The organism is Bacillus sp. FJAT-22090 (assembly GCF_007676755.1).
Classification (GTDB): Bacteria; Bacillota; Bacilli; order Bacillales_A; family Planococcaceae; genus Psychrobacillus.
The window spans coordinates 115344-173014 of the sequence record NZ_VEBK01000008.1; the positions used below are offsets into that span (position 1 = coordinate 115344).

The window sequence follows — 57671 nt, forward strand, 5'->3', positions numbered from 1 at the left end:
GTCTACTGGATAAAACAAAAGTGGAATTGAACGAGGATGGCACTATAAAAGGCGGTTTGGATGAGCAGTTAAAGTCACTGCAAGAAGCTAAGCCGTTTTTATTTGTTCTCGAAAAGAAGGAGCAAACATTTAAAGGGTGGAATCCCGCTGCAGGTAACGCTGATAAAGACAATGAGTTAGACATCGGTAGTAACTTTGCGAAAGAAGCGAACTCAAAAGGAGCCCCTGCAGAAAAAGCATTAAACCCTTGGGGGCAATAAATAAAAGGAGGGCATCTAAATGCCATATGTAAGCGAAACAAGAAATTATAATCGCGTTAACTTTTTAGCATCTTCAAAAGTACAATCATTCACGACTGTTGTGAGTGATGTAGGAGTTACAGCAGTTGACGGAAAGAAAATTGTGAAAGCAGGTACCATTCTGCCAAAAAACGATGGTACAGCTAAAGGAATTCTGTATAACGATGTGGACGTAACGCATGGTCCACAACCAGGTGCATTGATTGAAGAAGGGTATATCTTAGAGGCTAGATTACCTGTTGCACCATCAGCAGAAGCAAAAACAGCTTTAACAAAAATTACATTCAAATAATTAATTATAGAAAATTGAGAGGTGGAAAACCAACATGCCAGACATTTTAGAACTATTTAATCAGAAAACAGTATTAAATTACTTGAAAGAGCGTACTTTAACTCCTTACTTAGGGGAAACGCTTTTCCCGGAAGTAAAACATGACACATTAGAATTTGAGTACTTAGTAGGGGCTAGTAATCTACCTGTTGCAGCTAAAATCCATGCATTCGACACAGAAGCCGAAATTGGTTCTTTAGATTTTAACGACAAAGCACTTGAAGCTGCTTACATTAAAAAGAAATACCAAATCAAAGAAAAAGATCTAATTGCTTTACAATTCCCTCGTACACCACAAGAACAACAAGTTTTGGTTGGTCGAGTATTTAACCTAATTGACAGAGCAGTAGGGGATGTTCGAGCTGAGGTAGAGGTTATGCGTATGCAAGCCTTAGCAAATGGTGAATTATCACTTGCAATCGATGGTGGGGGAACGCTTGAAGTAGATTATCATGTTCCAGATGAAAATAAAGAGGCGCTAGCAGGTGCGGATATCTGGGGTACTGGTACGGAAGATATTATTGGAGATTTTGAGCGTTGGGCAGGGGCTTTGGATGATAGACCTACACGTGCATTAACATCATCTAAAATTGCTAGTCAAATCTTACGTAATTCAAAAATCATTGGTTATCTGTTTGGTAAAGATAGCGGTCGTGTTGCGACGTTAGGAGACTTAAACAGTTTCTTAGCATCACATCAGTTACCAACAATTGCAACATACGACGCAAAATATCGTATCCAAAATGCTAACGGAACGTATTCAACACAACGTTACTTCCCAGAAAACAAATTCGTTATGTTCGGTGATAGCACTTTAGGTGAGACACTTCATGGCCCAACTCCAGAAGAAAGTCGTTTACTACGCCAAGGTAATGAAGAAGTAACGAATGTAGGAAATGTTATCGGTATGGTATTTGAGGAAGGATTAGATCCAGTTTCTACATGGGCGAAAGCAGCTACAACTGCAATTCCTTCATTCCCGGAAGCTAATAATGTTTTCCAAGCACAACCGATTGCATAAGGAGGGACGGTTTTATGAAAAAGGTAGAAGTGATTAAGACTCCCGTTCGATACAAAGGCACTAGATATTTAACTGGGGAATCTTTTGAAATGAATGACGATCACGTGAATGAATCGCTTGTGAAAGTCATTGATGATGTTGCTAAGACTTCAAAATCGAAAGAAAAAGCAAATACAAAAGGTCAAACTGAAAGCGAGTGATCGCTATGTTACTAGAGATTAAAAAACGTTTAAAATCGTTCGGGTTATCTGCAACAATGGAAGATGATTATGTTCTCACTTTTATTATCGAAAAGGTAACTAATCATATAAAAACACAAACAAATCTCATGAATATTCCTGTTCCTCTACATCATATTGCTATCGATATGGTAGTAGGGGAATTTTTAATGATGAAAAAAAGCATGGGACAACTCACAATTGATGGAATAGATTTTGGCTTAGTTGCTAAAACGGTACAAGATGGGGATACAACAACTACCTTTGCAATCGACAAAGACAACATGACGCCTGAAGCTAGTTTTAATGCATTCATTAACTATCTAAGACACGATACATTTAATTTTATCGCATATAGGGTACTGACATGGTGAATGCTAGAAGACGTGCTATAGAGTCGTTGTATAAAGGCGTTTGTACAATTTATGAAATGCAAAAAGTAAAAGATCCCATTACTCATCAAACAACCATGAAAGAGGTAAAGGTGCTTGAAAATCAAAAATGCAAGTTGTCCTACGAAAAGATTGCATCTGGTAATCAAACAACTGGACCAGCAACAATTGCTCAATCTACTAAACTGTTTATTGCTCCTGAGATTGTTGTGAAAGCTGGTTCTAAAATCGTTGTTACCCAATATGGACGTACAAATGAATTTAGCCGAAGTGGTGAACCTGGTATATTCATGGACCACCAAGAAGTTAAGCTAGAGCTATTCAAGGAGTACGCATAATGGCTAGATGGGGAAGAGCTGACTTTCAACAATTAAAGCGAATGCAAAAGAAGATGGAGAAATTACAAAACGGTGATTATGAAAAGTTTTGTGAGCAAGCAGCCAAAGAATTAGCAGCACGTTTACTAGCTAAAGTTATTAGACGTACTCCTGTTGGCATATACGATCAACCTGTTAACTTCACTACTAAGGATGGTGATGTAGTATCCTTTACTCCTAATACTGGAATGATGGGTGGTACGTTGCGTAGAGGATGGACGGCTAAAACAGAAGGTGAAGCATTAAGCGGTGGAAATACTAATGCAACGGCTTATGCTGAATCTTTAATCGTTAGAAAAACAGGAAGTACTTATGAAATAGAGATTATTAATCCTGTGAATTATGCTTCATATGTGGAATTTGGACACAGAACGGCTAATCATGCAGGTTGGGTGAAGGGGCGATTCATGCTAACGATTTCCGAAAATGAATTAGATGCTCAAGCACCCAAGATTCTTGAAAAGAAATTAATGAAGTTCTTAGGCGGTGTTTTTGGTGGAGATTAATGATGTTATTACCGCTATTTCTATAAAGCTTTATGAAACATTTGGCGAATCATATGAAATCTATACTGAATCGATTGAGCAAGGCTTTAAGGAGCCTGCTTTTTTTATTGCTCTATTAAATCCTTCGTTTGCTCAAGTGGTAGGAAGTAGGTACCATGAAACACTTCCATTTGATATTCATTATTTTGGACGTGGCAACATGGATACATACAGCACCGCAGATAAACTCATGGCTGAAATGGAGTATATAAAACTTTTAAATGGAGATTTACTCCGAGGCACAAAAATGAAAGGTGAAGTAGTGGATGGTGTTCTTCACTTTTTTGTAAATTACAATTTCCATGTGTATAAAGTAAAAGATCCATTGGACAAAATGGAGGATTTGAAAATAAAGAACGGATTGAAGGTGTAAGGTGGCATGGTTAAACAAAAACCAGTAAAACAACCAATAGAAGAATCTAACTTCGAATTTGCTGGACAACAAGCAAAAGAGATAGCGACCTTTAAGTTTACTAAACAACAACTCGTAGCCAGTAAAAAATATGCAATTCGTAAAGATGTATTAAATGCCTTACTGGAAGATGGCCAAGTATATACGTTCAATGAGGTTGATCAGATATTAAATGATTTTATGAAAGGTAAGGTGATCGAATAATGGCATTAGGTGGAGGAACTTTTTTATCACAAAATAAAGTACTGCCTGGTACGTATCACAATTTTATTTCAGCGGCTCGAGCATTCGTTAATTTATCGGACCGAGGATACGTGGGATTGCCAATGGCTCTTGATTGGGGGCCAAATGGTGAAGTTTTTTCTGTTACACAAGAGGATTTACAAAAAGATTCTCGTAAAATCTTTGGCTATGATTACACAGACTCAGAATTGAAAGGAATTCGAGATGTGTTTAAAAATGCCATCACAGTTTATTTTTATAAGTTAGGAGTCAACGCTGTAGCAGCAGAAAATACTTACGCAAAGGCAAGGTATGAAGGTGCTCGAGGAAATGCCATCACGCTTGTTATTCAATCAAATGTTGACGAACCTACTAAGTTTGATGTCCGTACTTTATTGAATAACGTAGTGGTGGATGAGCAAACAGCGGTAGCGAATGCAACTGATTTGGCAGATAACGATTTTGTCTTTTGGAAAGATACAGCAACATTAATAGAAACGGCAGGTACTCCATTAGTTGGAGGATCTAATGGTGATGATTTAACAGGTGGTGCTTATCAAGAAGCATTAGACGCTCTTGAAGCGTATGGATTTAATACGCTTGGCTGTTTATCTTCTGAACAAACAGTTAAATCGCTATTTGTGGAGTACACGAAACGGCTTCGTGATACGGTTGGAGCTAAATTTCAATTAGTCGGTCACAATCTAGGTGCAGCAGATCATGAAGGTGTTATTGACATTCAGAATGATGCTATTGGAGATGGAGAAGAAATATTTGGTGCTGTTTATTGGACTGCAGGTGCTCAAGCTGGTGTAGCTGTGAACAAGTCCAATACCAACAAAAAATATGATGGTGAATTTACATTGGATATGACTGAAACAAAAACGCAACAACAACTTACTACTTTGCTTAAAGCGGGAAAATACTTATTTCATCGCGTTGGCGAGGAAGTACGGGTGTTGGAAGACGTTAACACTTTTACATCCTTCACAACTGACAAAAACGAAGATTTCAGCATGAATCAAGTGATTCGTGTACTTGACCAGATTGCAATTGATACAGCAACTCTATTTAATACACGTTACTTAGGTAAGATACCAAATGACCAAAGTGGACGTGTTTCTTTGTGGGGTGACATTGTTGCTCATCGAAGAGAGTTGCAGGGTATCCGAGCAATACAGAATTTCAATCCAGAACAAGTTGTAGTGGATCAAGGCAATTCAAAAAAATCTGTAGTTGTAAATGAAGTTGTAGAACCGACAGTGGCTATGTCGCAACTTTACATTACAACAACAGTGGCATAAGGGAGGGACACTAAGTGGAATTACTAAAATTAAATCTTCAATTTTTCGCAGATGAAACCATGCACGCTAAGGATTCTGTACACGGTGCACAAGGGGAAGCATTTGTAACGATTAATGGAAACCGATATAAATTCGCAAATGTTATTAACTTAGAGGCAAGGTACGACAAAACAAAAACGCAAGTTCCGATTATGGGTCGTATCAGTAAAGGAAATAAATCAACCGGCGGTGAAGGAACTGGTTCGGCAACCTTCCATTACAATACGTCCATATTCCGTGAATTACTTTATCAATACCAAGAAACAGGAGAAGATATTTATTTTGATATTCAAGTGACAAATGAAGATGCTTCCGCAGCTGTTGGCCGACAAACAACCATTTTGAAAGATTGTAACGCAGATGGCGGTATCGTAGCTTTAATCGATGCGGATGCCGAATATCTAGAAGACTCATTTGACTTTACATTTGAGAGATTCGAATTTCCAGAAAAATTCTCCATATTAAGCTCTATGCAATCTTAACATTGTTCGGATAATCTAATATTTTAAAATTGAGAGGACGATATTGAATGAGTAACTTAACAGCATTTTTAGCACAAAACGCAATCAAGGTAGAGGTAGATGAACATGAAGTATCAAAACGATTCGTAGAACCTGTGCTCGACGAAAATGGAAAACAAGAAATTGATAAAAAAGGTAAACCTATTACCAAACCAGTAAAATGGAAAGTTGGGGCAGTGACTTCTGATGAAGATGAGCAGTTAAGAAAACAACACACTAAACGCCTACCTGTACCAGGCAAGAAAAATATGTTTCAACCTACAACAGATTTTGATGCTTATCTTGCCACATTAGCTGTAAGATGTACTTTGTTCCCGGATTTGCATAACAAAGAGTTGCAAGACAGCTACAAAGTAATGGATGCTGAATCATTACTCAAGAAAATGCTATTACCAGGAGAATACGCCGATTATCTGAAGTTTATACAGAATAAGAACGGCTTTGACGTAGGAATGGAAGAAACTGTAGAAGAAGCAAAAAACTAATAGAAGACGGCGACTATGAAGCGAATGTGGCTTACTACTGCTTACACAAGTTTCATAAGTGGCCGTCTGAATTTGATTCTTTGCCGAAATATGAGAAAGCTTTTGTTATTGCAGCTGTTCAAATTAAGATGGCAAATGACAAGAAACAGGAACAAGAAACCAAACGTAAAGGGAAAAAAGGAAGAAGAAAAAAATAGTAGTGGTAATATTTACCCTCTGTATTGTATGCTTAATTAAACATATATTAGGGGGACCATTCAATGGAAGGTGTTATTTTAATAATACTGTTACTATTCTTCTTGTTTGTTGCTATTTTTTGTATTTTTATGGCAGTCAAAATTTCCAAGCTAAAAAAACAAGATAAATTAGAGAAAAAAGCAAAAATAAAAGAACTAAATGCGAAAGAGCATGGAGTCTTTAAACATACAATAGGCTTACCTTTGCCCGAAAATACATTGTGTGATGTATATTATGGGGAAGATAAAATTGTCATTTCTGGTGGAGGGTCAACATTTAATTTATCACTTTCTAAAGTTAACGATATTACTATAACTACAGATGTAGAAATACAAAAAGCTTATGTTAGTAGTGCTGGTGGTGCAGTAGCAGGAGGTCTCGTGTTCGGTCCATTGGGAGCCTTGGTTGGAGGAAGAGCAAAACAAAAGAAAATAAATCAAGTCACTAACTTTCTAGTTATAACTTATATGAAAGATGAAGAACCAAGTTATATAAGTTTTGATACTACCAATAATTTTAAGGCCTTTAAAATAGTATCTCTATTTCAACAACAGCCTAAAACAAATCAAACAGAAATTGAATTATAATACCTTCTTTGAAAAGCATGCCTTAATCGCATGCTTTTTTTATATGCCAAAAGGCGGTGATTGAATGGCAACAATACGAACAGCAATACAGATTCAAGACGGAATGTCTAGTGCATTTCAATCGATGAATAACGCTATGAACATTGTAATAAACAGCTTTGAAGAATTACAAAATGCTTCGGGAAATGCAGTTAACACTGCAAGCATTGAGGCTGCTAGACGTGAATTAAATGAAGCAGAACTTGCATTTAACGAAATTGAGCAGGAGATACGAAACGCTAATGATGCTCAAGATAGCTTTAATGATAGTATTCATGAAGGATCATCAGCTGCAGATGATTTATTAGGAAAAATAATAGGATTGGTAGCTGCATATGTCGGTATTCAAGCAGCAGGAGATGTGCTTGGACTTTCTGATGCATTAGCTCAAACATCGGCTAGACTTGATTTAATAAATGATCAACAGCAAACAACAGCCGAGCTGCAGCAAATGATTTTCGAATCTGCTGAAAGATCACGAGCCTCATATATGGATACTGCTGGAATAGTAGCTAAAGTTGGAGCAAATGCCAAGGATGCTTTTGGCAGTACTGCTGAAATGGTCGCATTCGCTGAGCAACTGAATAAAAAGTTTAAAATTGCAGGGGCAACTACTGAGGAAATGAGTTCTGCATTACTCCAATTAACACAAGGGTTAGGTTCCGGAGTATTACGAGGAGAAGAATTAAATGCTGTATTCGAGAGCGCACCTAATATCATACAAAGTATCGCCGACTATCTTGAATTGCCAATAGGAGCTATTAGGGAATTAGCTTCTGATGGGGGCATTACTGCCGATATTGTCAAAAATGCAATGTTTGCGGCGGCAGAGGAAACTAATGCTGCCTTTTCAAAATTGCCATTAACGTTTGAGTCCATTTGGACAAGCTTTAAAAATCAAGCTCTTTGGGCCTTCCAAGGTGTACTTCAAAAATTAAGTGAGATTGCTAATAATGACAAGTTTCAAGGTATGGTCGATGGTGTAGTAAATTCTTTATACACTCTTTCTGCGGTTGCTATGTGGGCTTTGGACACAATGATGTCTGTTGGAAGTTTTATGTATGAAGGTTGGTCGTTTATTGAACCAGTGTTATGGAGTGTAACCGCTGCATTAACCGCTTATGGTGTAGGGTTAGCAACAATTAAACTCGCTAGTATTGCAACTACAATTTGGACTGGGCTTCAAACATTAGCTATGGGATTGCTTACTGCAACTACGTGGGCGAATGTAACGGCCACATTTGCAGCTACAGGCGCTATTTGGGGTTTAAACGCAGCTTTGTATGCGAATCCAATATTTTGGGTTGTTATGGCAGTGATTGCCCTAATAGCAGTTTTCTATTTAGCTGTTGCTGTAGTTAATCATTTTGCAGGAAAATCATACAGTGCCACTGGAATGATTGCAGGAGCATTTGCAACACTAGGAGCTTTTTTATGGAATTTATTTTTAAGTGTATTTGAATTTATATTAGGAATAATAAATTCTTTGGTTAACCCTTTCATAAGCATTGCAAACTTCATTGGAAATGTGTTCAATAATCCGATTTCGTCAATTATATATGCTTTCCGAGACATGGCAGACGGTATTCTTAGTACACTTCAAACTATTGCACGTGCAATGGATTTTGTTTTCGGATCTAATATGGCCGACGCAGTAGGAAACTGGAGATCTGGATTAGGCGCATTAGCAGATGCTGCAGTGAAGGTATACGCTCCAGATGAGAACTATCAAAATGTAATGAATAAACTTGATTTGAGTGCGGATAGTCTTGGACTTAAGAGAATTGAGTATGGAAATGCGTGGAAGGCCGGAAATGAATGGGGATCAAACTTATTTAACGGAAGCGGAAAAACAACCCCAGGAATTGATCCTCTTCAAGGAGTACTAGATGGAATGCAAGGTGCTATGGCGCCTCTTCAAGATAGCGGAAAAGATACTGCAGGAAACACTGCAAAAATGGCCAAGTCGATGGACGCTACAGAGGAGGATTTAAAATACCTTCGTGATATTGCAGAACGTGATGTAATCAATCGCTTTACCACTGCAGAAGTAAAGGTAAATGTGAAAAACGATAATCACATCAATAATGAGTTGGATTTAGACGGCATTATCGATCATTTTGGTGAAAAGTTAGAAGAAACAATAGTATCAGTTGCGGAAGGGGTGCAATAGATGACGTATAGCATTTTTTTGGATGGAGTGCAGTATCCTGTTGCCCCTTCTGCTATGGACACAAAAATAAACAATCAGAATAAGACCATTACCTTGATTAACGAGGGAGAAGTTAACTTACTAAAAAAAACGGGATTGACAGATCTAACTTTTGACTTGTCGCTTCCGAATTCAAAGTATCCTTTTGGAGTGTATCCAGACGGGTTCCAACCAGCGAGCTACTTTTTAGACAAACTCGAGAAATTAAAAGTAGATAAAAAGACATTCCAATTCATCGTCTCTCGTTTAAAACCGAGTGGCGATTTATTATTTGATACGAATTTAACTGTTTCCTTGGAAGACTATGTAATCAAAGAAAGTGCTGACGAAGGTTTTGATATTGTTGTCCCAATTAATTTAAAACAATTCCGACCGTACGGAACAAAAGTAATCGAAATCAAAAAGAATACTACCGCTAAATCACCAAAAGCTAAACCCGTTGCATCGGTAAAAAAACCAAGAGCGACAACTAAGGAAATTCCTAAATCACATAAAGTCGTAAAAGGGGATACCTTGTGGGCTATATGCAAGAAGTATCTTGGTGATCCAACGAAATATCCGGAAATAGCAAAGAAAAATAACATTAAGAATCCTAACCTTATCTATCCGGGGCAGGTGATTAAGTTTTGAGTATGGAACTAATCATCCAAAACGCCACAACATTATTACAACCTGCCGTCGAAGAAGGGATTGTTTGGGAAACCTCTCGAAAGGGAGTTCCAGGCAAACTCACTTTTAAGGTACTTAAAGATCAGGCATTGAAATTTGTTGAAGGTAATGCAGTTCGTCTGAAAAAAGATGGGAATAACATCTTTTATGGCTTTGTGTTTACAAAAAAACACGATAAGAATGGATTAATCAACGTGACAGCCTATGATCAATTACGGTATCTGAAAAATAAAGATACGTATGTCTATGCGAATAAAACGGCGTCTGAATTTATAAAAATGGTTGCGTCTGATTTTCGTATGAACGTTGGCACCATCGAAGATACTGGTTTCAAGATTGCAAGTAGAGTAGAAGACAATAAAACATTGTTTGATATGTTTCAAAATGCTTTGGACTTAACAATGGAAAACAAGAAAAAGATGTTTATCCTATACGACAATTTCGGTAAGTTGACGCTTAGAAATATTGAGAAGATGAAACTGGATATCCTTATCGATGAAGAAACAGGAGAGAACTTTGACTACACTTCTTCTATCGATTCCAACACATATAACAAAATAAAGCTTTCTTACGAGAATGAGAAAAAGGGCAAGCGAGAAATCTATATCGCTCAAGACAGTAGCCACATGAATGAGTGGGGCGTCTTACAATTCTTTGACACGATTAAAGAAAAGACCAACGGAAAAGCGAAGGCAGATGCTTTGCTAGAGTTATATAATCGCAAAACACGAAATTTGAGTATGAAAAGAGTGTTTGGAAATATTCACGTCCGTGGTGGAAACATGTTAGTCGTAAGAATGGATTTAGATGATATAAAGATAATGAACTATATGATTGTTGAAAATGTTAAACACACATTTGTTGATGAAGATGAACATTATATGGACCTTACATTGATTGGCGGTGATTTCGTTGCGTAATATGAATGACATTCTAAAACTATTTAAAATTGCAGCTAAAGAAGCTGTTGAAGCTGCCGATCCAACTGCCATTCAGTTCGGGGAAGTCACAAGTGTTTCTCCTTTAAAGATATTGGTAGAGCAAAAGAAAGAGCTGACAATGGCTCAACTTGTGCTAACTCGAAATGTCCGAAATCATGAAATTGAAATGACTGTAGAACATACAACAGAAATAGGGAACGGACCTGATGCTCACACCCATGAATACAAAGGGAAAAAGAAATTTCTTGTTCATAATGCTCTTAAAGAAGGTGATTCCGTCATGTTGGTGAAAATGCAAGGTGGGCAAAAATATATTGTTTGGGATAAGGATGTGGTTGTATGATCCCAGAAGTAAACGATGGGTTGGCAGCTGACTTTGAGGAGGCTGTTGCACAACCAACCAAGAACTATAAAATACATGTAGAAAAAAATCGCATTGCCGGCTTTATTGATGAAATTGAAGCCCTAAAGCAAGCGATTTTTTTAATGCTTTCCATCGAACGATATGATTACATCATCTATTCTTGGGGTTTTGGGGTGGAATTCAAAGATTTATTTGGTAAGGCAACATCCTATGTGTTACCTGAGATAAAAAGACGGATTTCAGAATGTCTTCTTCAAGATGATCGGATTCTAGAATTAGACAATTTTATCTTCGAAACTAAAAAAGGTAAGGTTCATGTAATTTATACGGTCCATAGTATTTACGGAGACTTTGAAAGTGATTGGGAGGTGGAATACTAATGGCAATCGATTTGGATATCTCATATGAAGATTTATTAGCACAAAAACTTGCTGATGTTGATCCATCACTTGATATACGAGAAGGAACTTCTATCATCTATAACGCAACCGCAGCTAATAGTATTGAAATTGTTCAGATGCTCGATACATTGAAGAATCAAATCGACTTAGTATTTGCTGATACAGCACCTCGGGAATATCTAATAAGACGTGCAGCAGAGCGAGGCATGAAACCTTTAGAAGCAACTAAAGCGAAATTAAAGGGTGTATTCAATGTTCCCGTTGATATTGGCGAACGCTTTTCTCTTGATGAACTCAATTATGTAGTTATTTCTCACCTTACTGGCTATGAGTATATTTTGGAATGCGAGTCTTTTGGGGAAGTCGGGAATCTGTTTCTAGGTACATTAATTCCAATCGAATACATCGATGGGCTAACGACTGCCGAACTGACCGAAGTACTTGTTCCTGGTGAGGATGAAGAGGATACAGAAGTATTTCGAGAGAGGTACTTTGGAAGCTTTGAATCCACTGCATTTGGCGGCAATCGTGCCGACTATAAAGAAAAAGTTAAAAAGTTGGCAGGGGTCGGTGGTGTACGTGTTTACCGTGCTTGGAATGGTGGAGGAACTGTAAAGCTTGTAATTAGTAATTCACAGTTTGATAAGCCGTCTCAAACGCTTGTTGATGACGTGCAAGAAGCCGTAGACCCTTTAGATGCTCAAGGCGAGGGATTGGGAACAGCACCGATTGACCATATCGTTACTGTTTTTGGCGTTAATGAATCAGTAATAAATATTACGCTCAACATTACGTACCAAGCAGGTTGGTCTTGGGCTGATATTGAAGCAAACGTACAGCAGGTCATTGATGATTATTTTCAGGAACTAGCCAAGGAATGGGCAGAAAGTGAGGATGATAATTCAAGTGTTGTCGTCCGTATATCTCAAATAGAATACCGTTTACTTGGTGTTGCTGGGGTACTCGATATTGCAGATACCCAAATCAACGGTGGTACTTCGAATATTGCTATCGATTCAGAAGCTATTCCTAAGCGAGGTGTCGTAAGTGGCTAGAGAAGTAGATGTTTTAAGTTATTTACCGCCTGTCTTACATGAAATCAAAGAGCTGGTTGCTATTGCAAACGTGGAAAATCCAGTACTAGAAAGCTTATGGCAAGAGATAGAAGATGCTCTAAATAATCAATTCGTCATTAGTGCAAATGAAAAAGGTGCAGGACGTTATGAAAAACTACTCAAATTAAAAGTGCCAGCTACAGACAAAATTGAGACTCGTAGGTTTCGTATTTTAACTCGTTACCAAGAACAAGCACCGTATACGAAACGAGTGTTAAAGCAAATACTGGATAGCCTGCTTGGTGAAGGTCAATATGTGTTGAATCGAGATGTAGCTGAAAAGACACTAGAAGTGAAAATAGAATTGACTGCGAAAGGTATGTTTGATGCGGTTGTAGTAATGTTGGAGCGTATCACTCCTCAAAATATGATTCTCACTGTTGAGTTACGATACAACCAAAACTCAACGCTAAGAAGATATACCCACGCTCAATTAGCAGCGTTTACACATCAACAACTTAGAGAAGAGGTGTTAACTTAATGCCGAATAAGACAACCAATTTCAAATTAATAAAACCTTTGCAGGAAGAGTTTTATGATGTAGATGTTCAGAATAGCAATATGGACATTTTAGATAACTTATTAAAAGACCTACACGATGAGTCTGCAGTTAAAAATCTAGGCTTTAGAGGTTTGTTAGCAGACGTCAATGGGATAGGTGGTCCAGATCATATAGACAAATATCCAGAAGGTTTAAGTGCGATGTATACCGATAGAACCGATTGGTCTCTTTTTTTGAACATGACTGACTTCTCTTCGGCTACCGATTTTTTATTTATTGAAACCAATAAGACCATACAAGACGGTAAAATTAATGCAACTCAAGTGATTACACGGTATAAAAAAGAAAGTTCGGCTACTCCTGTCAAATTTGTATCCCAGTACAAAAGAGTATGGTTTTCAGATGGCACTTATACTGGTTGGAGCAATGCTGAAAAGGTAGTTTTTCAAACAGAGTTTGCGACGCATTTGGCCGAAAGAGCGTCACTAACAAAGGTTGGTCATACCCAATTATCCAGCGCTACGGACAGTCTTAGCGAGGTATTATCAGCAACACCTAAAGCAGTAAAAGAAGCTTATGATTTGGCTAGTCTTGCAGCATCAAAAGTGGTTGTTGGCTCTTACGCGGGTAGTGGTGGGAGTAATTTTAGAGATATGTTATTAGGATTCACACCATCCTTCGTAATCATTTATCGAATGTTTACAGCTGAGAACCTTAGTCAAGTATTATTTTTAAGTCCAGTATCATCTCTATCAATAATGAATAAGGCTGTCTCTTTTAATACTTCTGCAATGATTATAGCCAATGGGTTTAGGGTGGCTGGACAAATGTATGGTAATGACGTCAGTGGGACTTATACGTATATAGCATTTAAATGACTATAGAGAGGGGGAGTAGTCTTGTTAATAGTTTACAAGGTTTCAAGCGGAGAAGTAGTTGAAAATATGGGAACTAACTCATTATTTCCAAATGGGATACCCGATGAAAAATCTGTTATTCAATATGCCGTTCAAAATTTTGGAGGGATTGCATCTGACTACAAAGTATTTCGATTGCATGATGTAGAGGATTCGGAGCAAGTGGCTAAAACATTTACACATGAGTACACAATAAAAAACGATAGAGTGGTATTTGGTAGTTTAAAACCTATTCCGGATCCTGAGCCACAACCACCTTCTGATATAGAAGTATTGCAACAAGAAAACGCAATGTTGCAGATGAGCGTTATGGAAATGACCATGTATGCTGCATCACAGGATGAGCGATTACAAGGGCAAGAACAGGCAATACTTGAATTATCAATGATTGTAGCAGGAGGAATGTAGTATGTTTAACGAAAAAAGTGGTTTAGTGCAATTATGGGTTAAAAATGTAAAAGACCCGAACAGTGGCTATACACGTGAGCAAGTGCCGGCTCTTTCAAACTTGCGCGACGTAGTAATTACTATTTTAGAACGAGAAGCATAGTCATGTGGAATTTCATTAATAAAATAATAATTAGGAGTGGATTGTTTATGTTTAATGCAAATAGCGGATTGGTAAAATTATGGTTTGGGGCGGTAATGACAGGTACTTATAAGTACGCGGATGTTCCAAACTTGTCGAATTTACGCGAGCAAGTGAAAATAAAAGTAGAAGAAATGGGATACGATACGGAAAACGAAAACGCAGCATAAGCTAGCGTTATTTTTTATGTCAAAATGAGTAAGAAAATATCTCTATTTATATGGTAATCTTAAAAAAAGTCATAAGGGGATATTCAATGAGTTTATCAAAAAGATTATATGAAGCAGATTATGTAGGGGAAATTACATGTAAACACCCATTGTTAGAGAAGGGGGAAAGATTTACTATTGATTTCGGCAGGCAAAAAAATGAGCAAGGGACTTGGGAAATAGTATCTATCGATGGAGCACCATTATATTTATGTAAAAAAGTTCTTAAAAATGGTAGTCTTTCCGAAAGTGATTCCTTAAACAACTGTAGAAAATTTCATGAGTCCGTTATTTATAGAGCCTTCGACTAGGAGGTTCTTTTTTCTATCACGTTTTCACTATAGGAACATAAAGCGTCGTAAGAGAAAAGAATAATTTAAGGGAGAACGTCCACTGGGCGTTCTTTTATTTTGCAACAAAGTAGGGGGAATGGGGATGACGGAGGGAGGTAGACCGTCAATGTTTGAAACGGTGAAAGCGCACGGTGAAGAAATTGAAAAGTTAAAGAAAGAAAGTGATGCGTTAACCAAGAATCAAAGGCTTTTATTTGAGTGGAAAAAAGAAATGGATAAATGGCGCGGAGAATCAGACGCGAATTACCATGACCTTAAGACAACCATCCTAACAGAAAATAAGGAAACGCGGTCTTTCTTTCAATCCATAATGGACAAACAATGGGACTTGATAAAATCAACAACTGGTATGCAACAAGAATTAAAGAAAGCTGATATTGAAATCAAAAAAGTGGATTCAGATATTAAGAGAGATAACTGGGCAAAAGGTTGGGATTTTATGAAAACTCTATTTGCAGCTGGTGGTATTGCTTATTTAATATTTGAAGCATTCATTTCAAAATAAGAGGAGGAAATGTAAATGACGGTAGACAAATTAAAACAATACGTAGCACTTTTTGGAGGATGGCTTTCAGCTGTCCTTTTGTTTTTGGGAACAATTAATATAAAGTTTGAATGGTTTAATGTAGCATCAATTGATGCATTCGTCGTGGTATTAGGTGCTTCTGTTCCTTTTGTGATTGCTGGTTATGGGGTATGGAAGAACACATATTTAGTTAAGAAACAAGCTAGAAAACAAGAAGAAGCACTAAAAAGACAGGGGTTGAAATAGATGGCTGTTTCACTTGATGAACTTATCAGACGATCCGTAGTCCGTATTGGTGCTGTGCATCCGTGGATTAAAGAAAGTGCTGTTGAAATAATCACAAGAGCATACAACGAAGGAATATACGTACAGTTTTCAAGTGGCTATCGATCTAATGAAGATCAAGCATGGATTTATGGACAAGGCCGCCCCAGTTATATATGGAATGGAAAAAAGTACGGTACTAGCGGTGCAATTGTTTCTAACGCTAAACCTGGTTCATCCGTCCATAATTACCGATTAGCACTAGACTATTTTTTAGTAAGCGAGGATGGGAAACAATCATTGTGGACAGTCAATGACAAGTGGCGTCGTGTAGCTGCCATCGCAAAGTCATTAGGTTATGAATGGGGTGGTGATTGGAAATCATTTGTTGACTATCCGCATATCCAATTCACGAAAGGATTAACCATTGCTCAATTAGCAGCCGGAAAGTTACCCACATTTCCTGTCATTAATAAAGTATCCGGAGTTTCCTCCACAGATAAAATTATGTGGGGTAAGACAGAATTGAAACCTGGTCAAATAGGTAAAGTTACAATCCTTAAACGCATTAATTTGTGGCAAGATAGCCCACATGAAAGCGGCAAGTTGCAAATGGTACGTGTATTGAATCCAGGAGAAGAATATCGAGTGTACACCTATCGAAATGAATATGGTGGACAATATGGTGTAGGTGGCGGAATGTATATTACCAAGATGCCAGAACACATCAAGTATGAAACTCCTTCGAAAGCTATGCTCGCCAAATTAAATGAGTAATGATATAAAGCGACCTTCTCTTAATTGAGTTGGTCGCTTTTTTTATTTATCTAAAAACAAACAAACGTTCCTTTTTAACTTGAAACAGAATAAATGTTCGTATATAATTGTGTTAACAAAAACAGAAAATGAGGTGCATAGTATGTTTCCGAAGCCAGTAAAAGGTTCAAAAATCAAAAAAGGAAGTACTGACAAAGCGGATAAATTAACAAAAGCGGAGAAACCACCTAAACACTTAAAAAGAGATGAGTTTGATCTTGAAGAATTAGCCATGGCACTAGGTGAAGCAAAGGAAGATAACCAGCTTAGAATATTTGTTATTTATCGTGGGGAAGAACCATTAAGAGGTATAGTTACTAAATTAGATGCGAACACAAAGCTCATCCATATTAAAGATGAATCGAGAGATATTCATAAGGTCCACTTTTTAGATATTTTAAAAGTAAGTAGTGTTTAATTATGCCTGACATTCGTACAGAGGATTTATTATATCTTGAAAATAAGCTTTACTTACCCATGATAATAAAAGTATTAGAAAAGGATCTTGATTTAATCGATAAGCTACCGTTCAAATTAAAGAGACCGTATATAAAAATAGTTGAAGATGCACTTAAGTTAATTCGTAAAGATTTAAAATCTGCTGAAATGTATTTAATAAGAAACAGTATGAAAGTGTTCAGATGGGAAAGGGATAGTGAATCTACTACCTATGTTTTTTTGTCTGGCGGAGTAGAGGACCATCGAAGGTTTTTAAATACAGAAATAAAAGCGAAATGTGATTTATTGATGGCTGCGTATTTAGTGCAATAATGAGGGAGTTGTTTTATTTGAATGAAGAGCAGAAAAAGAAATTATATGAAATAGTAGATAAACTAGAGGACAAGGTACCACGGGAAGTATTACAAGAGGCAGTAGACAAAATAGCTAATATGAATGAACAGCAATTGAAAGAATTAATGGCTTTGTATGAAATCCTAGACTACTATAATGTAGATATCAACTTATTTGAAAAGACCACCGACCAGTAAGGAAGGTGGTTATTTGCATTAAACAGCTTCACCAACTTTTCGAAGAATATCCAAAAACAGCGGTGACATTTGTATAATTACATATCCTAAACCTGCGTTAAATATGGTTTGCCATGCTTTTTCGGAGTTTCCTAACATGAAGAAAAATGCGCCTCCTATCATAATTACACTAGCTATCGGAAAAGAAATTGCCACCATTATTTGAATTAACGGATCTAATACATTTGCTAGCATTTCTAATGATTTATCAGCTACGAACCCTGTAGGAATCATTTCAGGAGTTGTTGTCATATTCACAGGAATAACTGTTGGAGTTTGCGTTAATATGCTAACAGGTTCGATTATAGGTGCAGATACGGGGATAGATGTAGTGGTCTTTGCTTGAGATAAGCGATGTACTAATAAACCTACGCTTACAGCCGTTGGAACAATAGGTGCTGCCAATACCGTTTTTTTCGTTGCATACGCATCATCTGGATCCCGATAGCTAAAATCTGTGTATGCTGATTCGGGTACAACCTCAATTTTATTCTTTTTTCCAAACAACCTTTTTCCTCCCTTATTTAATATCGTCCATTGTATAAACTTTCACCTTTAAACCTACACACGCCATCTCTAATTGTCTCCTACGATGTTCTGTCGTTGTAACCCATACAAGGGTGGGATAATACCCAAATTGGGTTACAAAGGTATCAATAATCTCTTTGTAACACTTAATCTTTTCACGATTAGCTTTCATTGATTGTAAGTTATCTACCTCAAGAAAATGTTTGAAGTTATTTCTAGTGAACATAGCATCGACTACGATGTAATTTTTATCAAGCATGACTTTCATTTCGCTTTGCCAGTCTTTCGGGCATTTATAAAACAACCAGAACTGATTTCTCATAATAGTATGGTGCACGTTGTTGGTCTTTTTGCGAACCTTGTCGCAATCGACATACTCCCGACCGAGCTTTGATAAATAATATACTGACTGGTGTCCTTCTTTAATGGTCATTAGATAATCAGACAGGTTAAAGAGCACTCTATTTGTATTTCTTACTTTACCTAGTTTAAATAGTTTATTTAGTTGATCTCGCGTGAGAAAATCAAGCTCTTTCAAACGTAATAGTATTTGTTCGTCTCGACTTGTTAATTGTTTCTTTTTCAAGAATGATTTCCTCCTTCTCGACAATGTGAGGAGCGATAGTTTTTTGGATGATTTCAGAAGTGATCAATGGAGTTTGTAGTATTTCTCGCTTATCAGCAGTTTGATAGATGGCCCTTCCTCGAATTTGAGGAAGCTCTTCTGCACCTTCACTATCCAGTACAACTCGACTAGCAACGGCTGATTGCACTCTAAAGGATAGTTTCGCATCTGAATTTTGCTTACACTGACGAGGTATAACATCACCAGTAGGATATTGAGTCGCAAGTATTTGTCTGAATCCTAACCCAGCACCTAACCTTGCAATCTGACTCATTATCGTCTGGCATTCTTGTTTCAACTTCTTCTCTGCGTTTGTCACAGATTCAGAAGGGTTCAACTCGCCAACTTCATCAATAATTACGAAATACCTTTCTTTAATACCGGCTTCTTGAACATTTTTCTTACCCAGTGCCTTCATTATTGCTTGTAGTCTTCTCATTTCGTCGTATGCAGCTTGGAGTGTCAACAACGCCTCTTCGGGTTCATAAGCGATTGAAACCGTCTGAGACAATTTTTCGTAATCGGATAACTCAATTCCACCTTTTAAATCGATAAGATAAAACTTAACATGTTCAGGATTACTTTGTAGCAAGCTTGTGATCATGGAATTAATAAAATTTGATTTACCATACCTGGTAGCACCACCTAAAGCAACGTGACTAATTTTCTCGAAGTCATGGTACTTAAATTCATTTTTCATACGTGTTACTCCAACCGGCACTTTCCATCCTTCACCAGCACAAAAGGGGACGTGGGTAGGTAACGGATTATCGTATACTCGTAACACTAACAAACCGTCAAATGTAAGCTCTATTTCACGTTTCTCCATGAGCTTATTGGTTAAAAGATGCTGTATATTTTTAAAAATGTTTTCATCGAGTTGTATTTCCTTAAAATCATTAATAGTGATCCGTTTCCTTCTATTATTAAGTCCATCTTCGATAACGTTCTTCTTATTTAAATAATCCTCGAAACTTCGGCCGAGTGGAATTCTGTATTTGTACTCCCATCCCCATTCATATTGTTTCTTTCTAATAAGTTGAGTAGTAAGCGTTTCTTTTCCATCCTTAACATTCAAACCACTTAGAGAAAGAATCCTTTGAATTTTTCCAGAATCATTTGTAGCTAACCCCTTCCTTTTAGAGTAGGCCTTTAACGCAATTCCTCCCATTAAGCTTGTTGTTAATAATTCGAATAGCATTTCATCACTCCTATAGAAAACTATTACACCACACAGGGTTCTCTTACATAGTAAGAGTTGCACAAAACTAGCACATCTCAAATCTATAGTTAACCGTTGATATTAAAGGATTTTGAGTGTGCCAAGTAGAAGTACTAGGGTAGTATTTGATTTGGTAGAGTAGTTGGTAGTTATATATTATTCGTTAAACGAAAAAATAGAACTTGTACAACAGAAAATTTTTTACTTAAACGAAAATGAGGTGTAGGTCATAGAACTAGAGGTAGAAATAAAATTACAACAGTTGTTAATAAAACACAAAATGACATATCAGGTACTTTCGAAGAAAACAGGATTAAATTTAAGAACTATTTCTGATTTAGCAAATAACAAAATGGAACGTATACCAAAAAAGGCAATTGGTAAAATAGCAACCGCATTAAACATTAAGGATATTCGCGAGATAATTGATTTTAAAATAGAGAAGAAATAATAAAAAACCTGCCAATAAATATAGACAGATTTTTAGTTCGTTTTTTGCTTAAAATAATCGTTTTTTTATAATTCGTCACACATCGGTCACACGACACCTAGAATCAATAAACAATGCGATTAAATTTGTGCATAAAAAAAGACCTAACGCCTTGATGCGAAAGGTTTTATGACATATGGTCCCGACTGGTCTCGAACCAGCGACCCCCACCTTGTCGAGGTGGTGCTCTCCCAACTGAGCTACAAGACCGTTTTCCAATAGCAATATGGAAAAAATACTTCTCCAATTATTATATAAGTTTAATCTAAAGAGTACAATACTTTAAACGACCGCATATTGATAAATATATCTCGCTACTGCTTCGGACGTATTTGTAAACACCACTAAAGCCCATTTAAAATAATTGATAAAGGACTATACTAAAAGGTATAGAGGTATCGTGTAGAAAGGGAAGATCAGATGGTTGATTATAACAAACAGGTCGAGCAAGAGCTTGACTCATGGAAATACAAAATGACCAAAAAGACCGGTCTTATAAGCCGGACGTCCAAGAATGTACAGAACAAAGTCAATAGTCTTATTCCAGAAAAATTTCATCATATAATGACGGAAAGTATTAAAAATATGGTGAAGGCAACGCTTGTAGGTTCAAATATTACGACTAAAAAAAGGCTTCCAGTAGAACTTAGCCTTTATGAACGCGACGAACTGCTTAAAGAAAAACTTTCTACGTTCAGAAAGACGGCTGTTATTGAAGGAGCAGGAACTGGGGCAGGGGGTATATTATTAGGACTTGCAGATTTTCCATTGCTATTGTCTATTAAAATGAAATTTCTATTTGAAGCTGCCAGTGTTTATGGATTCAATACTGATGAATATGAAGAGAGACTATTTTTATTGCATATTTTTCTGCTTGCCTTTTCTAGTGAGGAAAAACGAAAAGATACATTATATATCATCGAGAACTGGGAAAAACAAAAACATGAAATTGCAGACATGGACTGGCGAGACTTTCAACAGGAATATCGGGACCATATTGATTTAGTAAAAATGTTTCAATTATTACCTGGAATCGGAGCAGTCGTAGGAGCATTTGCTAACTATAATCTGCTTGATAAGCTTGGGGAAACGGCTATGAATTCTTACCGTTTACGTTTATTGCAAACTAGCTAGGCTTCTATCCAATTGACTCCCATACAATAAAATGCTATATTAAAAATATTCTTATAAAAGGTGTGGTGGGTATGTCAGAAGTAGGTATGAACTAATCTAATTTAGTTTAATAGGGCTTTTAAAAACTGGTTATAGACCAGGTTATTAAATATGCCTTGTTTCACAGTGTTTATAAAACATTGTGACTGCCTACCTTAAGACTGCCTCCTTTTCCATATACTCGTTTAACATGTTGATATGTTGAGACGAAGAGCATGGCGGGATTTGTCCTGTCATGCTTTTTTTCTTTCCGTTCTTTTTGTCGATGAGAAAACAGTGTTGAAATGAATTTCAACGCTGGTGCCCGCAGGAGCTTTCTACCCATTTTTATGTTTAATCGTAAAAATGGAAAGGTAGGAGAATTCTTTGCGGGCATCTTTGATTATTTAAGGAGGATCACACATGAATACAATGACATTTGAAAAATTACAATATAACGAACTAATAGAAATAGTGAAATCTTTTTGTGTAAGTAGCTTAGGGAAAGAATTGATCGATAAGCTTCAACCGAGTACGAACAGCAAAGTTGTTACGAATAGACTAAATGAGACGACTGAAGCGAGGAAACTATTGGATGCGGAAAGTCACCTCCCACTAAAAGGCATCACCAATATAAATCATCAAATGGATAAGCTTGAAAAAGGGATGATTCTAGGTCCTTCTGAGTTAGTAGCTATTTCGGATTTTTTAAGAGGCTGTCGAATTATTAAGAAGTTTATGGTGGATAAAGAATTTTTTGCTCCAGTATTACATGCTTATGCCTACTCGATGATGGAATTTACAAGTATTGAGGAAAATATAAATTATTCTATTAGGGGAAGTAGTGTTGATTCCGAAGCTAGTAAGGAATTAAAGCGTATCCGGAATTCTATTGCGAAGACGGAGGATAAAATAGAAGAACGGCTAAACAAGTTTTTGAAAAGCACAGCAAATAAAGAGTATATTCAAGAATTCTTTATAAGTAAAAAAGATGATCGTTTTACAATTCCTATTAAGGCTTCCTACAAAAATCAAGTGGATGGAACAATTATTGAGGCGTCATCGAAAGGATCCACTGTATTTATCGAACCTGCAGCAATATCAAAATTAAATGCAGAGCTAGCTACTCTAAAAGCAGAAGAATCAATGGAAGAATATCAAATTTTAGCTACATTATCAGGAAGTATTCTAGAGGAAATCAAACAAATTACTATTAATATCGAACTTATTGGGCAGTACGACATGATTTTTGCTAAGGCGAAGTTTAGTAAAAGTATAGATGGAATAGCGCCGAAGCTAAATAATCATGGATATATTAAACTGAATAAATGTAAGCATCCTCTCTTGCCTAAGAATAGTGTGCCATTAGATTTTGAAATTGGAGATAACTATCGTAGTTTAATTATTACTGGGCCAAATGCTGGTGGAAAAACAGTTGTTTTGAAAACAATAGGACTGCTAACACTAGCTGTCATGTCAGGTTTTCATATTGAAGCGGATGAGGGTACGGAAATCGCAGTTTTTGATCAGCTTTTCGTCGATATAGGGGACAATCAAAGTATTGAAAATTCACTTAGCACTTTTTCCTCTCATATGAAAAATATAGCTGAAATTATGCATGCTTCAACAAATAACACGCTTCTTCTCTTTGATGAAATTGGAAGTGGGACCGAACCGAATGAGGGAGCTGCGTTAGCTATTGCAATTCTTGAGGAGTTTTATCAAATGGGCTGTATAACCGTTGCGACCACTCACTACGGAGAAATTAAACGCTACTCAGAAATTCATAACGACTTCATGAATGCCGCGATGCAATTTAATAGTGAGGCATTAGAGCCATTGTATAAACTTTTGATCGGTAAGTCAGGAGATAGTAATGCACTTTGGATTTCTAAGAAAATGAATGTACGTGAAAATGTTTTGCAAAAAGCTCAGCATTATATAAACGATAAAAACTACGACTTAAAGCTTGTAAAAGACAGCAAAGTGAGAAAACCGAAAGAAATGCCTGTTCACCTGGAGGCTATTTATGATTATAAAGTAGGAGACAGGGTGAAGTTATTAGAGCATGATGACTTTGGTATCATATATAAGATAAAAGATAACCTTAATAATGTGTTAGTGTTCTATAAAGATGAAGTATTGAAAGTAAACGCAAAAAGGATTGAACTGGAAGGGAAAGAAACCGATTTATATCCGGAGGGATATGATTTAAACACATTATTTGTTAGTTACGCGGAACGAAAATTTCAACATGATATAGAAAGAGGTTCAAAAAAAGCGTTGAAAAAGGTATCAAGAGATCTTAGAAAAAAGATGAATGAATAGGGTACTCTTTATTTTTTGCTAAAAAGTTTAGAATGTAAGATAATTCGTATGTAGTACAAAAAGGAACTTTGCGGAAATGGAGGGAATTCGATTGGAAGAAAATACAGGTAAAATTGAAGTTGGTCAAATTTTCATGGTATTAGATGAGGATGACCAAGAGCAAGAAATGGAAGTACTGGGATTGTTAACTGTAGAGGAAGTAGAATACGCTGCTGTCGGTTTTGTAGAAGATATTCAAGAAGAATCGGATGAAGATATTGATGTATTCTTTTTCCGAGTAGCAGACGAAGAATTGTCCTTTATCGACTCAGACGAGGAATTTGAAAAGGTTTCCGCTGCATTTGAGGAAGCAGAAGAACAATAGAAGATAGAACCAAAAGAAGGGAGGATTGTTACTCCCTTCTTTTTTTATATTTACAAAATGGGCATGTTCTCTCTTTACTAAACATAGAATCTATAGAAATTGTTTGCGGGCACCAAGAAAGGGAGAAAATATCATAAATATAAAAATTCCCTTATTCCCAATTTACAGAATTTAATGTACAATTTAGAGAATATGATATTAGGAGGATTATTTTGGTGAATTTTAAGAAAGTTGGAACTATCTTAACGTCTTCTGTATTAACTTTTGGAATGTTTTCTTCGATGGCAAGTGCCGCAGGTCCGGTGAATGAGCAACAAGTACAAATTCAAATTGCTGCGACAGATGCAGTTTTCACAAAAAATGATTTGATAAAGAAGTTTCATGAATTGTTTCCAAATAAGTTTACCTTTTTAACGAATAGTGATTTTCATATGAGTGGTGCTCACATTTATACGGAAGATGATACTGTGCGATATGATTTATCGTTTAATAAAATGGTCGAAGGAAAACGATTGTCGGGTAGTGTAATGTTTGTTGGAGATAAATTAGAAATTGAGCAATTTTACTTTCAGCCGTTAATTGAAAAAGATGCTTTATTTCCTGCAAAGGTTTCAAAAGAAGAAGCAAAGAAAATTGCGGATGACTTCGTAAAGAAATTTATCAATGGTGAGGAATATAAGCCTGAAACAAATCCTTATAACTATTTTCCACAACAAATATTGACTGAACCGATTCGTTATTCATTCTCTTATGCTCGTACAAAAGATCAAGTATCGATTGCAGACCAAAGAATAGAAATATCAGTTCTTGGAAATGGAGAAGTCGTTAACTTCTACAAAATTCCTACGAAAGTAGAGGCGTCAACTTTTGATGATGCGAAACAAGTAAAAGATAAAAAGGAAATTTTAGAAAAAGTAAAAGAAAATCTATTAGTTGATTTGCAATATCAAATAGATATGGATTATCAAACTGGTGAACGTAGTGTGAAACTCGTCTATCAACCTACTACAAAAGTGCAAGGTGTCAATGCATCTTCTGGCAAGTGGCTAACTGGAAAAGGGTATACAGATGATGTTCCTAAGCAGACTAAAATTGAAAAGCTTTCAGCTAATCCACTCCCACCAAAACAAAATGGCATCACTGTAGAGGAAGCAAAAAAAATTGCAGAAAAATTTCTTAGCGTGAAATCTGATAAAGTGAAATTATCCATTGAATCAATAAGCGAAATAGAAAATTATAACGGACAACCAGTTATTAGCATACAGTATATGTATCAATATAAGAATGGTGGATCTGGAACGAACTTGTTAATAAATAAACAGACAGGGGAAGTTATTCAATATCACGATATGACGGGTCATATCCTAGATGAAATTGGAGAGAAACCTAAAGAAGAGAAGGCCATTTCTCAAGAAGAAGCACTCGCACAAGCGACTAAGTATGTAAAGGAATGGATACCATCCTATTTACACAACTACGCTATGCCGGTTGAAGAACCTTATTATGATGACAGGTTAGGAACTTATCAATTTTATTTCCCACGAATTGTAAATGGTATTATAGTGATAGGAGATCAAATTAATGTAGGCATAGCTTCTGATGGTTCTTTAACTAGTCTGAATGTAGATTATCAAGAAGTAGAAAAATGGCCAGCAATTGATAAAGTTATCTCTAAAGAAGCAGCTACTGCTAAATTGAAGGATTCGTTAAGCCTAAAACTTACTTATATGAAAAAAGATTATAATCAAGAGAATCATCACTACGATTTAGTGTATTTACCTGTGTATAACGAAGAAGCGTTTACTTATCTAGATGCCAACACAGGTGAATGGAATAGCTTGAACGGGATGAAAGTTTCACCAGTCATTTCCCACCCTTGGGCAGAAGAGGAGCTTAACTATCTTATTAATGCAAAGGTTTTAGATATTAAAGATCCTAAAAAGTTTAATGGGGATGCCTCTATTTCAAAAGGGGAAGCATTAAAAGTGATTATGAATTCCCTCACTTATTTTTATGCAGGTTATTACGGTGAAAGAGAAGAGTCAAAACAAACTTTTGACAATATAGACTCTAAACACCCTCTATATCAACCAATAGAACGAGCGGTTGAAATGGGGATTATTCAACCAACTAGTAAGAACTTTGACGTTGATTCTTCGATTAAACGTGAGGAATTAGCGGCTTGGTATATTCGAGTTCTTGGACTAGAGCAAGCGGCAAAACATAGTGATATTTATAAGCTTGGGTTTGCGGATGCGAGCAAAGTAAAAAAAGAATACACTGGTTATGTTGCTTTAGCTAGTTCATTGGGAATATTAGAGCCTGATAAAAATAACTTTGGTCCTGCTCGTGAAGTGACGTATGCGGAGTTGGCTGTTTCTACGATTCGCCTAGCGCATGAAATGTCAGAAAAAAGAAATGGTATGGGATATTATTAATATATAACCAAGCTAGATCCATGCAACCCTATGCATGGATCTTTTTTGTTGTTTAACGAGGAATTACATAAAAGATAAGGCGTCTCCAATTCTTAATAGAATTATCTAAAACAGATTAGTATACATTTCAACTAGTGGACGTTACCCTATATATGTATGATTGTACATAATCTATTCGATAAAGGAGAGATGACAAATGCAAGCAATTCTAGGTAAAACAGCCCTTATTACAGGAGCGGGTCGTGGAATTGGAAAAGCAACAGCAATCGCATTTGCAAAAGAAGGGATTCATGTTGGACTATTAGGTCGCACAATGGAAAACTTAGAAAAGGTAGCAGTTGAACTAAAAGAGTTTGGTGTAAAGGTTTCCATGGCAACTGCAGATGTTGCTAATATGGATTCTGTCAATCAAGCTGTAGCTAAAATTCGAGAAGAACTCGGTTCCATCGATATTTTAGTTAATAACGCGGGTATATCGAAGTTTGGAAATTTCCTTGACGTGGATCCAGAGGACTGGGCGAAAATTATTCAAGTGAATGTCATGGGTGTGTATTATGTGACAAGAGCAGTACTGCCTGAGATGATCGAAAGAAAAACAGGAGATATCATCAATATTTCCTCTACCGCTGGTCAAAAAGGTGCACCTGTAACAAGTGCTTATAGCGCATCAAAAGCTGCTGTAATTGCATTAAGCGAATCGTTAATGCTCGAGGTAAGAAAGCATAATGTACGCGTAGTTACATTAACACCAAGTACAGTTGCTACAGATATGGCAGTTGAGCTAAACTTAACTGATGGAAATCCAGAAAAAGTAATGCAACCTGAAGACATCGCAGATTTCATGGTTGGTCAACTTAAAATGAATCCAAGAATCCTTCTAAAGAGTGCCGGATTATGGTCAACAAATCCGTAAATTTGGAAATAAACAAGCGAAAAAGGGAAAGCGACATACATTGCTTTTCCCTTTTTAACAGAAAAATTGGGTCTCCACACCTATAAAGAATTGTTTTTATTTTCTTCTCAACGGTACAACCCTCCAATAAGTAACTATTCGCCATACCCACTCAAGTGGCCCCATCACGAAAAAGCGTAGCCAAATCATGCTAAAAACCAGTTGAAAAGCATAGATGAACAAGCATATGAATAGCGTATCGATATAACTCAATTGAGAAGGGATAAATAGTTTTGATGCTATTAATATAAAGATAGTTTGTCCTAAATAATTGGTAAACGCCATACGTCCATAATACTTTAATGGGGCAAAGAGCATCTGGAATATTTTTAATCTTAGCAGCACTAATAGAAAACCAACATAGAAAGCGGATAATAATGGCCCAACAGTGATTCCAATTTTTAAAAATGTACTTGCTTCGTCAAGTGATCCATCTTCATTTGCAAATATCATATTGAAGAAAGGGATAGCGGGGATGCTTTGAAATTGAATATAAAAACCGATTGAACCGATTAGCAATGCGATTAAGGTAAAAATAGTTAGTTGTTTTGTTTTAGATGCAAGATTTTCAAATACACCATACTGGCCGCAAACTAGTCCCAATAACATTAATGGTAGTATAAGAGCCGCTTTGAACGCTAAAAGTGCGAAGGTTATTAAAAGTATAAGACCAACTGCAAGATTAATCCTTTTATTGACTTTATAAAAAGAAAGTACTATAAAACCGATAACTGAGTAAAACAATAATGCTTCACCTGGATGGAATAGCGCATGTATAAACCCTACAAGAAATAATACAATAAGTCGACGCGTAAATAGAATATAGGCTTTCTCACCTTTAGCAATTGCACGAGATAGAAATAGATAGATACCTACTCCAAACAAAAAAGAGAATATCGTAAAAAATCTGCCTTCTACAAACAAATATAAAAATCTTTGATAACTTGCATCTAGTGTATTAGGGGCAGGAACATTTATGTTCAACAATGCAAGTATATTGACCAAAATGATTCCTAATAATGCAAAACCCCTTAAATAATCAAGATCATCAATCCGCCTACTCCATCCATTTTCTTTCATTCATCATTCCCCTTTTCCATTTATTTCGTTTTACAGCACATCTGTCTATTCTCCCTTTTAGTAATAAAAGAAGGGAGTTTACTATTTTTGTTTTGGTTCGTTTATTAGGGATAGTGTGTCCTAAGGAAGTGTCCGCTTGGATTTCCGCTGCAGGACGGACGCTTTCCATGGGGTGAGTGATGAGCCTTCACCGCCCGCTTTGGCATTCGATGTGAAGTCTCATCTTACTCACTTGATCCCACTGGAGTCGCCGCCCTTTTCGTTCCAATCCCTCAAAAAAGATGCTTTTATCTGTATTTATTAGCCATTAAAAGTGAGGAAATGGCTTAGCGAGACCAAATAGCTCGTGAAAGCAACCAATTCAACGGGAAACGCAACCAGTTTGAGCTTGAAAGCAACCAAATTGACAACGAGTGCAACCAATTCTCCACGCAAAGGCTAGCAGACACTAATTGCCAGGCACTTTACTTGAAGTCTCCACTTAATTTACATGGATTAGAACGCACATTAAAATTTGCGCAACATATCAGAAGTTACTCGCAACTTTCAAGACCAGCTTCGCAATATTTTGATAGGATGAAACTTTTACGTTTGGATGGCAACAAATTTACGACACATAGTCCCTATCATGTCGGAAGATTATAATCGGTTTTCTCCCAATAAACTTGCTATGTAAGGAATTAGTTGCTTTCAACTGCGATTTGGTTACCATTAGCAATTTTCTGATAACAGACATTACTTAACTGCATTTTTTCGAAAATCAGTGTTGAGGAAGCAAGCCGTTTTCTATTGGTTTTCGTAGTAGGCGGCGACTCCTGCCGAATGAGTGGGCAAATGAGACAGCCAAACGACGCCTAAGCGGCGGGGGTGGCTCATCGCTCACCCGGCGGAAAGCGTCCGACTGCTACGAAAATCATAGCGGTCACTCTAAGACGCAGTATTTCTATAACAGGGCATCGGACATTAATCTTTATTTAGGGAAATGGAAGGCCGTGTTTAAATAGATTCATTTATGGCGTCCTTTTCCAAAGATTCTTTGTTATGGACGAGATATACGAAGAATAGTTTCAATTATGCGTGACAAGAAATATAGGTGTAAATTAGCGTTATTGAAAGAATTTGGTATATAATGTATGATAGTTTTTATGGACAAAAATACATAAGCAGGTGGGGTAAATGCACTACCATGGAAGGATATCGTCAATTGGAGTAGTTTTATTGTTTAACTTACTTCGTTATTTTTATTATCATCTATATTTAGCATTGCCTTTTAAATGGACTTTTTTCATTTTGACGGGCATCTTTTTGGTTATTGCTTGGTGGTGTGGAAAGCAATTTGATAAAGTAAAATACTTGTCTGAAAAAGATCCATTAACAGGTACCTATAATCGTAGGAAGGTAGAGCAGTCTTTCCATAAAGCTGCTAAAATATGTGAACAAAAAAATCAATCTTTAGGGGTTATTATGTTGGATCTTAATAATTTTAAAGAAGTAAATGATCAATACGGTCATCAAAAAGGTGATGAATTACTCATTCAAACTGCATCCACATTAAATAAATTTGTCATGAAAAATGATGTAGTTGCAAGATGGGGCGGAGACGAATTTATCATTCTAGTTTCCAATGTACAAGAAAACTTTGCTACCAATTATGTACAGAAACTTCAAAGAGAGCTTTCAGAGTATAGTTCTATGACTTTTTCAAACGTTAGTGCTTCCATTGGATATGCCATTTATCCTCAACAAGGAAACAGTTTTCAAAAGTTAATAAAAGAAGCTGATGCAAAAATGTATAAAGAAAAAAGGGACAAGTAGGCTGTTACTTGTCCCTTTTTATAGCTATCACTTGTGAATCCCTTATTTCATTGACACTACGTCACTTAAAACATATCATTAATTTAACTAGATGGAATATTTAGACTAATCTTCAGGCGGGGTGTTAAGAGATGGAGCGAAATAAATCGTTAGAGTATGCAAAAAAACTTGATGAACAAGATAGTTTACAAGGCTATCGTGATGAGTTTTATTTGCAGCGTGATGTTGTTTATATGGATGGGAATTCTTTAGGGTTATTGTCTAAAAGAGCAGAGAAATCATTATTAGCAATGCTTGAATCTTGGAAGACATTGGGGATAGATGGATGGACACAAGGAGAGAATCCGTGGTTTTATTTTTCAGAGAAGTTAGGGGGAATGTGTGCCCCGCTTGTTGGTGCGTCAACAGAAGAAGTGATGATAACGGGTTCCACGACTTCGAATCTCCATCAATTGATCGCCAGTTTCTATCAACCGAAGGATAATCGTACAAAAATTTTAGCGGATGAGTTGAATTTCCCTTCTGATTTGTATGCAATTAGCAGCCAGCTTTCTTTGCACGGGTATAATCCCCAGGAGCATATGAAGTTGGTAAAGAGTCGAGATGGTTATACATTAAGTGAAGTAGATATTATTGAAGCAATGACAGATGATGTGGCTCTTATTGTTTTACCAGCTGTTTTGTATCGAAGTGGGCAAATTCTGGATATGAAATTACTAACAACTGCTGCGCATGAAAGAAATATTCCAATAGGCTTTGACTTATGTCATTCCATAGGCTCCATCACACATCAGTTAAGTGACTGGAATGTGGACTTTGCTTTTTGGTGTAATTATAAGCATTTAAATGGGGGGCCAGGCGCTGTTGGGGGATTGTATATAAATCGAAAGTATTTCGGACAAAAACCAGGTCTTGCGGGTTGGTTTGGTTCTGATAAAGAAAAACAGTTCGATTTAGAAGTTAATATGACACCTGCAATGAATGCAGGTGCTTATCAAATTGGAACTCCTAGTATTTTAAGTGCAGCACCATTACATGGATCATTAGAAATGTTTGCGGAAGCAGGTATTGCTACCGTGCGCGAGAAATCATTAAAACTAACTGATTATATGATGTTCTTAATAGAAGAAGAGTTGGAGGATTATAAATTTACAATTGCCAATCCGAAAGAACAAAATCGCCGTGGAGGTCATGTATTTTTGGTGCATGAAGAAGCAGCTCGTATTTGCAAAGCGCTAAAGGAGGAAGGAGTCATTCCAGACTTCCGTTCGCCAAATGGTATTCGTTTAGCCCCCGTTGCATTATATAATTCTTTTGAAGATGTATGGCAAACAGTGCAAATTTTAAAGAAGATTATGAAAGAGGAACTATATAATAAATACGAAAACAAGCGGGATGTTGTTGCTTAATAGGAGGATTAGATGGAAGAGAATCGTACGAATCTAGATGAGAAGCAAAAAAGTGAAAAAGGAATATACACAGACTTTCGTAATGATATGACATACGGTGAGTATTTGCAGTTAGATAGTATTTTATCTAGTCAAAAAAGATTATCAGGTCATCATGATGAGATGTTGTTTATCATCATTCATCAAGTAAGTGAGCTTTGGATGAAGTTAATTTTACATGAGTTAACTAGTGCTATTCAAGCGATCCAGGAAGATAAGATGCAGGCCGCTTTTAAAATGCTAGCACGTGTCACGAAAATTCAAACACAGATTATTCAAGCTTGGGATGTACTTTCGACATTAACCCCTGCTGAGTATTTAGAGTTTCGTGATAAACTCGGAAAAGCATCTGGGTTTCAATCATACCAGTACCGACAAATTGAGTTTGCGCTCGGCTATAAAACAAAACATATTTTAAAGATTTACGAAAAAGATACCGTCTTACATGAACAGTTGGATAAAGCGTTTCATGCACCAAGCATTTACGACGTCTCCATCCAAGCACTGGAAAAAGCAGGATTCCATATCAATCCATCCGTCGTTAATCGAAACTTTTCTGTCACGTACGAGGGAGACGAAACAGTTGCGAACGCTTGGAAAGAAGTATATCGAAACGTAGACAAATATTGGAACTTGTATCAGCTTGCAGAAAAATTAGTCGATGTGGAAGATTGGCTACAACAGTGGCGCTTCCGTCATATGAAAACTGTTGAGCGTATTATTGGTTTTAAAACTGGTACAGGTGGTTCATCCGGTGTGAATTATTTACGAAAAGTGCTAGATCATCGATTTTTCCCAGAGTTGTGGGATTTGAGAACGAGCCTTTAAGAAGAAAGAAGGAAGTATATGAATTCAAATAGAGGACAATGGTCAACAAAACTAGGCTTTATTCTATCTTCAGCAGGGGCTGCGATAGGCTTAGGAGCTATTTGGAAACTGCCATATGTCACTGGTCAAAGTGGTGGAGGAGCATTCTTTTTAATCTTTGTCTGTTTAACGCTATTAATTGGACTACCGATGCTAATCTCCGAGTTTATCATCGGACGAGGATCTGGAGAAGAAGCGATCACTGCTTATAAAAAATTAGTGCCCAAAAGTGCATGGGTATGGATTGGACGACTTGGTGTAGTTGGTTGCTTTCTCTTATTATCTTTCTATAGTGTAGTAGGGGGCTGGATTTTAGTATATAGTGGCATGTCTGTGGTTGGAAATGTTATTACAGACGGAACAAGTTCAGAAGCGTTGTTTGGCACTATCATTGGCACTCCTTGGATTACGATAATCGGATTGTTGATATTTACGTTACTAAACATTTTGATTATTTCCTCTGGTATCCAAAATGGGATTGAAAAAGCTAATAAATTTATGATGCCATTATTATTCATTTTTTTCCTTATACTCGTTATTCGCTCGTTGACGATTGATGGTGCAATGGAAGGTGTGAAATTCTTTCTGTCGCCAGATTTTTCGAAAACCACTGGTGAATCGATTCTATATGCACTAGGGCAATCTTTTTTTGCATTAGCGGTTGGATTTTCCTGTATGGTCACTTATAGCTCTTATTTAAAGAAAGATGTGAGCTTACCCTATTCAGCAGGTTCAGTTGTACTGATGAATATTTTTGTATCCCTCCTTGCAGGTTTAGCGATTTTCCCCGTCGTCTTTGCATTTGGATTTGAGCCTACGGAAGGTCCTGGCTTATTATTTATCATACTACCAGCTGTATTTGGCCAAATGCCATTTGGGGAATTATTTTTATCCTTATTTTTAATTCTATTTTTATTTGCTACATTGACTTCATCCTTTAGTATGTATGAAATAATTGTTGCAGCAATTCTAGAGAAATGGAAGAATAGACGTAAAATGATTACGTGGATAATAGGGGGGATAATTTTCGTTGCATCTATCCCATCCGCATTATCATCCAGTATTCTTCAAAATGTTACGATTTTTGGAAAAAGTGTATTTGACGCAACTGATTTTCTTGTAAGTAATATGATGCTTCCTCTTGGAAATCTCCTCATTGCTATTTTCATCGTTCATAAAATGAACAAAGTATTGGTGCAGGAGGAGTTTATATTAAGCAGTGCGTTAAATCCATTATTTTATACGTCTTGGCGCTTTTTAATGACGTGGATTGTACCTGTTGTAATCGTAATTGTATTAGTTTATTCACTTCTACCTATTTTAGGAGGATGACAATGGAGAAACGATGGATAGATATTTCACAACCTTTTACAAATAATATCGGAACCTGGCCAGGTGATACCCCTTTTCAATTTGAACTCGCATATTCGAAAAAGCAGACCGGTTCTGTCAATATTGGTCGTTTTACTACAAGTATGCATACAGGGACTCATGCCGATGCGCCATTTCATTTCGACGATGATGCACCGACGATTGAACAACTTGACGTCAATATTTATATAGGTACTGCTAAGGTGGTAGATGTCACAGGATTGAAGTCCATCGGAAGAGAAGAATTACAGGCGTTTGAACTAGATGGAGTGGAGCGTCTACTTTTAAAAACGACTAATATAGTTAACGTAGAACGGTTTCCAAAACAAGTTCCTGAATTTAAAGAGGATATAGGTGCTTTTTTACAGGAAAAAGGGATTTTTTTAATCGGCGTCGATCAACCGTCTGTAGATGCTTTAGATAGTAAAGAAATGTCCGCACACCATTCGCTTTATCAACATGGCGTGCATATTTTGGAAAACTTACTTTTACAAGACGTGATGCCGGGGGACTATGAATTGATTGCTTTACCATTAAAGATTCAAGGTGCAGATGGTAGTCCGGTTCGAGCGGTTCTGCGTGCAATGTAAGAAACAGGAAAAGCTTTTATTAGCGATGTTAGCTAGTGAAAGCTTTTTCTTTATAGACAGACAACCTCTATAAAATGACCAACTCTTTAAAATAATCGGTTATGATATTGCGTAAGTTTGTCCAAAGTACTAAATTTGACGAAACTGTAAACTGCTGAGGATTTCCAAGTGAATAGTGAGTTAAATCATACCTGTTGTTTTCAATAACGTTTATACTAGAGGTAGTGAGTGACACCGGACTTAGGACAGGGAGTGAACATTTTGAAAAAAATCGTTGTAATAGGCGGAGGGATTACTGGACTTTCCACCATGCATTATTTGCAAAAACATAAAATGGATCAGGCATTGGATATTGAGCTGACTTTAGTGGAATCCAATGATTATTTAGGTGGAAAAATTCACTCAGTGCATAACTCATCGTTTATTATGGAGACAGGGGCAGATTCCATTGTTGCGCGAAATGGTGGAGTAATGCCTTTAGTAGAAGAGTTAAACTTACAAGACGAGCTCGTTTATAATGCAACGGGTATTTCTTACATTTATACAAATAATGAGCTACACGCGATTCCTTTAGATACAATATTTGGCATACCAACTAGTGAGGATTCATTGAAAAGCAGCACATTAGTTTCAGAGGAAGGCAAAGAGGCTGCTTTGAAAGACTTTTATTTGCCAAACGAAAACTTTACAAAGGAAAGTTCGATTGGATCTTTTCTTGAGCATTTCTTAGGGAAAGAATTAGTTGAAAAACAAATTGCACCTGTATTATCAGGTGTTTATTCAGGAGATTTAAATAAGCTTACGATGGCCTCGACATTGCCTTATTTGATTGATTATAAAGAGAAATACGGTAGTATTATTAAAGGGTTAGGGGCAAATAGAGAGCAGTTTCTAGCAGCTGCCAATAAAAAATTTATCTCTTTTAAAAATGGTCTCTCCACTTTGATAAATCGCTTAGAAGAGAAGCTTGATGACTCTATCATTTTAAAAGGTATACACACAACAAAGGTTTCCCAAAAGGACGGGAGATATGAAATCTCTTTTTCCAACCACGAGTCTTTGGAAGCTGATTATGTTGTCTTAACAACTCCCCACAATGTGGCACAATCTATAATGCAAAAAGAGGATTTGGACGCTGATTTTAATAAAATGAAAAATTCATCGCTTATTAGCATTTATCTTGGTTTTGATATCCCAGATGATCAGCTTCCCGCCGAAGGTACCGGCTTTATCGTCTCCGAAAATAGTGATGTGAAATGTAATGCATGTACGTGGACAAGTAGAAAATGGAAGCATACATCTGAAAACAGCCATTTGCTCGTTCGAATGTTTTATAAAAGCACCAATCCCGCATTCGAAGAGATGAAGTATATGAGCGAGCAAGAGTTGGTTGAAGTTGCTTTACAGGATATCGAAAAGAGTATGAACATAAATGGTGAGCCCCAAGTTGTCGAAGTGACCAAATGGAATGACTTAATGCCCAATTATCGCTTAGAACATGGACAAGCGGTTAAATCTTTACAGGAGAAGATGTCAGTTAAATTGCCTAATGTGTTACTTGCAGGTTGTTCTTATTACGGAGTTGGTATTGGTGCTTGTATTAAAAATGGTAAAGAAACAGCGGAATTGATAATAGAAGGAATTTAATTTTATATAACAAGGTAGGATCAAAATTCATTTTTGATCCTATTTTTATTGAAATAATGAAATTGTTCGTGTTTTGGTGAAATTTACAACTTTGTAATATGTGATACGATGCGGTTGGGGGTGGTCAATTAATCGTGAAAGCAAGGACCCAGGATTATGGATTTAATGGATTGTCATTATTAAATAGACGTTTGCCAGATAAGCATGGGATGAAGGAAATAATAAGTAATAAGATGCATTCAGCGGGAGCCAGAATTCGTGGAGAAGAGAAAGTAGATGAGATGTTTCAAAAGTATTCTTTTCCTTTTGAATATATTGTCCTGCATGACGTAGACTTAGAATCATATGGTAAATTTCAAATAGACACAGTTTTTTTGACGAAGTATTTTATAGTTATTTTAGAGAGTAAAAGTATTGGTGGAAAGCTTCGATTTAAGCAGCATCCTCTTCAACTGGAGTGAGAAAGTGATGAAAAGACAGATGTATTTGAAAGTCCAGAAGTTCAGATCGAGCGTAATATTTATTTGTTCGAAGAATGGTTACGTTTACGTGGAGTAAAGATTCCTATTTTTGGAGTGATTGTGTTAACGAATTCTAAAGTAATGGTGGTTGAGTCTCCTGTTAAATATCCTGTTATTCTTCATAGCACAATTCCAGTCTTTCTTAAGAATATCGCCAGACAGAAGGTTCATATAGAGGTAGGAGAATTACAAGCATTAGCAGAAAAAATCAAGGAGAATCATCAACCGTTTTTTCCTTATCCAATGTGTGAAAGATGGGGGATAGATCCGAATGATCTGCTGACAGGTGTGTTTTGTGGAAAATGTGGAGCTCGAGGAATGATTAAAAGAAAAAATGGTTGGAACTGTGTATGTTGTAGTTATTTTGATCGTTCTGCTCATATAAATGCAATTCGAGAGTGGTTTGTTTTAATTGGAAAGAGCATAAATAATCGGCAGTGCCGTTACTTTTTAAAGTTGGAATCTCCCTATGTTGCTTCAAGAATTCTTAGATCAATGAACTTGGATAGAGAGGGGACATCGAATAATACGCTCGTGTATAAGTGGAAATGGTAAATCGCTCGATCTTTTCCGCGAATCGTTCGAACTCTCCCAACAATCGCTTCATCTTCTTAAAATATCGCTCCATCTCATATCTAGTATGTCCTAATTTAGTGGTAGACAAATAAATAAAAGAAAACACAGTACGCAGAGTTTATCTGTGACTGTGTTTTTTACTGGGAGTCGCTTTTAACCGGGGGAAGAGAAGAATATTCGACCCCAAAATAGCCGCTACATGTATTATTTTTTCTTTTTAACCTCTAAATCATCTTCTAATTTGAATTCATCTGTGACGTCATCCATTATTTCTTTGGTAGAAGTTTTGAATTCTTTTAAAGTTTGTCCGACGGCTCTACCTAATTGAGGTAGCTTACTTGGACCGAAAATGATCAAAGCTAAAGCTAATACGATTATTAAACCCGGTACACCGATATTTGGCAAAATATTTCCCTCCCTATAGCAAGCATTCTTACTATTAACTAATTTGAATTTTTTTATACCCTTTATTTAACTAATTTAAACAAATCACTTGTGGTTCGTTTAAAAAATAGTGAAGTTTGGAAACTTGTAATTAGGGTATTAATAGTATAAAATACCTAATTTGATTGAGGGTCTTAGTATCTATACAATTTTAGTGTAGGAATGGTTACTTTTGGATTCAATATTACATTTTTATAAAAGAGAGATTTAAAATAGACAATAATAAAAAGTAGTGATTAAATATTCCGACAGGACTGTTGTACAAGAGAGTTATTTCTCACAAATAGAAATGATTTTATCCTTCCCGATTAAGTGGTATAAAAAACCTTTCTATCTTCTTCAATTATTATGTAAACATCTATTTTTAAAAATATACTCTTTATTGGATTAAGTTCTCTATCAATTAATATGGAAGGAAAATTTATTATGAAAAGATTATTTAATAGTATTTCTATTGATGTTTATCGCTCTTTAATCGAAAATAATCCAGACGCAATTTTCTTATTAGATGAAAATGGAATAGTCTTGGACGTTAATAGTGCAGTTGCTACTATATTTGGCTATTCTCACTCTGAAACAATAGATTTATATTATCCAGATATACTGATCCCAAATGTAGATTATAATGTCAAACAATTAATAGATAGCTCATGGAACGGGGAATCTAGTGCCTACCAAGCAAACGCCTATCATAAAAATGGTTGTCTTCTTCATTTACATATTAAAAACGTGCCGATGCAAGAAGAGGGAAGAACGGTCGGTGTTATGGTTGTAGCCAAGGATGAAACGGAACTTTTTCAAATGCGCCTAGCATTACAAGAGACTTCTGAAAAGCTTAACTCTATATTTAATTCATCAGCGGACGCAATAGATATTATAGATGTAAATGGAGATGTCTTAGCCGTGAATCCTGCATTCGAAAAAATGTATGGATGGGATAAAGAGGAGGTTATAGGGAGGCAGCTGCCGACAATTCCTAAGAGCCGTTGGAATGCGGCGGAAGAAAGACGTGAGAAAGCAATATTAGGAGAATATACAAAAGACCTAGAAGTGGATTGCTTAAAAAAAGATGGTACATCTATTGATGTTAGCATAACTGTCTCACCTCTCTTGGATAGCGAAGATAAAGTGGTTGGCTTCTTAGGGATATCCCGCGATATCACGGAAAGAAAAATATTATTAGAGTCATTGATCCGTAGTGAAGAAAAGTACCGATTAATAGCAGACAATATGACAGATTTAGTTTCAATCATCGATCAAAAAGGAATGTTTAAGTATATTTCTCCATCTTTTCAATCCGTTTTAGGATTTCCTATAGAAGATTTGGAAGGTACAAAAACACGTGATCATGTGCATCCTGAGGATTTACATCATATTATTCCCCGTTTTAGATCGCTATTAAGCACAGCTAGTTCAGAACGAGCAGAGTTTAGGATAAAGCATAAAACAAAGGGGTGGTTATGGGTAGAAGCTAAGGCAACTTTTTTTATGGATGAAGAACACGGTAACCCATTTTTGCTAGTCGTTTCCCGTGATATTGAAGAACGAAAAAAATTACAGGAAGAACTAAAATCTATGGCTTTTCATGATGGGCTAACAGGCTTACCGAATCGTAGACTGTTTGGACAAAAAATGAAACAAGCTATTAAAGAAGCGAAAAGAAATAATCAGAAGTTTGCATTATTGTATATGGATATAGATAAATTTAAAAGGATAAATGACAACTTAGGGCATTCAATTGGAGATAAATTACTAAAGTTGTTTGGTGAAAGAGTTAGCACCTGCTTACGTGAAAGTGACATAATTGCACGACAAGGAGGGGATGAATTCACGGCTCTCCTACTCGATTTGAAGAATAGGGAAGACGCGCAAGTATGTGCCAAGAGGATATTGGAAAGTTTACAGCAAGAATGGATAATTGACAATCATACCTTCATAACCACTTCAAGTATCGGTATTGCCCTTTATCCAGATGACGGAATAGATATGGATACGTTGATGGTTCATGCGGATAAAGCCCTATACACCGCGAAAAAAAGCGGTCGTAACACATACCGACTATTTGATAACATATAACACTTTATAAATGGATGAAAGGTGTCGAAATAAATTGAATATTGTGTTAATATATATTTATAACTAGTCTTTAGACTTATAAAAAAGTATATTAATAGATATATTGTATTTATAAAAGTAATTTAGTTCCAAATTAAAATTAGAAAGGAGGTTTATTCATATGGTACAAAATTCTATTACTATTAAAGCAGAAACAATCGAGGAAGCTGTTCAAACTGCTCTTAATATTTTGCAATGTACGACCGATGATATTAATGTTCAAGTTGTAAAATCACCTTCGAAAAGTTTATTTGGATTACGAAAACGTTTGGCAGAAGTTAGTATAACAAAGATAAAATCAAATACTATTTCAATGGATAAAAAAAGAGAGGAAGAAAGGTCCGTTTTTTCCATAGATGATAGAGAAGTAGACAATCTAATTGATAAAATGGTCGACTTCGATTCTTTAGAGTACGGATTAAAGGATGTCATTACCCCAACTCTTTCCAAAAGTGAGGAGTCTATAGACATTCCTTTTGGGGCTTGGATACAAAATAATAAAGTGTATATACAGGAAAATGCTCAAAGACTGCCGATCATCGAAGCAGATGAAACAGTGAAAGTTTTGGTTAATGGCGAAATATTAGTTAAACCACGTCTTGTTACTAGTAAAGACACGGTTAAGGTTATGTTGGAGAATGAAGTGATTCCAGGAAGTTTTCGAATCGACTTAAAAGATAATAATATGATGGCTACTCTTTCAATTACTCATGGAAGGAAGATTACGAGGGAATTGGTAGAAGTGGAGCCACAAGAGCATCTCGTAATTCAAGCAAAGGAAACAGAATCCTTCTTTATAGATATTAAGCTAGAAAATATATTGCAAAGGTTGAAATCACTTAAAATTGAAAGAGGTATTATATATCCCGCTATTCAAGCCATGTTAAATGGAGAAAATGGAGAAGCAATTATAGCGAAAGGCATTTCCCCGCAAGAAGGATTAGACGGAGATATTGAAATACTTATTGATGGCTGGGGAGAAACGAACCTGGAAGGCGAAAACATACATCTCTCAGAAAAAGTTGACTTTAGGGAAGGTCGATCCATTCTAGCAGTAGAAGTAGGGCAAATTATGGCAAAAAGAATAGTAGCCATTCCAGGAACTCATGGGACAGATTTATTTGGTGGAGTAGTCCCTCCCAAACCTGTATATGAAGTTACGTTAAAGATGGGTAAATATGTAGAACAAAAAGATGATCATGTAGTAGCTCTTACTGCAGGTAGACCTTCCATTGAAACAAGGGGAAAACTAGTAAAAATTGACGTTATAAAAGAGTATATTCACACGGGAGATGTTAGTTTGGAAAGTGGTAATATTCGCTTTCCAGGTGATGTCCTAATAAACGGAAATGTGTTAGATTCTATGTGTGTTGAGGCTGAAGGAAGAGTCTATATAAAAGGTACTGTAAATAGAGCGGTAGTACAATCAGGCCATTCTACTAGAATTGAACAAAATGTGTTTTCTTCCGAATTATCTGTTGGTAAAGTGAACCATGTGATCGCCTCATTGATTCTAGTTTTAGCAGAGTTATTGACATACTTAAATCATATTTTAGGAGCAATCAATCAAATTTTAATAATTCGCCGTCAAAAAAATCCTAAAGAAGAAATGATGAAAGTTTCTTATCTGATACGTCTGTTATTAGAAAAAAAGTATGGAGATTTTCGAGACCTAGTAATGAGATTTTGTGACCTAATCGAACAGAATGAACCGCAATTGGACGAAGATTGGAAAATACTTTCTCAGAGTTTAAAAGAATATTTTATAACAGTATCTAAAGATCAAAACATTCAGTTGGGATCACTTGAGTCGCTTATAGAAAGTGTAAGAGATATGTATGAAACATACTTTTTACCCCCGGAACTTAGAGTGGCAATAGAATTACCATATGGAATCAACTCTACCTTGTATTCAAGTGGAAATATTAACATATTTGGACAAGGTGTGTATCATTGCTCCTTGCATGCGGATCATAATGTTTACATTAAAGGTGTTTGCCGTGGAGGGACTATCTCTGCTGGAAATAATATCTTTCTTGATGAGGTTGGCTCTGAAAATGGAGGTAAAACAACTATTTCGGTGCCTGTGAATGGAGAAATACACATTAATTATGCTTATGCTGATACAGTCATACAAATAGGTAGGCGTATGCATACTTTTAAGCAAAGTACCGCAAATATCGCTGCTTTTTTGGATACTGAAGGAAATTTACAGTTATATAAATAGTTCGCATCAATAGAGTTGCGCTAAAAAGAAAAGAGGAGAGAAGAATGTATAAAAAAATAATTGATTCGTTGCAAGACTCTATAGCACTTATAAATGTTGATGGCGAAATTATAGTTACAAATAAATCATGGCAAAAATTTTGCAAGGAGACTAAGGGATGCCTTAAGGATGCTGATATCGCGGGTATAAATTACTTAGACATTTTATCAAGTTCCAATTACCTGGAAGAATATAATGGAATATTGGCAGTATTAAAAGGGGAGATTCCTTTTTTCCGCACTACTTATACATGCTTATCTCAGAATTGGTACACCAAGATAGTAAACCCTCTTATAGAGAAAGGTAAAGTTACAGGAGCGACAATTACCCGTAAAGATATAAGCGAATATGAAAAGGAACGTATAGAAATATATGCTGATTTAGAAAACATGTCTGATGCATTTTTAACAGTAGACAAGGACTGGCAAATTACTTATATAAATAAAGAGGCAGAAAAGTTATTGTCTGCTCCTAAAGCGGAGTTATTGGGAGAAGACTTATGGGAAGTTTACCCAGACGCTATCGACTCGATATTTAATAAAAGTTATTCAAAAACGATGAATGAGCGTGTCGAGACCCGTTTTGAAGCATATTACGATCCCTTAAAAACCTGGTTTGAAATATATGCTTACCCAAAAGAAAACGGGGGGATATCGATATACTTTAATAATATTAATGAAAAAAAAGTGAAAGAAGATAAACTATGGAATACTGCTCACCATGATCATCTAACAGAAATGCCGAATAGATTACTATTACTCAAAAGATTAGAGAAGAGAATAGTAGAACAGGATCCATTTGTATTGTTTTTTTTAGATTTGAACAATTTTAAACATGTTAACGATGCTTACGGTCATGAAATGGGTGATATTCTATTATTAGAAATCGCTAGTAGGCTTAAACGGGACCTTTCTGATAAATTTTTTATTTCTCGATATGGAGGAGATGAATTTGTGCTTTGCACTACATATATAGATGATTTTCAAGTTCAAAGCGACGCATATCGTATTTTGTCTGCTATTGAAAAGCCGTTTAATAATCCCAAATTACCTCCATTGAATATAACAGCAAGCATAGGGATAAGTTTGTTTCCGGAAAATGGAGACTCCGCGGACTCTTTGATCACAGCTGCGGACATTGCAATGTACGAAGCGAAAAAAATAAAAGGCGATCAATGGATAAGATATGAAAGTGTAATGTCTAAGTCACTGAATAGGCGTCTTATTATTGAAAAAAGTCTAAAGGAAGCAATTTTAACAAATGCCTATTACACTGTTTTCCAGCCACAAGTAAATATTTTAGAAAACGAAATTATAGGGATTGAAGTATTATCACGGTGGAAGCATCCTGAGTTAGGTTTCATTTCGCCGGATGAATTTATTACTATCGCGGAGGAGACTGGACAGATTCGAATGCTCACGGAGCATATAATTGATACTTCCTTACTAATGTACAATAAATGGAAAAAGGTAAGTGGATACAATGGTGGAATTTCGATCAATGTCTCTTCATCTTTATTGAACGAGCCGTCATTTGTTTCATTTCTTATGTATCAATTGGAGAAACATTCAATTCCTCGAGGGATATTAGAGATAGAAATCACAGAAAATGTGCAAATTTTTTCTTCTTCTATTATTACTCATCATATGCATGATATACAGAAGGCAGGTATTCGCATAGCTATTGATGATTTTGGAGTTGGTTATTCGAACTTATCCTATATAAATAATTTGCCAATATCCAAAATTAAAATAGATAAGTTTTTTACCAATTGTATTGGAGAAAATGCGAAAGGGGAAGCTATTCTTCAAGCAATTATAGTACTTGCTAATAATTTGAAAATGGATGTACTTGCCGAAGGGGTAGAGACGGAGAAACAAAGGAACTTCCTGAAAGCTAATAATTGCTCTTTAGTCCAAGGATTTTTTTACGATATGCCACTAAATGAGGATCAATTTAGTTATAGATTACAGCAATTCGGTATTAAATATCCTGCAAAACAAAAGGGCATTTAATTTAACTAAAGGAGCCAGCTATCACAAAAAATAGCTGGCTCCTTCTATTTAGTTTTTCTTTTCAAGTTCAATTTCTTTTGCTTCTAATTTAGCTTCCTCTTTTTCTTCATCATTTATAATATCCCGTGTCGAGGTTTTAAATTCTTTTAACGTTTGTCCAACTGCTCTACCTAGTTGAGGAAGCTTTGATGGGCCAAAGATAACTAAAGCAATTATTAATACGAGTATTAACCCTGGTATTCCTATATTTGGCATGGAATTTCCTCCTTCTCTTTTTAGATCCCTCTAAATATAACATACTTAGCAAGAAAATGAGAACGACGAGCATTCGGATAAATGTTGCAGTTCTTTAATTTAAAATAATCCTAGGTTTCTATTCATACGACAAATTTATCGAATGTGTTGTGTGGATTTAAATTCCTTTCTTTTAATTCTTTTTCATTCACTACGTCTCTAGCCCTACTAGTTTTCCTTCTAGAGCCCGTTTGGAAAAATGCTCTTTTGGGAGATGATTAGAACAACAGATTGAGGGGCAAAATGCTTCTTATGAACGAGGTGAACGAGATGGAGAAAACCATTTATATTGTTTTGTCTAATACAGGGACATTATTTTCAAAAGCGATCGGTATGTATACAAGAAAAGAAATGAATCATGCATCCGTCGCTTTTGATGAAGAATTGAGTGAGATGTATAGTTTTGGAAGAAAAAATAAGAATAATCCTTTTAAAGGAGGATTTATCAAAGAAGAGCCATCAGAAGGACTTTTGGCAAAAGCAACATGTGCAATTTATAAATGCCAAGTTTCCATCAAGGAGTATAATCGAATGCGTAATAAAATTCGTTGTATGGAACACCAAAAAGAATTGTATAGGTATAATTTAATCGGATTATTTGGTGTGGCGATGAATATTAAAATTGAACGAGAAAATGCTTTTTTTTGTTCTCAATTCGTGGCAACAATTATGAATGAATGTCCATCTTCCAAGTTGCAAATTGCACCTTGCCTAGTACAACCGCACCATTTTGAGCAACTTTCTTCTTTAAATCTTTTGTACAAGGGAGATTTACGCACGTATTTATATAGCAAAAGAGGAATAGAGGAAAGAGTTCAAGAGAATGCCTGGAAACGTTTAGCATTTCAAATGCTTGGTTAAACCTGTTTCTATTAAAAGCTTTGCTTATCTTCCATGGTAACTATGTAGATTGTTAAAAGAGGCATCTTCTTTACGAATGTTTATATTAATTGTAAATGGACAGAATAAGGAGGAAGTAGAATCTAGGATATTTAGGAGGATACAGAGTGACAAAAGAGCAATCTAACTTTGAAACGAATATGGAAGATGAAGATACGTTAACCAATAGGCAAGGACATCCAATTACAAACAATCAACATATGAGAACAGTAGGAAATCGAGGGCCTGCCACTTTAGAAAACTATGATTTTATAGAGAAAATTAGTCATTTTGACAGAGAACGTGTTCCAGAACGAGTAGTCCATGCCCGTGGAGCTGGAGCACATGGTTATTTTGAGGCGTATGGTGCTGCTGGGCATGAGGAAATTTCCAAATACACGCGTGCAAAACTATTTCAGGAAAAAGGAAAACGAACCCCTGTTTTTGTCCGATTTTCCTCTGTTATTCATGGTGGGCATTCTCCAGAAACATTGCGTGATCCACGTGGTTTTGCTGTGAAATTTTACACGGAGGATGGTAACTGGGATCTGGTAGGAAACAATTTAAAGATCTTCTTTATTCGTGATGCGATTAAATTTCCAGACATGATTCATGCATTTAAGCCCGACCCTGTTACAAATATTCAAGATTCCGAGCGTTTTTTCGATTTTTGTGCCAGTTCTCCTGAAACGTTTCATATGGTCACATTTGTTTACTCACCATGGGGGATCCCAGCAAACTACCGAATGATGCAAGGCTCAGGTGTGAATACGTATAAATGGGTCAACAAAGAAGGAGAAGCAGTACTAGTAAAATATCACTGGGAGCCTAAGCAAGGTATTCGGAATTTAACACAAACGGAAGCAGAAGAGATACAGGCGAAAAATTTTAATCATGCAACGCAAGATTTATATGATGCGATAGAAAAGGGAGATTTTCCAGAATGGGAGTTGCTCGTCCAAATTATGAGCGATGATGAACATCCCGAGTTGGATTTCGATCCATTAGATGACACGAAACTGTGGCCGGAAGATAAGTTTCCTTGGATGGCCGTTGGTAAAATGGTTTTGGATAGAAATCCGGAAGACTATTTTACGGAAGTGGAGCAGGCTGCTTTTGGAACAGGTGTATTGGTTGATGGACTTGATTTTTCAGATGATAAAATGTTGCAAGGTCGAACTTTTTCTTATTCCGATACACAGCGTCATCGAGTGGGGGCAAACTATTTACAGCTGCCAATCAATGCACCAAAAAAACGAGTTGCGACTAACCAAAGTGGAGGGCAAATGCAATATAAATTGGACCGGGCTCCTTTTCAAAATCCCCATATAAATTATGAGCCTTCTATATTAGATGGTTTAAAAGAAGCGAGGCAATTAGGAAAAGAATATACTCCGATGATTAAGGGAAACTTAGTACGCCAATCGATAGACAGACAAAGCAATACAAAACAAGCGGGAGAGACGTATCGTAATTTTGAGCAATGGGAGAAGGCGGAACTCATAGCCAATCTAGTAAATGACTTGTCTAGCTGCGATAAACGAATTCAAGATAAAATGATTGCTTTAGCAGAAGAAGCGGACGAGGATTATGGACGCCATTTAAAAGAAGGACTGGCCCATGTGGAAAAAGGTGGATCAAGTAGCAAACCACTTGGAAATCGAGACGGAGACCAAGCTCCTAAAGATGCAGTTCAAAAGAGTAACGAAGCAGAACCATATTAAGAGCAGACCCCACTTTCAAGAGTTATAGGAAGTGGGGTTTGTCGCGTTCAAAGGAGGTGAGTCGTATTAGAGGGATAGCGTATTTTAATCGGTGACCGCTTGGATTTCCACTGCAGGACAGACGCTTTCCGTCGGGTGAGCGATGAGCCTTCACCGCCCTTCAGCTTCAATCCATCCAAATAGAAGCTTTTATCTGTATTTATTAGCCATTAAAAGTGAGGAAATGGCTTAGCGAGACCAAATAGCTCGGGAAAGCAACCAGTTCAATAGGCAACGCAACCAGTATGAGCGTGAAAGCAACCAAATTGGCAACGAGCGCAACCAATTCTCCAAGTAAAGGCTAGCGGACACTGATTGCCATGCACTTTACTTGAAGTCTCCGCTTAATTTTCATGGATTAGATCGTCCATTAAATTTGCGCAACATCTCAGTCGTTACTCGCAACATTATGAATGGACGGAACTTTATGCTTGGATGCTGACTCGTTATGCTCGGATAGCTCCTTTTTATGCTCGTATAACAGCACCCTTTGCTCGGAGCAGAGGTAACTAATTTAAGACACATACTCCCTATAAGATGTCTTATTTTAGTTTAATATTCCATTTGAATATATTGACACCTTTATTTGCTCCTTTAAAATGAGTTATATAAGGGAGTGTTGAACGATGGGGTTAATTGGATATGCAGTAATTACACTTGCGATATTGTTTGGATTATTTGTTCTTGCCATTGCACTATTTGTTTTGTTGAAAATGACGGAAAATAAAAGGTGAACCACTTTTTCTGTGGCTCACCTTTTTAGGAGGGGGATATCCTTTGAAGCATATTTGTATAATTGGTGGTACAGGAATGTTGGCGGAAGTTACTAAGTGGTATGCAGACAATAACAGCATTGTGTCGGTCATCGCCCGAAACGAAGAAAAAATGAATAGAATGAAAAGTGCTTGTTCTCATCCTGAAAATATCAAAGAAATTTATGTCGATTATCGAGACTCAACCAAATTTTATCAATCACTTAAGCAAAATATAAAAGAATATGGTTCTTTAGTAGAAGCGGTTGTTTGGTTACATGCAGATGGTTTAGAGGCATTGCCTATTTTATTTGATTTGATGGAAGGGAAAAGTAAGGTTTGGCAAGTGATTGGCAGCAAAGCAAATTCTGAACTATTGAGGAAACAGTACGGCACTACCAAAAGTATTAAATATAATCATATCCAATTAGGATGTATGAAAGATAATAATCAGCAAAGATGGTTAACAAATTTAGAAATAGCTACAGGGGTTATACGTTCGATACAATCAGATTGTTCGTATAATTTGGTTGGAGAACTTTCTGGTTAAAAAGAGCATAACTTTTGAAGTCATGCTCATTAGCAGATTGCAATACTTATGGTTGAGTTAAGTCAATCGTATAGGATAAGTCATCTAATGTTTCTAACTCTTGAGCATATTCTCCCTCTACAGTGCTAATAATCGTTGGAACAATGGTTAGCTTTTGATAAGATTTTTCCCTTGTAGGTATGAAGAAAGAGTAATCCATATTTAAACGCTTATTGATATACTCTCCTCCTTCCCCGTCCATTAGGACAATAGGCACGGAATCTCCGTTTTCATCAAAAATATTGTAAGTTAGTTGTTTATCTCGTAATGACATATAGTGTTCAACTGTTTCTTTCTGTTCGAATGATAAGATAATGGTAGACGGATAAAAAGTGATATGTTTATATAAAATAGATATTTCTTCATTTTGTCTTTCTTGTTGAATATCAACGACAGTATGTTCGCCTTTTAAACTTATTGGAATCGATATCCATTTGTTGATATCGGATTTAATAGAGAAATTAAACTCCTCTGGTAACGGTTTTTGTGTTTTTAGCATGTATACACCAGCATAAAAACCATCAGATATTTGCTCCTCTTGAATATCAACTCGTAAATGTCTTCCCCACTCTTGATAGCGAATATCGTTAATTTTATAAATCATACGATCCATAAGTTTGTGCACTTCCTTCTGGTTATTAGCTTCTACGACAAAGCTAATCGCTAATCGACTACCGTCAAACATTGTTTCCTCTATAAATAGTTTATGCCCCTCTATTTGTAACTCAAGTCCATGTTCTTCGGCAATTCCTTGTTTAACAGAAGTTTTAATCCCTTCATCAGTAACTTGTATCCATTCAAAAAGTGATCCAACTATTGGAATAGACTGAAGCGTTGCTGCCATTGCTGGTGAAAAAATGGAACCGACAAGAATGGATAGAAACAAAACGGCAGCGGCGACAATACCATTAATACGCCTTTTATATTTCTTTCTAGGTAACCGTTCAAAAGCCTTCTGAATACCTAGTTCAACAGTTTCAGGTAAATCTTCGTTTTGCTTTCCGATTAAAAACTCTTCCCACTTGTCCATGAATGTGCCTCCGTTCCTTTTTCAGTTAAGTAATCTTTCATTTTTTGTCTCGCTCTATGCATTTTACTTTTTACCGTGTTTTCAGGTAAGGTGAGTATTTCTGCTATTTCTTTGATGCTCAAGCCGACCGTGTAAAAAAGCATTAACAGTTGCCTATGCTCAATGGATAAGTGGTCCAACGCTTCTTCTATTTCAAGATTTTGTGAGATGGACTGGTTGTAAGAAGGCTCCAGAATTGAATCTATTGGAATAATGTTGTTGGACTTCCTTAATAATTGATAACATTCATTCATCACGATGCGTATCAACCAAGTTTTAAAATAAGATGGCTCCTTTAAGTGGTGGATGTTCAAAAAAGCTTTAATGATACTTTCTTGAATTGCATCCGCACAATCTTCATCATTTTTTAAAATTGTTTTAGCCATATAGTACATTGCTTGTTTATAATGAGTGATTAAAAGTTCAAAGGAGGCAGTATTACCTTTTTGTGCTTTTTTTATAAGTTTGAGTGTGTCCAAATTTGTATGCTCCTTTCTGCACTTATCTCTTAGATGAAGAAAAGAGTTGGAAAGTTCCAAGTTGATTAAATTTTATTTCAGTGTAACAAATGTGATTCGATAACTATTTCATTTTAAAAGCATTATAATAGAAAAAGCACGGTCTTTTGATTGGGGGGTATACATATGAAATTAGTTTCTTGGAATGTAAATGGGCTGCGTGCCTGTGTCCAAAAAGGGTTTTTAGATTATTTTAATGAAGTAGATGCCGATATATTTTGCTTGCAGGAGACAAAATTGCAAGAAGGTCAAATTGATTTAGAATTAGAAGGATATAAACAATATTGGAATTATGCATTGAAAAAGGGGTACTCGGGAACTGCTGTGTTTACAAAAGTAGAACCACTTTCGGTTAAATATGGTGTTGGGGATTTAAATACGGAAGATGAAGGAAGGATTATTACGCTGGAATTTGAAGATTTCTTTTTAGTGAACGTCTACACACCAAATGCAAAGCGTGATTTAACGAGACTTCCTTATCGACTAGATTGGGAAGATGAGATGCGTGCTTATCTAAGAAAGTTGGATGAAGTAAAGCCAGTTATTATGTGCGGGGATTTAAATGTTGCGCATGCGGAAATAGATTTGAAAAACGCTAAATCTAATCGAGGAAACTCGGGGTTTACGGATGAAGAGAGAGCGAAGATGACCGATTTACTTGCAGAAGGATTCGTCGATACTTTCCGTTTCTTTTATCCAAAACAAGAAGGTGCTTATTCGTGGTGGTCTTATATGAACAAAGTAAGGGAACGGAATATTGGATGGAGAATTGATTATTTTATCGCTTCCAAAAGTTTAGAACCACGATTAAAAGATGCGGGAATACATGCGCACATTCTTGGAAGTGACCATTGTCCAATTGTTCTAGAACTGAATTAAAGATACAATGCACTGATAAAATGAAGTACAATAATGGAAGACACAATCCCATATCAGGAGGTACGAATAAATGAATGCTTTAGCTACTCAATTAAATGAAAAAATACAAAAAGAGAATCCTGTAATTTTTGACATGTTATCTGATTTAGGAAAGAATTTGTATTATCCTAAAGGGATTTTAAGTCAAAGTGCAGAAGCTGGTAAAAAAGCACATCGTTTTAACGCAACAATCGGAATTGCGACAGAGAATGGAGAACCAATGCATTTTCGTCATATACAAGATAAATTAGGATACGCTCCAAAAGATATTTACCCGTATGCAGCTCCACAGGGAAAGGAATTATTACGCTCCCTTTGGAAAGAGAAACTATTAGCCGATAATCCTTCTATGCAAAATAAATCCATTGGCTTACCAATTGTAACTAGTGCATTAACGCATGGTTTAAGTATTGCAGCGGATCTATTTATGAATCCTGGGGATGTACTTATCACGCCAGAACAATATTGGGGTAACTACAATACCGTATTTCAAATTAGAAGAGGCGGTCGTGTAGAAACGTTCCCATTGTTCAATGAAAACAATGGTTTCCATGTTGATGCATTCCGCGAAACACTTGCAAAACAAAAAGAAAAAGCTATTGTGTTATTAAACTTCCCGAACAATCCAACTGGCTATACTCCTTCCATTTCAGAAGCAGAAGCTATTGTTCAAGTATTAAAAGATGTTGCAGCTTCTGGAACTAAACTAATTGTGTTATTGGATGATGCCTATTTTGGTTTGTTCTATGAGGATTCTATCAAGGAATCATTGTTCGGATTATTAGCTGAAAGTCATCCGAATATTTTACCGGTAAAAATTGATGGTGCAACGAAGGAAAACTATGTATGGGGTCTACGTGTAGGATTTATCACGTATGCAGCAACTCCAGACGTTCTAGAAGCACTGGAGCAAAAAACAAAAGGGATTATCCGAGGAACAATTTCGAGCGGGTCTCATATTTCGCAAACAATTCTTTTGGAATCTTTACAGTCAACCGAGTATTTAAAAGAAAAAGAAGAAAAGTTCCAAATTATGAAAGGCCGTGCAGTCAAAACAAAACAAGTACTTGCAAACAAAAAGTTTGCTCCTTATTGGACGTACTATCCGTTTAACTCTGGCTATTTTATGTGCTTAAAACTAAAAGATATAGATGCAGAAACACTTCGATTACACTTACTAGATCAATACGGCGTCGGAGTTATAGCTAGCAATAAAACTGATATTCGCGTAGCGTTTTCATGTGTTGAGGAAGCAGATATTGAAGAGCTGTTTGAGTTAATATTAGAAGGATGTAAAGACCTAACTAAATAAGAGTAAGCTAGTGAACTGTTCAAGAATTTAAACTCTTGGACAGTTTTTTGTATTGTCTAATAATTTGGAAGCGGCAACATTTATTTTGAATCCGAAACATAAACTAATGAATAAGATTTTACTAGTTTAAGGAGGGTCAGGATGAGAGATGAAAGTATTTCAGTATGGGCAAAAATTTTTATCGGTGCCATTATTTGTTTCGTAGCACTATTTGTTCTCTATCTGATGGCAGACAAAGAACAGGTGGAAGAGGTGGAATACGCTACTATAAAGGTAAAAGAAGAGCCGGTGATTGAGACAAAGATTGAGGAAAAAGTTGCACCAAGTCCATCTAATCCAAATGAAAAGGTAGAATATGCATCGACAGAATGGGCGATTCATGGGGGTGATTATTACAATAGACGATACTCGATGCTAAACCAAATTACAACAGAAAATATAGGGGATTTAAAACCTACTTGGGTAAGTAGTCTAGGATCCGGTGCGGAGGCAAAATATTCCGGAGAGGCGACTCCAATTGTAGTGGATGGCGTAATGTTTATTACTACTGGCGCAAATGACGTATTTGCTTTGGACGCTAAAACGGGAGAACAAATTTGGGCATATTCTCCGGATATCCCGCAAGAAATGGACACAGTATGTTGTGGCTGGACATCACGTGGTGTTGCGGTTGGAGATGGCAAAGTATATGCGGGATTATTAGATGCTCGTTTAATCGCATTAGATCAAAAAACTGGAGAATTATTATGGGAAACAAAAGTAGCAGAATGGGAAGAAGGCTATACAGTAACCAGCGCCCCGCTTTATTATAATGGTAAAGTTTACACAGGCGTTTCTGGAGGAGAGTATGGAATACGCGGGCGCGTAATGGCGTATGATTCTGATTTAGGTTATGAAGTATGGCGTTTCTATACAATTCCGGGACCTGGCGATATGGATGGTGATACTTGGCCGACAGATAATAATGCTTGGATAACTGGAGGGGGACCGGTTTGGAATACACCTGCAGTCGATCCAGAACTAGGATATATCTATTTTGCAACAGGAAATACTGCACCTGACTTAGACGGCAGCAATCGCGAAGGGGACAATTTATATGCTAACTCGGTCGTCGCTGTAAATGCGGAAAACGGGGATTACGTATGGCATTTCCAAGAAGTACATCATGATATATGGGATATGGACCCCGCCAACCCAGTTATTCTATATGATGTAGAAATGGATGGAGTAATGCGTAAAGGTCTGGGGCAAGCAGGAAAAACAGGATGGGTCTATTTCTTAGACCGAACGGATGGAACTCCACTTGTTGGAATAGAAGAGAAACCAGTACCGCAATTAGCAGAACAAAAAACAGCTGCAACTCAACCATTTCCAATTGGGGATTCGTTTGTACCGCAAGGTGTATTTCAAGAGGATGTAGATCGTGATTTGGGAGATACGTTTGAAGGGAAAATAGGAGATATCTATACACCTTTTTGGGAGGAGCCAATTACCCTAAAACCAGGTCCTAGTGGTGGTGCAAACTGGCCACCATCTGCTTATAATCCGGAGACCGAATATTTCTACGTATTAGGTAATGATACGTACTTCTCGTTTGCAAGGCAGGAAGATGAAGCATTTGAAGAAGGGTCGATGTATATTGGTAGCATTATGCAACCTGTTTCAAATGCGCCACAACGAGGGACAGTTACCGCAATTGATGTGAAAACAAATAAAATAGCGTGGCAAGTAGATTGGGATGCTCAAGCCTACAGTGGGGTCTTAACGACTGCAGGAAATCTAGTTTTTGTAGGACATAATGATGGTCGTCTAATTGCATTCGACGCAAAAACGGGAGAGGAACTATGGGAATATCAAATGGATGCAGGTGCAAACGCTCCATCTATTACCTATGAGATTGACGGCGAACAATATCTTGCAATCTATGCTGCTGGTAATGCACTGGCAGGCTCAAAACATGGTGACAAAGTGTATACATTTAAATTAGGAGGAGATTTACCAGAAGGTAAGGTGATTGATGCCTCTATCTCATCTGACGAAAAAGTTACAACTACCTCTGAAACGGTAAGCTTAAACGCTGGACTGGAACTCTATACAAACAGTTGTATTGCCTGCCATGGCAATCAAGGGGCAAATGGACATAATGGACCAAATTTACAAAATAGTAAAATAGCTGAAAGTAAAGAAGCTGTAATCGACCGCATAACTAATGGTAAAAATGCGATGCCGTCCTTTAAAGATACTCTGACTCCAGAGGAAATGGAAGCAGTTGCAGATTACATTGTTACGGTTGTTTCTCCATTAGGTGAATGATAAATTAAGTGAAAAGAAACCAGCCATCATTTGAGATAGCTGGTTTCTTTATAATGATTGAGAAGTTATCAATATGCGATGAAATATAATATTGATAGAAAGTTTAGGGATAATGTGACTTAAATTAGTTGCCCCTGCTCCGAGTAAAGGTTGCTGTTATGCTAGCATAAAAAGGAGCTATCTGAGCATAACGAGTCAGCGTCCAAGCATAAAGTTCCGTCCATTCATAATGTTGCGCATATGGTCTATAAAGTTGTGAGTAACGACTGAAATGTTGTGCAAATTTTAATGGACGATCTAATCCATGTAAATTAAGCGGAGACTTCAAGTAAAGTGCATGGCAATCAGTGTCCGCTAGCCTTTGCATGGAGAATTGGTTGCGCTCGTTGCCAATTTGGTTGCTTTCACGCTCATACTGGTTGCGTTTCCTGTTGAATTGGTTGCTTTCAAGTCGCAATTGGTCTCGCTAAGCCATTTCCTCACTTTTAATGGCTAATAAATACAGATAAAAGCGTATATTTGGATGGATTGAAGCTGAAGGACGGTGACTCCAACGGGATCAAGTGAGTAAGAGGAGACTTTACAACGAACGCGTAAGCAGACGGTGAAGGCTAATCACTCACCACACGGAATGCGTCCTCCCTACAGTGGAAACTCCCTTACGACAGACTATCCTTATTGAATGAAGAGAGCTAATGATTAATTAACCAAGAAAAAGGGTAAATAGTGTATACTAGGTTCAATAGTTATTAGTTATGGAGAAGGGGATCATTATGAACAAAAATTATCCAGATGACGGATTAGCTTTACATACTGATTTATATCAAATAAATATGGCGGAATCGTATTGGGCCGATAATATGCATGAACGCAAAGCGGTATTTGAATTGTTTTTTAGAAAACTACCATTTGGGAATGGTTATGCGATTTTTGCTGGATTAGAAAGATGCCTTGACTATTTGCGAGATTTTCATTTTACAGAAAGTGATTTGAATTACTTGCAAAATGAGCTTGGATATCGAGAAGATTTTATCGAGTATTTGCGAACCGTTCGTTTTACTGGAGACGTCTACTCAATGGTAGAGGGAGAGTTAGTATTCCCGAATGAGCCAATTATACGTATTGAATCTACTTTAGCAGAAGCTCAATTAGTGGAGACAGCATTGCTTAATATTGTGAACTATCAAACGCTAATTGCTACGAAAGGGTCACGTATTAAGCAGGTAGTGAAGGACGAAATTGCAATGGAATTCGGGTCTAGACGTGCGCAAGAAATGGATGCGGCTATTTGGGGAACCCGCGCTGCATATATAGGTGGAATTGAATCTTCTAGTAATGTTCGTGCTGGAAAATTGTTCGGAATTCCTGTATCTGGAACGCATGCCCATTCTTTAGTTCAAGCATATAAAGATGAATATGAGGCATTCCATTCATATGCTAGACGGCACAAAGACTGTGTTTTTTTAGTGGATACATATAATACGTTAAAGACGGGTGTTCCTACAGCTATAAAAGTAGCAAAAGAGCTTGGAGACAAGATTAATTTTATAGGAATACGATTAGACTCAGGAGATATTTCTTTCCTTTCGAAAGAAGCTAGAAAAATGTTAGATGCCGCAGGGTTTACGGATACTAAAATAATCGTTTCCAATGATTTAGATGAATATACGATTTTAAATTTAAAAGCGCAAGGTGCTAAAGTGGATAGTTGGGGAATTGGTACGAAGCTTATCACGGCATATGATCAGCCTGCCCTTGGAGCGGTATATAAAATAGTTTCTATTGAAGATGAGTCCGGAGTAATGCAAGATACGATTAAAATTTCTTCGACAACGGAAAAAGTAACGACTCCAGGTCAAAAGAAACTGTACCGTATTATCGATAAAGAAAATGGTAAAGCAGAAGGCGATTATATTACGATGTATGATGAGGACCCAACGCATGAAGAGCGATTGAAAATGTTCCATCCCGTACACACCTTTGTATCGAAATTTGTTACAAATTTTGAAGCAAAAGACTTACATGTAAAAGTAATTGAGGGTGGAAAAGTTCTGTACCAAATCCCAAGTCTACAAGAGGTACGTCAATATGCACATGATAATTTAGACTTGCTTTGGGACGAATATAAACGTTCATTAAACCCTGAAGAATATCCAGTCGATCTTAGTCAAAAATGTTGGGACAATAAAATGCGCAACATTCAAGAAATAAAAGAAATGGAACACAATCTTATTGCGCAAAATGGAGGTCTGTAATCATGACTACAATGCAACAAGAGATTATCGAAGCGTTAAGAGTGAAACCGATTATTGATGTGGAAAAGGAAATTCGTTTAAGTATTGATTTTATGAAAGCTTACTTGAAGAAGCATTCCTTTTTAAAGAGCATGGTATTAGGAATATCAGGAGGACAAGATTCTACGCTTGTGGGAAAACTTGCCCAGCTTGCCGTAAACGAGTTGAATGAGGAAGCAGG

General features: G+C 36.6%; 64 protein-coding genes and 1 tRNA gene (2 of these 65 cut by a window edge). 56 read left to right on the top strand and 9 right to left on the bottom strand.

The annotated features are described in order from the left end of the window. From FS486_RS11670 to FS486_RS11815, 31 genes are all read left to right on the top strand, one after another. On the top strand, nt 1-260 hold the 3' end of the coding sequence (locus FS486_RS11670; protein ID WP_144511585.1) for a phage scaffolding protein. 331 nt of this gene lie to the left of the window's left edge; 260 of the gene's 591 nt are visible here — the last part of the coding sequence; the start codon falls outside the window, past its left edge; it ends in the stop codon at nt 258-260. A 19-nt stretch (nt 261-279) separates the two neighbouring features. Next, nucleotides 280-591: a hypothetical protein gene (locus FS486_RS11675; RefSeq protein WP_144511587.1), complete on the top strand. Its 312-nt coding sequence runs from the start codon at nt 280-282 to the stop codon at nt 589-591. A gap of 34 nt (nt 592-625) precedes the next feature. Then, the gene (locus tag FS486_RS11680) at nt 626-1651 is read left to right on the top strand and encodes a major capsid protein (RefSeq protein WP_144511589.1); all 1026 of its coding nucleotides are present in this window, start codon (nt 626-628) and stop codon (nt 1649-1651) included. 14 nt (nt 1652-1665) lie between these two features. Next, the gene (locus FS486_RS11685; RefSeq protein ID WP_144511591.1) at nt 1666-1851 is read left to right on the top strand and encodes a hypothetical protein; all 186 of its coding nucleotides are present in this window, start codon (nt 1666-1668) and stop codon (nt 1849-1851) included. Between the two features lie 5 nt (nt 1852-1856). Then, complete coding sequence (locus tag FS486_RS11690; RefSeq protein ID WP_144511593.1) at nt 1857-2243, top strand: hypothetical protein; 387 nt, start codon at nt 1857-1859, stop codon at nt 2241-2243. Continuing rightward, nucleotides 2237-2599, top strand: coding sequence for a hypothetical protein (locus tag FS486_RS11695; protein WP_144511596.1), 363 nt, complete (start codon nt 2237-2239; stop codon nt 2597-2599). The genes FS486_RS11690 and FS486_RS11695 overlap by 7 nt, the downstream gene beginning before the upstream one ends. Beyond that, complete coding sequence (locus tag FS486_RS11700) at nt 2599-3144, top strand: HK97 gp10 family phage protein (RefSeq protein ID WP_144511598.1); 546 nt, start codon at nt 2599-2601, stop codon at nt 3142-3144. Before FS486_RS11695 ends, FS486_RS11700 begins: the two co-directional genes overlap by 1 nt. Beyond that, the gene (locus tag FS486_RS11705) at nt 3134-3556 is read left to right on the top strand and encodes a phage tail terminator family protein (RefSeq protein WP_144511600.1); all 423 of its coding nucleotides are present in this window, start codon (nt 3134-3136) and stop codon (nt 3554-3556) included. Before FS486_RS11700 ends, FS486_RS11705 begins: the two co-directional genes overlap by 11 nt. Nucleotides 3557-3562: 6 nt before the next feature. Further along, on the top strand, nt 3563-3799 hold the full coding sequence (locus FS486_RS11710) for a hypothetical protein (RefSeq protein ID WP_144511601.1): 237 nt from the start codon (nt 3563-3565) through the stop codon (nt 3797-3799). Further along, on the top strand, nt 3799-5121 hold the full coding sequence (locus FS486_RS11715) for a phage tail sheath family protein (RefSeq protein ID WP_144511603.1): 1323 nt from the start codon (nt 3799-3801) through the stop codon (nt 5119-5121). Before FS486_RS11710 ends, FS486_RS11715 begins: the two co-directional genes overlap by 1 nt. Before the next feature lie 14 nt (nt 5122-5135). Next, nucleotides 5136-5642 carry a phage tail tube protein gene (locus FS486_RS11720; protein ID WP_260858091.1) on the top strand — a complete coding sequence of 169 codons (507 nt, stop codon included), beginning with the start codon at nt 5136-5138 and terminating at the stop codon, nt 5640-5642. Nucleotides 5643-5689: 47 nt separating this feature from the next. Further along, on the top strand, nt 5690-6166 hold the full coding sequence (locus FS486_RS11725) for a phage tail assembly chaperone (RefSeq protein WP_144511605.1): 477 nt from the start codon (nt 5690-5692) through the stop codon (nt 6164-6166). 260 nt (nt 6167-6426) lie between these two features. Next, nucleotides 6427-6990, top strand: coding sequence for a hypothetical protein (locus FS486_RS11735; RefSeq protein ID WP_144511608.1), 564 nt, complete (start codon nt 6427-6429; stop codon nt 6988-6990). 64 nt (nt 6991-7054) lie between these two features. Continuing rightward, complete coding sequence (locus FS486_RS11740) at nt 7055-9202, top strand: tape measure protein (protein WP_144511610.1); 2148 nt, start codon at nt 7055-7057, stop codon at nt 9200-9202. Continuing rightward, nucleotides 9203-9871: a LysM peptidoglycan-binding domain-containing protein gene (locus FS486_RS11745; protein WP_144511612.1), complete on the top strand. Its 669-nt coding sequence runs from the start codon at nt 9203-9205 to the stop codon at nt 9869-9871. It abuts the gene before it with no gap. 2 nt (nt 9872-9873) lie between these two features. Beyond that, nucleotides 9874-10830, top strand: a complete 957-nt coding sequence (locus FS486_RS11750; protein ID WP_222122592.1) for an XkdQ/YqbQ family protein — start codon at nt 9874-9876, stop codon at nt 10828-10830. 1 nt (nt 10831) lies between these two features. Then, nucleotides 10832-11194 carry a DUF2577 domain-containing protein gene (locus FS486_RS11755; RefSeq protein WP_144511738.1) on the top strand — a complete coding sequence of 121 codons (363 nt, stop codon included), beginning with the start codon at nt 10832-10834 and terminating at the stop codon, nt 11192-11194. Next, on the top strand, nt 11191-11595 hold the full coding sequence (locus tag FS486_RS11760) for a DUF2634 domain-containing protein (protein ID WP_144511616.1): 405 nt from the start codon (nt 11191-11193) through the stop codon (nt 11593-11595). Before FS486_RS11755 ends, FS486_RS11760 begins: the two co-directional genes overlap by 4 nt. Then, the gene (locus tag FS486_RS11765; protein ID WP_260858092.1) at nt 11595-12671 is read left to right on the top strand and encodes a baseplate J/gp47 family protein; all 1077 of its coding nucleotides are present in this window, start codon (nt 11595-11597) and stop codon (nt 12669-12671) included. Before FS486_RS11760 ends, FS486_RS11765 begins: the two co-directional genes overlap by 1 nt. Then, nucleotides 12664-13212 carry a putative phage tail protein gene (locus FS486_RS11770; protein WP_144511618.1) on the top strand — a complete coding sequence of 183 codons (549 nt, stop codon included), beginning with the start codon at nt 12664-12666 and terminating at the stop codon, nt 13210-13212. The genes FS486_RS11765 and FS486_RS11770 overlap by 8 nt, the downstream gene beginning before the upstream one ends. Further along, a complete protein-coding gene (locus tag FS486_RS20300; RefSeq protein ID WP_222122591.1) occupies nt 13212-14111 on the top strand; it encodes a phage tail protein in 900 nt (299 codons plus the stop codon). Before FS486_RS11770 ends, FS486_RS20300 begins: the two co-directional genes overlap by 1 nt. 21 nt (nt 14112-14132) lie before the next feature. Then, the gene (locus tag FS486_RS11780; RefSeq protein WP_144511620.1) at nt 14133-14558 is read left to right on the top strand and encodes a hypothetical protein; all 426 of its coding nucleotides are present in this window, start codon (nt 14133-14135) and stop codon (nt 14556-14558) included. Nucleotide 14559: 1 nt separating this feature from the next. Next, nucleotides 14560-14700 carry a hypothetical protein gene (locus FS486_RS20165; protein WP_186321431.1) on the top strand — a complete coding sequence of 47 codons (141 nt, stop codon included), beginning with the start codon at nt 14560-14562 and terminating at the stop codon, nt 14698-14700. 47 nt (nt 14701-14747) lie between these two features. Next, nucleotides 14748-14909 carry a hypothetical protein gene (locus FS486_RS20170; RefSeq protein WP_186321432.1) on the top strand — a complete coding sequence of 54 codons (162 nt, stop codon included), beginning with the start codon at nt 14748-14750 and terminating at the stop codon, nt 14907-14909. 86 nt (nt 14910-14995) lie between these two features. Next, on the top strand, nt 14996-15259 hold the full coding sequence (locus FS486_RS11785) for a hypothetical protein (protein ID WP_144511621.1): 264 nt from the start codon (nt 14996-14998) through the stop codon (nt 15257-15259). Between the two features lie 124 nt (nt 15260-15383). Next, nucleotides 15384-15806 (top strand): hypothetical protein, encoded by a 423-nt coding sequence (locus FS486_RS11790; protein ID WP_144511623.1) that lies wholly within the window; start codon nt 15384-15386, stop codon nt 15804-15806. A gap of 15 nt (nt 15807-15821) precedes the next feature. After that, nucleotides 15822-16073, top strand: a complete 252-nt coding sequence (locus tag FS486_RS11795; RefSeq protein ID WP_144511625.1) for a phage holin — start codon at nt 15822-15824, stop codon at nt 16071-16073. Then, nucleotides 16074-16868 (top strand): M15 family metallopeptidase, encoded by a 795-nt coding sequence (locus tag FS486_RS20460; protein WP_260858093.1) that lies wholly within the window; start codon nt 16074-16076, stop codon nt 16866-16868. Between the two features lie 142 nt (nt 16869-17010). Further along, complete coding sequence (locus tag FS486_RS11805) at nt 17011-17325, top strand: YolD-like family protein (RefSeq protein WP_144511627.1); 315 nt, start codon at nt 17011-17013, stop codon at nt 17323-17325. A 2-nt stretch (nt 17326-17327) separates the two neighbouring features. After that, nucleotides 17328-17678 (top strand): YhjD family protein, encoded by a 351-nt coding sequence (locus FS486_RS11810; RefSeq protein ID WP_144511628.1) that lies wholly within the window; start codon nt 17328-17330, stop codon nt 17676-17678. Between the two features lie 17 nt (nt 17679-17695). After that, nucleotides 17696-17896, top strand: coding sequence for a hypothetical protein (locus tag FS486_RS11815; RefSeq protein ID WP_144511630.1), 201 nt, complete (start codon nt 17696-17698; stop codon nt 17894-17896). An 18-nt stretch (nt 17897-17914) separates the two neighbouring features. Here the strand turns inward: FS486_RS11815 and FS486_RS11820 are convergent, their stop codons facing one another. The 3 genes from FS486_RS11820 to FS486_RS11830 are packed head-to-tail and all read right to left on the bottom strand — an operon-like array spanning nt 17915 to nt 20289. Further along, a complete protein-coding gene (locus tag FS486_RS11820) occupies nt 17915-18442 on the bottom strand; it encodes a hypothetical protein (protein WP_144511632.1) in 528 nt (175 codons plus the stop codon). Between the two features lie 13 nt (nt 18443-18455). Beyond that, nucleotides 18456-19049, bottom strand: coding sequence for a replication-relaxation family protein (locus tag FS486_RS11825; protein ID WP_144511634.1), 594 nt, complete (start codon nt 19047-19049; stop codon nt 18456-18458). Beyond that, a complete protein-coding gene (locus tag FS486_RS11830) occupies nt 18988-20289 on the bottom strand; it encodes an FtsK/SpoIIIE domain-containing protein (RefSeq protein ID WP_144511635.1) in 1302 nt (433 codons plus the stop codon). The genes FS486_RS11825 and FS486_RS11830 overlap by 62 nt, the downstream gene beginning before the upstream one ends. A 283-nt stretch (nt 20290-20572) precedes the next feature. Between FS486_RS11830 and FS486_RS11835 the strand changes: the two genes are divergently transcribed. Beyond that, entirely contained in the window at nt 20573-20761 is a 189-nt protein-coding gene (locus FS486_RS11835) for a helix-turn-helix domain-containing protein (protein WP_260858094.1), read from the top strand. A gap of 176 nt (nt 20762-20937) precedes the next feature. Here the strand turns inward: FS486_RS11835 and FS486_RS11840 are convergent. Then, a tRNA-Val gene (locus tag FS486_RS11840) sits at nt 20938-21010 on the bottom strand. Nucleotides 21011-21220: 210 nt separating this feature from the next. Here FS486_RS11840 and FS486_RS11845 point away from each other — a divergent pair. The 5 genes from FS486_RS11845 to FS486_RS11865 all read left to right on the top strand — a co-directional run bounded on the left by FS486_RS11845 (nt 21221) and on the right by FS486_RS11865 (nt 27995). Then, nucleotides 21221-21934: an EcsC family protein gene (locus tag FS486_RS11845; RefSeq protein ID WP_144511639.1), complete on the top strand. Its 714-nt coding sequence runs from the start codon at nt 21221-21223 to the stop codon at nt 21932-21934. Nucleotides 21935-22375: 441 nt separating this feature from the next. Next, the gene (locus tag FS486_RS11850; protein WP_144511641.1) at nt 22376-24280 is read left to right on the top strand and encodes an endonuclease MutS2; all 1905 of its coding nucleotides are present in this window, start codon (nt 22376-22378) and stop codon (nt 24278-24280) included. A gap of 133 nt (nt 24281-24413) precedes the next feature. Then, a complete protein-coding gene (locus FS486_RS11855; RefSeq protein ID WP_260858098.1) occupies nt 24414-24644 on the top strand; it encodes a DUF1292 domain-containing protein in 231 nt (76 codons plus the stop codon). Nucleotides 24645-24859: 215 nt separating this feature from the next. Next, complete coding sequence (locus FS486_RS11860; RefSeq protein WP_144511645.1) at nt 24860-27082, top strand: YcdB/YcdC domain-containing protein; 2223 nt, start codon at nt 24860-24862, stop codon at nt 27080-27082. 196 nt (nt 27083-27278) lie between these two features. Further along, entirely contained in the window at nt 27279-27995 is a 717-nt protein-coding gene (locus FS486_RS11865) for a 3-ketoacyl-ACP reductase (RefSeq protein ID WP_144511647.1), read from the top strand. A gap of 96 nt (nt 27996-28091) precedes the next feature. Here the strand turns inward: FS486_RS11865 and FS486_RS11870 are convergent, their stop codons facing one another. After that, nucleotides 28092-29114: a DUF418 domain-containing protein gene (locus tag FS486_RS11870; protein WP_144511649.1), complete on the bottom strand. Its 1023-nt coding sequence runs from the start codon at nt 29112-29114 to the stop codon at nt 28092-28094. Nucleotides 29115-30332: 1218 nt separating this feature from the next. On the opposite strand from FS486_RS11870, the gene FS486_RS11875 reads away from it, so the two are divergent. The 8 genes from FS486_RS11875 (at nt 30333) to FS486_RS11910 (ending at nt 37928) form a co-directional block, all read left to right on the top strand. Beyond that, nucleotides 30333-30929 (top strand): GGDEF domain-containing protein, encoded by a 597-nt coding sequence (locus FS486_RS11875; RefSeq protein ID WP_260858095.1) that lies wholly within the window; start codon nt 30333-30335, stop codon nt 30927-30929. A 131-nt stretch (nt 30930-31060) separates the two neighbouring features. After that, a complete protein-coding gene (gene kynU / locus FS486_RS11880; protein WP_144511653.1) occupies nt 31061-32338 on the top strand; it encodes a kynureninase in 1278 nt (425 codons plus the stop codon). A 12-nt stretch (nt 32339-32350) separates the two neighbouring features. Continuing rightward, nucleotides 32351-33205, top strand: coding sequence for a tryptophan 2,3-dioxygenase (gene kynA, locus FS486_RS11885; RefSeq protein ID WP_144511655.1), 855 nt, complete (start codon nt 32351-32353; stop codon nt 33203-33205). Between the two features lie 18 nt (nt 33206-33223). Further along, nucleotides 33224-34576, top strand: a complete 1353-nt coding sequence (locus FS486_RS11890; RefSeq protein WP_144511657.1) for a sodium-dependent transporter — start codon at nt 33224-33226, stop codon at nt 34574-34576. A 2-nt stretch (nt 34577-34578) separates the two neighbouring features. Further along, nucleotides 34579-35205, top strand: a complete 627-nt coding sequence (kynB, locus tag FS486_RS11895; RefSeq protein WP_144511659.1) for an arylformamidase — start codon at nt 34579-34581, stop codon at nt 35203-35205. 261 nt (nt 35206-35466) lie between these two features. Next, nucleotides 35467-36852, top strand: a complete 1386-nt coding sequence (locus tag FS486_RS11900) for a protoporphyrinogen oxidase (RefSeq protein WP_144511661.1) — start codon at nt 35467-35469, stop codon at nt 36850-36852. Between the two features lie 134 nt (nt 36853-36986). Continuing rightward, nucleotides 36987-37313: a nuclease-related domain-containing protein gene (locus FS486_RS11905; protein WP_144511663.1), complete on the top strand. Its 327-nt coding sequence runs from the start codon at nt 36987-36989 to the stop codon at nt 37311-37313. A 63-nt stretch (nt 37314-37376) separates the two neighbouring features. Continuing rightward, on the top strand, nt 37377-37928 hold the full coding sequence (locus tag FS486_RS11910) for a hypothetical protein (RefSeq protein WP_144511665.1): 552 nt from the start codon (nt 37377-37379) through the stop codon (nt 37926-37928). Nucleotides 37929-38153: 225 nt separating this feature from the next. Here FS486_RS11910 and FS486_RS11915 read toward each other — a convergent pair whose 3' ends face one another. Further along, a complete protein-coding gene (locus tag FS486_RS11915) occupies nt 38154-38357 on the bottom strand; it encodes a twin-arginine translocase TatA/TatE family subunit (protein ID WP_144511667.1) in 204 nt (67 codons plus the stop codon). 462 nt (nt 38358-38819) lie between these two features. Here FS486_RS11915 and FS486_RS11920 point away from each other — a divergent pair, with 462 nt between their 5' ends. The 3 genes from FS486_RS11920 (at nt 38820) to FS486_RS11930 (ending at nt 44789) form a co-directional block, all read left to right on the top strand. After that, the gene (locus tag FS486_RS11920; RefSeq protein ID WP_186321433.1) at nt 38820-40469 is read left to right on the top strand and encodes a sensor domain-containing protein; all 1650 of its coding nucleotides are present in this window, start codon (nt 38820-38822) and stop codon (nt 40467-40469) included. Between the two features lie 160 nt (nt 40470-40629). Then, a complete protein-coding gene (locus FS486_RS11925) occupies nt 40630-42735 on the top strand; it encodes a FapA family protein (RefSeq protein ID WP_144511671.1) in 2106 nt (701 codons plus the stop codon). Between the two features lie 44 nt (nt 42736-42779). After that, nucleotides 42780-44789: a sensor domain-containing protein gene (locus FS486_RS11930; RefSeq protein WP_144511673.1), complete on the top strand. Its 2010-nt coding sequence runs from the start codon at nt 42780-42782 to the stop codon at nt 44787-44789. A gap of 48 nt (nt 44790-44837) precedes the next feature. Here the strand turns inward: FS486_RS11930 and FS486_RS11935 are convergent, their stop codons facing one another. Then, the gene (locus tag FS486_RS11935; RefSeq protein ID WP_144511675.1) at nt 44838-45044 is read right to left on the bottom strand and encodes a twin-arginine translocase TatA/TatE family subunit; all 207 of its coding nucleotides are present in this window, start codon (nt 45042-45044) and stop codon (nt 44838-44840) included. Nucleotides 45045-45353: 309 nt separating this feature from the next. Between FS486_RS11935 and FS486_RS11940 the strand changes: the two genes are divergently transcribed. From FS486_RS11940 to FS486_RS11950, 3 genes are all read left to right on the top strand, one after another. Further along, on the top strand, nt 45354-45944 hold the full coding sequence (locus FS486_RS11940) for a hypothetical protein (protein WP_186321434.1): 591 nt from the start codon (nt 45354-45356) through the stop codon (nt 45942-45944). A 179-nt stretch (nt 45945-46123) separates the two neighbouring features. After that, complete coding sequence (locus tag FS486_RS11945; RefSeq protein WP_144511742.1) at nt 46124-47686, top strand: catalase; 1563 nt, start codon at nt 46124-46126, stop codon at nt 47684-47686. 816 nt (nt 47687-48502) lie between these two features. Then, nucleotides 48503-49027 (top strand): Rossmann-fold NAD(P)-binding domain-containing protein, encoded by a 525-nt coding sequence (locus tag FS486_RS11950; RefSeq protein WP_144511677.1) that lies wholly within the window; start codon nt 48503-48505, stop codon nt 49025-49027. 46 nt (nt 49028-49073) lie between these two features. On the opposite strand, the gene FS486_RS11955 is transcribed toward FS486_RS11950, so the two are convergent. Together FS486_RS11955 and FS486_RS11960 are read right to left on the bottom strand one after the other, a co-directional pair. Then, nucleotides 49074-50096, bottom strand: coding sequence for a DUF4179 domain-containing protein (locus tag FS486_RS11955; protein ID WP_144511679.1), 1023 nt, complete (start codon nt 50094-50096; stop codon nt 49074-49076). Continuing rightward, nucleotides 50072-50614 carry a sigma-70 family RNA polymerase sigma factor gene (locus FS486_RS11960; protein WP_144511681.1) on the bottom strand — a complete coding sequence of 181 codons (543 nt, stop codon included), beginning with the start codon at nt 50612-50614 and terminating at the stop codon, nt 50072-50074. The genes FS486_RS11955 and FS486_RS11960 overlap by 25 nt, the downstream gene beginning before the upstream one ends. Nucleotides 50615-50779: 165 nt before the next feature. Here FS486_RS11960 and FS486_RS11965 point away from each other — a divergent pair, with 165 nt between their 5' ends. From FS486_RS11965 to nadE, 5 genes are all read left to right on the top strand, one after another. After that, nucleotides 50780-51532 carry an exodeoxyribonuclease III gene (locus FS486_RS11965; protein ID WP_144511683.1) on the top strand — a complete coding sequence of 251 codons (753 nt, stop codon included), beginning with the start codon at nt 50780-50782 and terminating at the stop codon, nt 51530-51532. A gap of 70 nt (nt 51533-51602) precedes the next feature. Then, nucleotides 51603-52883 carry an aminotransferase class I/II-fold pyridoxal phosphate-dependent enzyme gene (locus FS486_RS11970; protein WP_144511685.1) on the top strand — a complete coding sequence of 427 codons (1281 nt, stop codon included), beginning with the start codon at nt 51603-51605 and terminating at the stop codon, nt 52881-52883. Between the two features lie 141 nt (nt 52884-53024). After that, on the top strand, nt 53025-55196 hold the full coding sequence (locus tag FS486_RS11975) for an outer membrane protein assembly factor BamB family protein (RefSeq protein WP_144511687.1): 2172 nt from the start codon (nt 53025-53027) through the stop codon (nt 55194-55196). A gap of 773 nt (nt 55197-55969) precedes the next feature. Then, the gene (locus FS486_RS11980) at nt 55970-57451 is read left to right on the top strand and encodes a nicotinate phosphoribosyltransferase (protein ID WP_144511690.1); all 1482 of its coding nucleotides are present in this window, start codon (nt 55970-55972) and stop codon (nt 57449-57451) included. A 2-nt stretch (nt 57452-57453) separates the two neighbouring features. Continuing rightward, nucleotides 57454-57671 carry the 5' end (the start) of an ammonia-dependent NAD(+) synthetase gene (gene nadE / locus FS486_RS11985; protein WP_144511692.1) on the top strand. It continues 610 nt past the right edge of the window, so 218 of the gene's 828 nt are visible here — the first part of the coding sequence; the start codon lies at nt 57454-57456; its stop codon lies off the right edge, out of view.

Bases quoted from the DNA above. Each gene is read 5' to 3' on its own strand.
- FS486_RS20300 (WP_222122591.1), top strand. From the start codon at position 13,212: ATGCCGAATAAGACAACCAATTTCAAATTAATAAAACCTTTGCAGGAA.
- FS486_RS11760 (WP_144511616.1), top strand. From the start codon at position 11,191: ATGATCCCAGAAGTAAACGATGGGTTGGCAGCTGACTTTGAGGAGGCT.
- FS486_RS11920 (WP_186321433.1), top strand. From the start codon at position 38,820: ATGAAAAGATTATTTAATAGTATTTCTATTGATGTTTATCGCTCTTTA.
- kynB (WP_144511659.1), top strand. From the start codon at position 34,579: ATGGAGAAACGATGGATAGATATTTCACAACCTTTTACAAATAATATC.
- FS486_RS11935 (WP_144511675.1), bottom strand. From the start codon at position 45,044: ATGCCAAATATAGGAATACCAGGGTTAATACTCGTATTAATAATTGCT.
- FS486_RS11680 (WP_144511589.1), top strand. From the start codon at position 626: ATGCCAGACATTTTAGAACTATTTAATCAGAAAACAGTATTAAATTAC.
- FS486_RS11695 (WP_144511596.1), top strand. From the start codon at position 2,237: ATGGTGAATGCTAGAAGACGTGCTATAGAGTCGTTGTATAAAGGCGTT.
- FS486_RS11940 (WP_186321434.1), top strand. From the start codon at position 45,354: ATGGAGAAAACCATTTATATTGTTTTGTCTAATACAGGGACATTATTT.
- FS486_RS11970 (WP_144511685.1), top strand. From the start codon at position 51,603: ATGAATGCTTTAGCTACTCAATTAAATGAAAAAATACAAAAAGAGAAT.
- FS486_RS11690 (WP_144511593.1), top strand. From the start codon at position 1,857: ATGTTACTAGAGATTAAAAAACGTTTAAAATCGTTCGGGTTATCTGCA.
- FS486_RS11980 (WP_144511690.1), top strand. From the start codon at position 55,970: ATGAACAAAAATTATCCAGATGACGGATTAGCTTTACATACTGATTTA.
- FS486_RS11845 (WP_144511639.1), top strand. From the start codon at position 21,221: ATGGTTGATTATAACAAACAGGTCGAGCAAGAGCTTGACTCATGGAAA.
- FS486_RS11925 (WP_144511671.1), top strand. From the start codon at position 40,630: ATGGTACAAAATTCTATTACTATTAAAGCAGAAACAATCGAGGAAGCT.
- FS486_RS11745 (WP_144511612.1), top strand. From the start codon at position 9,203: ATGACGTATAGCATTTTTTTGGATGGAGTGCAGTATCCTGTTGCCCCT.
- FS486_RS11740 (WP_144511610.1), top strand. From the start codon at position 7,055: ATGGCAACAATACGAACAGCAATACAGATTCAAGACGGAATGTCTAGT.
- FS486_RS11685 (WP_144511591.1), top strand. From the start codon at position 1,666: ATGAAAAAGGTAGAAGTGATTAAGACTCCCGTTCGATACAAAGGCACT.
- FS486_RS11715 (WP_144511603.1), top strand. From the start codon at position 3,799: ATGGCATTAGGTGGAGGAACTTTTTTATCACAAAATAAAGTACTGCCT.
- FS486_RS11945 (WP_144511742.1), top strand. From the start codon at position 46,124: ATGGAAGATGAAGATACGTTAACCAATAGGCAAGGACATCCAATTACA.
- FS486_RS11675 (WP_144511587.1), top strand. From the start codon at position 280: ATGCCATATGTAAGCGAAACAAGAAATTATAATCGCGTTAACTTTTTA.
- FS486_RS11765 (WP_260858092.1), top strand. From the start codon at position 11,595: ATGGCAATCGATTTGGATATCTCATATGAAGATTTATTAGCACAAAAA.
- FS486_RS11830 (WP_144511635.1), bottom strand. From the start codon at position 20,289: ATGCTATTCGAATTATTAACAACAAGCTTAATGGGAGGAATTGCGTTA.
- kynU (WP_144511653.1), top strand. From the start codon at position 31,061: ATGGAGCGAAATAAATCGTTAGAGTATGCAAAAAAACTTGATGAACAA.
- FS486_RS11865 (WP_144511647.1), top strand. From the start codon at position 27,279: ATGCAAGCAATTCTAGGTAAAACAGCCCTTATTACAGGAGCGGGTCGT.
- FS486_RS20165 (WP_186321431.1), top strand. From the start codon at position 14,560: ATGTTTAACGAAAAAAGTGGTTTAGTGCAATTATGGGTTAAAAATGTA.
- FS486_RS11755 (WP_144511738.1), top strand. From the start codon at position 10,832: ATGAATGACATTCTAAAACTATTTAAAATTGCAGCTAAAGAAGCTGTT.
- FS486_RS11805 (WP_144511627.1), top strand. From the start codon at position 17,011: ATGTTTCCGAAGCCAGTAAAAGGTTCAAAAATCAAAAAAGGAAGTACT.
- FS486_RS11710 (WP_144511601.1), top strand. From the start codon at position 3,563: ATGGTTAAACAAAAACCAGTAAAACAACCAATAGAAGAATCTAACTTC.
- FS486_RS11855 (WP_260858098.1), top strand. From the start codon at position 24,414: ATGGTATTAGATGAGGATGACCAAGAGCAAGAAATGGAAGTACTGGGA.
- FS486_RS11810 (WP_144511628.1), top strand. From the start codon at position 17,328: ATGCCTGACATTCGTACAGAGGATTTATTATATCTTGAAAATAAGCTT.
- FS486_RS11870 (WP_144511649.1), bottom strand. From the start codon at position 29,114: ATGAAAGAAAATGGATGGAGTAGGCGGATTGATGATCTTGATTATTTA.
- FS486_RS20170 (WP_186321432.1), top strand. From the start codon at position 14,748: ATGTTTAATGCAAATAGCGGATTGGTAAAATTATGGTTTGGGGCGGTA.
- FS486_RS11850 (WP_144511641.1), top strand. From the start codon at position 22,376: ATGAATACAATGACATTTGAAAAATTACAATATAACGAACTAATAGAA.
- FS486_RS11700 (WP_144511598.1), top strand. From the start codon at position 2,599: ATGGCTAGATGGGGAAGAGCTGACTTTCAACAATTAAAGCGAATGCAA.
- FS486_RS11790 (WP_144511623.1), top strand. From the start codon at position 15,384: ATGACGGAGGGAGGTAGACCGTCAATGTTTGAAACGGTGAAAGCGCAC.
- FS486_RS11890 (WP_144511657.1), top strand. From the start codon at position 33,224: ATGAATTCAAATAGAGGACAATGGTCAACAAAACTAGGCTTTATTCTA.
- FS486_RS11795 (WP_144511625.1), top strand. From the start codon at position 15,822: ATGACGGTAGACAAATTAAAACAATACGTAGCACTTTTTGGAGGATGG.
- FS486_RS11785 (WP_144511621.1), top strand. From the start codon at position 14,996: ATGAGTTTATCAAAAAGATTATATGAAGCAGATTATGTAGGGGAAATT.
- FS486_RS11975 (WP_144511687.1), top strand. From the start codon at position 53,025: ATGAGAGATGAAAGTATTTCAGTATGGGCAAAAATTTTTATCGGTGCC.
- FS486_RS11725 (WP_144511605.1), top strand. From the start codon at position 5,690: ATGAGTAACTTAACAGCATTTTTAGCACAAAACGCAATCAAGGTAGAG.
- kynA (WP_144511655.1), top strand. From the start codon at position 32,351: ATGGAAGAGAATCGTACGAATCTAGATGAGAAGCAAAAAAGTGAAAAA.
- FS486_RS20460 (WP_260858093.1), top strand. From the start codon at position 16,074: ATGGCTGTTTCACTTGATGAACTTATCAGACGATCCGTAGTCCGTATT.
- FS486_RS11750 (WP_222122592.1), top strand. From the start codon at position 9,874: ATGGAACTAATCATCCAAAACGCCACAACATTATTACAACCTGCCGTC.
- FS486_RS11930 (WP_144511673.1), top strand. From the start codon at position 42,780: ATGTATAAAAAAATAATTGATTCGTTGCAAGACTCTATAGCACTTATA.
- FS486_RS11965 (WP_144511683.1), top strand. From the start codon at position 50,780: ATGAAATTAGTTTCTTGGAATGTAAATGGGCTGCGTGCCTGTGTCCAA.
- FS486_RS11735 (WP_144511608.1), top strand. From the start codon at position 6,427: ATGGAAGGTGTTATTTTAATAATACTGTTACTATTCTTCTTGTTTGTT.
- FS486_RS11955 (WP_144511679.1), bottom strand. From the start codon at position 50,096: ATGGACAAGTGGGAAGAGTTTTTAATCGGAAAGCAAAACGAAGATTTA.